Origin of the sequence: Streptomyces sp. NPDC127108 (assembly GCF_042677545.1) — a bacterium.
In the GTDB taxonomy this organism is placed as follows: Bacteria; Actinomycetota; Actinomycetes; order Streptomycetales; family Streptomycetaceae; genus Streptomyces.
This window is the reverse complement of record NZ_JBHXTE010000041.1, coordinates 1-55079: the sequence shown is the minus strand read 5'-3', so window position 1 is coordinate 55079 and position 55079 is coordinate 1. Positions and strand designations below refer to the sequence as shown.

Genomic DNA, 55079 nt, shown 5'->3' with positions numbered 1-55079 from the left:
TCCTGGCGTACAACCCCGTCGGGGCGAGCGCGGCCGGACAGCCGACGATGACGCAGCGGGTCGCGGAGGCGGTGACGCGGAGGCGGTGACGCGGCGCCGTGTGTGAGGGAGCCCCCGCTCCCCCACACACGCCCGGGACGCGTCGGTCCTGGTGCGGCCCTGGTGCGGTCAGCCCTGGTGCGGTCAGCCCTGGTGCGGTCAGCCCTGGTGGAGTTCGTCGCGGCCGGCGCCGCCCGAGAGCTTGTCGGTGCCGGTGCCGCCCCACAGGACGTCGTCGCCGCTGTTGCCCCACAGCGAGTCGTTGCCCGCCTCGCCGTACAGCTTGTCGTTGCCCTTGCCGCCGTAGAGGGTGTCGGCGCCCGACTTGCCGTGCAGGACGTCGTTGCCGTCGTCGCCGTGCAGGTTGTTCTCCTCGCGGTTGCCCGTGAGCGAGTCGTTGCCGGGGCCGCCGAAGCAGTCCTGGCCGCAGTTGATCAGGGTGTCGTTCCCGGCGCCGCCGTACGAGCCGAAGCCCTTGGGGCCGCCGCCGCCGTCGAGGTGGTCCTTGCCGTCGTCGCCGTGGAGCATGACGTTCGCGGAGCCCTTGAGGCGGTCGTCGCCCTTGCCGCCGTGGATCCGGCCCCATGCCTCGCCGTCGGCGGGCAGGGTCGCGGTGTCGTCGCGGTCGCCGAGGTCGACCTGGTAGGTGTCCGAGTCGTCGGAGCCCAGGGGGACTTCGAACGCGCAGCGGACGACGGTGCGGTCGCTGGGCGTGGGGTACGCGCACTCGTCCCACTCCGCCGCGGCGGCGCTGATGGTGATGGCGGCGCGGTCGCGGAAGGTGACTTCGAAGTACTGCTCGAACTCCCCGCGGCTGACGATCTTCTCGTCGACCTTCAGCTGGTTCTTCTGGCCGGGGGTGGCCTTGTAGAGGAGTTCGTCGCCGTCGTGGACGATCGCGGCCGAGGTCGTCGGGGCGGCCTGGGCGGCGGGCGCCGCGAGGGCGGCTCCGCCGAGGGCGAGGACGAGGGAAGCGGTGGCAGTGAGGGTCCTGTAGGTGCGCATGCGGAAGTGCCCTTCGAGGTGTCTGTGTGCCGTGGTGCTTCTGTATGTCCCGTTAGACCAGAGGCATATGAAGGGAGTTGTGCAGTTGATCATGAACATAGGCGGTCCACGCCGTTGCCGGGACGTGGACGCCCTGGCGGCGCCACGGGCCAGTACGGGGGCGGGTGGGACGACAATCCCCTCATGACGACACCCACGTCCGAGTCCCCCGCCACTCCCGAGCCCGCCGCCGCACCCGAGTCCACGTCCCCCGTCACGCCCGCGTCGGAGTTCCGGCGGCTGCTGCGCGCCCAGAAGGTGTGGGACGTCCGCCTGCCGGAGTTCGAGGAGCTGCCGGAGTTCGACCCGGAGCAGGCGCCGCCCGCCCCGGTGGGCCTGTTCCACCGGTGGTTCGCGCAGGCCGCGGAGGCGGGGCAGCCGGAGCCGCACACGATGGGCCTGGCGACGGTGGACGCGGCGGGCGACCCGGACGTGCGGACGGTGATGCTGCACGACGTCGACGACGAGGGCTGGCACTTCGCGTCGCACGCGACGAGCGTCAAGGGCCGACAGCTCGCGGCACACCCGTACGGGGCACTGCACTTCTACTGGGCGGCGCAAGGACGCCAGGTCAGGGTGCGTGGCCCGGTGCGGACGGCCCCGCACGCCGAGGCCCTGGCCGACCTGCACGCGAGGTCGGCGGGGGCGCTCGCGGCGGCGCTCGTGGGGCGGCAGAGCGAAGGCCTTCCGGCGTACGAGGAGTTGGCGCGGGCCTCGGACGCGGCGTGGGAGCGGGCCGCGCGGGAACCGGACGCCGACGCGCCGAGCTGGACGCTGTACGTACTGGCGCCGCAAGAGGTGGAATTCTTCCAGGGAGACGCGCGGAGGCGGCATGTGCGGCTGCGCTACCGTGCGGCTGAAAACGGGGGCTGGTCAAGGGAGTTGATGTGGCCGTGACGACCCACGAGGAACCCGTGGTGGCCCTGCGCCCCGCGACACCGGCCGATGTGGCGGCCATCGCCCGGATCTGGCACGAGGGCTGGGCCGACGGCCACCTGGGCAACGTACCGGCGGCGCTGATGGCGGTGCGCACGGCGCAGTCGTTCGGGCTGCGGGCGCCGCAGCGGGTCGCGGACACGGCGGTGGCAACGGTCGGCGACGAAGTGGCCGGTTTCGTGATGGTGGTGGACGACGAGGTGGAGCAGGTGTACGTCGACGCGCGCCACCGGGGCACCGGCGTGGCCCGCGCGCTCCTCGCCGAGGCGGAGCGCCGGGTGGCGGCGAAGGGCCACACCCGCGCCTGGCTGGCTGTGGTCAACGGCAACGCGCGGGCCCGCAGGTTCTACGAACGCAGCGGCTGGACCGACGAGGGCCTCTTCGAGTACCTGGCGGCGAGCGACAGCGGCCCGATCCATGTGCCGTGCCATCGGTACGTGAAGCGGGTCGGGGGCTTCTGAGTCCGGGCTGGCCGGGCGGGCACGACGGCCGCGTCCGGAGGGGCCCGAGGAGTCACACGGCCACGACGGTCACGGCTTCCTCCAGGCCCTTGAAATCCTCGGTGTTGCGCGTGAAGAGCGGGATTCCCTGGACCGAGGCAATCGCGGCGATCATCAGGTCGAGTCTGCGCGGGCGCGGATTCCGGCGGGCTGCGAGGACCAGTGCCACGAGCGTCCCGTACCGCGTGGCCGCCGCCCCGTCGAACGGCAGCGGGTCGAAGGCCGAAACCGCGTCCGCGAGCCTCTCTGTGCGTCGCGCCCGCTCACCGGGGTCCTTGGCCATGGCGACACCCTGCTGAAGCTCCGCCATCGTCACCGCGGTGAGCTTCGGCCTGGCGGGCAGGCGCGCGGGGTCAAGGTCCGCGAGATCGACATACACGCACGTGTCGAGGACTCCGATCGGGTGCCGCCGGTCAGTCACGAGTGGCCCCCCATGGGTCCTCGTCGCCAATGCGGTCCTCGCCGCCGAAGAGTTCGTCGGCCTCACGACGCATCTGCCCGTGGTCGATACGCGGCAGCTTGCGGGCACGGGCGACGAGTTCTTCCGCGCTCAGCTCTCGCCGGCGGGAGAGGGGGCGCAGCTCTGCGACCTCTATGCCGCTACGAGTGATGTGGTACGTCTCGCCCGCCTCGACCGCGTCCATGACGGCGGCGGAGTTGTTCCGGAACTCGCGCTGCGTGATGGTCTTCATGACGCCGAGCGTAGCACCGTGGGACACAGGGCGCTACACATCCCCCCGAGGCCGGAACACCGGCACCATCACGCCCTCGGCGCACTCCCGGAACGTGACCTGGAGGGGGAGGCCGGGGCGCGGGGTGAGGCGGGGGCCGTCGGTGGGGGTGACGAGTTCCGTCATCATGCGGGGGCCCTCGGCGAGGTCGACGACGGCTGCGGTGTAGGGGACGCGGGTGCCGAAGGGCGGCAGGTCGTTCCGGTGGACCACGGACCAGGTGTAGAGGGTGGCGCGCCCGCTCGCGCGCTCCCAGGTGACGTGCTCGCTCCAGCAGTGGGGGCAGAACTCGCGCGGGTAGTGGTGGGCGCGGCCGCAGGCGGGGGCGTGGCAGCGGCGGACGAGCAGGTGGCCCTCGGCGGCGGCGTCCCAGTAGGGCCGGGTGAAGGGATCGGGTTCGGGGAGGTCGAAACGCACGCCCGGAGCCTCCGCCCCGCTCACCGGAGCACCCCCCACCCGCGCCCGGCCGCGCCGCCCGCGCCCCCGACTCCCCCCGCACTCCGCTCGAACCAGCCCTCCTCGCCCGCACCCCGCTCGAACCAGCCCTTCTCGCCCGCGCGCCGCCCGCACGCCGACCGCCCCGGTCCGAGCCCGCCACCGGGCACGGCGAGCCGCGCCCCGTCGCCGAGCGAGATGCCGAGCAAGATCCTTTCCACGCCGTGACCTCCCCAGTCCTCCACGTCAACGCCCGTCGGCCCCGGCCGCTCGCGCCGCATACGCCTCACAGAGGCATGTTCCGGGCAAGGGGCGAGACTTTCTGACGGTACGTCAGTTCAGCGCACCGGGCGGCGGGGCGCAAGACGGGGGCACGGCGGGCTTCGGGAACACGTGATCGGATCGCAACCGGTTTCAGACTTGTGCGTCACCCATCAAGTGACGGCGTGGTTACTCTCCAGAACATGGCCGACTCCACCAACCCCCCAGCGGGCCGCGAACAGCGCCCCGCGCCCGGCCGCCCGGCCGGTGACCACCCGGTGTACGTCATCGGCGGCGGCCCCGGCGGACTCTCCGTGGCGGCCGCCCTGCGCGCACGCGGCGTACGCGCCGTCGTCCTGGAGAAGTCCGACCGCGTGGGCGCCTCCTGGCGCGCCCACTACGACCGTCTGCGCCTGCACACCACCCGCCGCCTGTCCGGCCTGCCCGGTCTCGCGATGCCGCGCTCCTTCGGCAGGTGGGTCGCGCGCGACAATGTGATCCGCTACCTGGAGAAGTACGCGGAGTACCACGAGCTGGAAGTCGTCACGGGCGTGGAGGTCTCCCGCCTGGAGCGCACCGCCGACGGCACGGCCTGGCTGCTGCACGCCACCGGCGGCCGCGAGCTGACCGGCAGCGCGGTCGTCGTCGCCACCGGCCACAACCACACCCCGCACCTGCCGGACTGGCCGGGCCACGACACGTACACCGGCGATCTGCTGCACGCGAGCGCCTACCGCGAGCCCGCCCCGTACGCGGGCAAGGACGTGCTCGTCGTCGGCGTCGGCAACACCGGCGCGGAGATAGCCGTCGACCTGATCGACGGCGGCGCGGCGCGGGTGCGGCTCGCGGTGCGCACGGCGCCGCACATCCTGCGCCGCTCCACCGCGGGATGGCCGGCGCAGCGCTCCGGCATCCTGTGCCGCAGGCTCCCGGTGCCCGTGGTCGACCGCCTGGGCCGCGCCGTCGCCAAGGTGAGCGTGCCCGACCTGTCCGCGCACGGCCTTCCGCGTCCGGCCACCGGCCTGTACACACGGGCCCGCGAGGGCGCCATCCCGGTGCAGGACGTCGGCCTGGTGGACGCCGTCCGCAAGGGGCGGGTCGAGCCCGTCGCGGCCGTCGAGTCCTTCGACGACGACAAGGTGGTCCTCGCGGACGGCACCCGCGTCGGCCCGGACACCGTCATCGCCGCCACTGGCTACGTCCGCGCCCTGGAGCCCCTGCTCGGCCACCTCGGCGTGCTCGACGGCCGAGGCCGCCCCCGCGTGCACGGCCCGCGCACCGCCCCCGAGGCCCCCGACCTGTACTTCACCGGCTTCACCAACCCCATCAGCGGGATGCTCCGGGAACTGGCCAGGGACGCGGGGAAGATCGCCGGGGCGGTGGCGAAGCGCCGTAAGTAACCGGCCAGTTCGCCTCCGCACCCTTGGCACGGGCGGGCTTCTGCGGTTCCGTGGTGGTACCGGTGTTACCGGGCGTACGCCCCGGTCGCACCCACCACGGCAGCACCACGTACGTCACGTACGCCACGCACCCGAAAACGAAGCCACCCCACGCACCCCGCGCGCCACGCACCCCACACACTCACCGCACCAGGGCAGCTCCCGTGCCACGGCAAGTCGGCCTCCCCCGCGCCGTCGTACAAAACCCGCAGCCCCATTCCTGACACAGCGTCAGTTCAGTAATCTGACTATGCGTCAGTTATGTTGCTGTCACACAGGAGCGGGCGGACCGATGCTTGGATCGACATACGGCACCTTCACCTCCGACCCCCGCCGCGCCCGCGCGGTGGCCTGCGGCAACCTCCCCGCCGCCACCGTCCACGGCCGCGCCGCGGCGACCGGCGACCTGGACGTCGGCGGTCGGCCGCTGGCCGCCGACGTACCCGACCTGGACCGCTTCTTCCGCCCCGAGTCGGTCGCCGTGATCGGCGCCTCGGACGCGGAGGGGCGGCCGAACACCGGCATCACGCGCCAGCTCGTGGCGTGGGCGGAGCGCGTGGGAGCCCGGCTGCACCCGGTGCACCCCACCCGCGCCTCGGTGTTCGACAGGCCCTGCTTCCCGTCCGTCGCCGACCTGCCCGAACCGATCGACCTCGCGGTGCTCCTGGTGGGCGACCCGCTGCCGGTGATCGAGGAACTCGCCGAGGCGAAGGCCAAGTTCGCGGTGGCGTTCGCGTCCGGCTTCGCGGAGACCGGCGAGGCGGGCGCCCTGGCGCAGGAGCGGCTCGCGGCGGCCGTCAGCCGTTCGGGCATGCGCCTGCTCGGCCCGAACACCAACCTCAACGCCTTCGAGCGGTTCCGCGACGACCTCGAAGGCCCGGCCATCGCCCTCATCACCCAGTCCGGCCACCAGGGCCGCCCCGTCTTCACGCTCCAGGAGCTCGGCGTACGCCTCTCGCACTGGGCGCCGACGGGCAACGAGGCGGACCTGGAGACGGCCGACTTCCTCTCGTACTTCGCGGAGCGGCCCGAGGTGGGCGCCATCGCCTGTTACGTGGAGGGGCTCAAGGACGGCCGCTCGTTCCTGCTCGCCGCCGACCGGGCGGCGCGGCGCGGGGTGCCGGTGGTCGCCGTGAAGGTCGGCCGGACGGAGACGGGGGCGCGCACGGCGGCCTCCCACACGGGGAAGCTGACCGGGGCCGACGCGGTGGTGGACGCGGCGATGCGGCAGTACGGGGTGATCCGCGTCGACGGCCTGGACGAACTCCAGGACACCGCCACGCTGTTGGCGCGGGCGCGCCCGCCCCGGGCCGACGGAGTCGTCGTGTACTCCATCTCCGGCGGCACCGGCGCCCACTTCGCCGACCTGGCCACCGAGGCGGGCCTGCGGCTGCCGACGCTCTCCGCCGCGAAACAGTCCGAACTCCACGACTGGATCCCGCACTACCTGAACGTCGCCAACCCCGTCGACAACGGCGGCCACCCCGTGGGCGACTGGCGCGGCCGGAAGATCATCGACGCGATCCTGGCGGACCCCGAGGTCGGCGTCCTCATCTGCCCCATCACGGGCCCCTTCCCGCCGATGAGCGACAAGCTGGCGCAGGACCTGGTGGACGCGGCGGAACAGACGGACAAGCTGGTGTGCGTGGTGTGGGGTTCACCGCTGGGTACGGAGGCGGCGTACCGCGAGACGCTGCTCGGCTCGTCCCGCGTGGCCACCTTCCGCACCTTCGCCAACTGCATCGGCGCCGTCCGCGCCTACCTCGACCACCACCGCTTCACCGCCTCCTACCGCTCCCCCTTCGACGAGGCGCCGCGCGCCGTCTCACCCTCCTACCGCAAGGCTCAGGCGCTCCTTCGTCCTGGCCAGCGGCTCAGCGAGCACGCGGCGAAGCAGCTCCTTCGGGCGTACGGGATCCGGGTGCCGCGCGAACAGCTGGTGACCAGCGCGGCGGCATCGGTCCGGGCGGCAGGCCTGGTCGGCTACCCGGTGGTGATGAAGGCCTCCGGCACCCGCATCGCCCACAAGACCGAACTCGGCCTGGTCAAGGTAGGCCTCACCTCCGCGAGCCAGGTCCGCGACGCCTACCGCGACCTCACCGACATCGCCCGCTACGAAGGCGTCGACCTCGACGGCGTCCTCGTCTGCCAGATGGTCGAACGCGGCGTCGAGATGGTCGTCGGCATCTCCCCCGACCCCCTCTTCGGCCCCACCGTGACGGTCGGCCTCGGCGGCGTCCTGGTGGAGGTCCTGCGCGACGTCGCGGTGGGCGTCCCCCCGTTCGGCGAGGAGGAGGCCCGCCGCATGCTGTCGTCCCTACGCGGCCGGGCCCTCCTGGACGGCGTCCGCGGCGCGCCACCGGCCGACCTGGACGCACTGGTCGAGGTCGTCCTGCGGGTCCAGCGCATGTCCCTGGAACTGGGCGACACCCTCGCCGAACTGGACATCAACCCCCTCCTCGTCCTGCCGCGGGGGCAGGGGGCGGTGGCGCTGGACGCGCTGGCGGTGTGCCACTGATGCCCACACCGACTCCCACCCCTGTCCTCCTCCACACCCTCACCCCCAACGGCGTCTCCTGGATCACCCTCAACCGCCCGGAGGTCCTGAACGCGATCACGGCGGAGCAGCGGGACCGCCTGATCACCCTCCTCGAAGAGGCCACGTCGACCCCCTCGATCCGAGCGGTGGTCCTCACGGCGACAGGCAGGGGCTTCTGCACGGGTGCCGACCTGCGCGGCCCCGGCACACCCCCGCCCCCCACCGGCGGCACCGGCGCCTCGGCGGAGGGCCCCGAACGCACGGCGGGCGACATCTCCCGCACCCTCCGCCAAGGCGCCCAACGCCTGATCACCGCGATCCTGGACTGCGAGAAGCCCGTCCTGGCGGCGGTGAACGGCACGGCGGCGGGCCTCGGCGCCCACATCGCCCTGGCCTGCGACCTGGTCCTGGCCGCGGAGTCAGCCCGCTTCATAGAGATCTTCGTACGCCGCGGCCTGGTCCCCGACGGCGCGGGCGCCTACCTCCTCCCCCGCCTGATCGGCCCCCAACGCGCCAAGGAACTCATGTTCTTCGGCGACGCACTCCCCGCGTCGGAGGCGGAACGCCTGGGCCTGGTCAACCGGGTGGTCCCCGACGCGGACCTGGAGAAGACGGCCCAGTCCTGGGCAGACCGCCTGGCCACGTCCCCGACCCGGGCCCTGGCCCTCACCAAGCAACTGGTCAACGCGTCCCTGGACTCGGACCGGGCGGCGGCGTTGGCGGCGGAGGCCGCGGCGGTGGAGATCAATATGGCGTCGGCGGATGCGAAGGAGGGGGTGGCGGCGTTTGTGGAGAGGCGGGGGGCTGTTTATCGGGGGAGGTGAGGGGGCGTTCCAGTATGCCGCGCTCACTGGAGGGCTTCGATTGCCTTCACGATCAACGCCCTTGCGTCGGCTCCGTAGACAGCGATGGCACGTAGCTGATCGAACGCCTCCTCGTAGAGGGCGATCTCGCTCGGCTGCGTCACGGTGACTCGGGCGGAGAGCAGTTCGACGGACACGAGGGTGTCGTCGTACACGTGAAACGTCTCCATCGGCCAGATGGATCGGCCTGTGGTCGACATCGGGATGATTCCCAGGGCCACGGAAGAGATCGCGCCTGCTGTCAGCAAGTAGCCCAACTGGGCGGCCATCGAGTCGGAGTCGCTCACCTGGTGCCGCAACGCGGCCTCCTCGATGAGCAGCACGAACCTGCGGCCCGGTTCATGGAGGATCTGCGAACGCGCGAGACGGGCGGCGACTGCTTCGGCGACGTCGTTGGGAATGTCCCGGAACTCCGTGATGGAGGACAGCAGGCCCGTCGCGTATCCCTCCGTCTGGAGCAGGCCGGGGACCAGGGTCGCGGAGTAGACGCGGAACAGCTTGGTCGATTTGAACAGCGGGAGGTAGCTGTTCTGGAGCTGCTTCAGTCCGGCGCGGGACTTTCGGCGCCATTCCACGTACAGGGATTCGGCATTGCGGGACTGGGCGATGATGTCGCCGGCCTGGTCGGGCACGCCGCATGCCCCGCACCAACGGCGGATGTCGTCCAGGGACGGCGGCGTACGCGCGTTCTCGATGCGGTAGGTCTTGGGATGAGACCAATCGCAGCGAGAGGCCAGCTCGGACCCGGTGATTCCTGCGTCCAGACGGAGTTCCCTCAGACGTTGGGCGACGCTCTCGCGTGCCGCCTGTGCCGCGGACGACGGGGACATGGGCATGAGCCGACCTGCTCGCCTTCGCGCTAGTCGATCCGGAATTCGTCGTGCGGGACCCCGCGCTCCCACACCGCTTCGAAGGCGTCGGCGCACAGCTTCGCCGCTGCGGGGTCGGTGCTGATCTCCCCGCCTGCTGAGGCGCCATCGCCGGTGAAGTGGTTCCACCGGATGACGCGACCGTCCATCAGCCAGAAGTCGTTTCCTGGCAGGGCGAGATCGGAGGCACGTCGCCGGGGCAGCCACCGCACCTGTTCGCCTGCGGCCACGTTCGTGAAGGTGCCCGAGTGCTCGTACCGGATGTACTCGCTCACCGGCTCGGACACGATACGGGCGCGACGCACCGCCACGCCGCGTCCGACGGTCTCCTGGATGAGGTCCAGCCAGGGGCGCCACCACGAGGGCCGGTCCGCCGGGTCATGGCGGAACCCCTGACGCCAGCGGGCGAACGGCTCCGACTCGTAGTCCACGGCGTAGCTGTCACGCATCTCCAGATGAACCGCCGACTCCGTTGCGCTGCCCAGCAGTTCAGGGAACGTCGGCACGCTGCTCGACGACATCGCACGCCTCCCTCAGCATCGCGACCATGCGGGCCGGGACCCGCACCACTTGCTCGTGCTCCGGGATGCCGGCGGAGTGGCCCGGCACCTCGAACGCCGCGCACTGATCCTTCAGTTCGGGTTCCGGCTTCCACCCTTGAATGACGATCTCGCCCTTGGCCTGGTCGACCCACACGGTTGGGCTCTCTCCGTCACCAGTATTGGGGTCGATCCCGATGAACCGTAACGCCATGGTTGCCTCCACTGGGGAGTGGTGTGCACGGATGAACACCACTGTCAGTCCCCGGAGCCAGACGGTCAAGAGCCTCACCAGGCCATAGATATTGGCGTGTACATCGGTGCACATTCCTGGCGGCGGCTCACGTCTCGCTCCTAGCGTCGAAAGAGGCAGCGAAGACCCCGGCGGCCGCGCGAACAGTCCCGGGGTGTGGCCGACCATTGAGGAGTCGACATGGGCGAGGCTACGGCGCCCGGGCGAGGCCCGAGGAGCAGCAGCGAACGGGAGCGGACGCCCGACCGCGGCGCCATCTCCGACTGGCTCGCGAGGGCCCATCCATCCCCACGCGAGGCCGTGACCGACTGGGCGAATCGAGGCGTGTCGCTGCTGCCTCTCGGTGTGCGGTTCGACGCGGTACGCGTCCCGGCATCACGCATCCACCGCTCCGTGTGCAGCGAAGACCCGGCGACGGTGGCCGCCGCCCTCGACGACTGGCTCTGCGGGCCCGTGGTCCGCGACCTGCGGGCGTCCAGCGGCGACTACTACGTACTCGTGGCGCCGGGAGCCGAGTGGAACGGCAAGGAGGAACGCCTCGGCAAGGGCAGCTTCCTCGTCGTCCCACGCATCGGGAACCTCTCCTTGATCACCCATTGGGTCGTGCCCCCGCGACACCCCGGAAACCTGTGCTCCACCGCCCGCCTGCGCGCGCTGCTCACGCTCGCCGAGACGCTGAAGGCGACCGAGTCATGACCGTCACCCACGGTCCCACCTCACACGCGGACGAGCTGTACCGGATCCACCTCCGCCACCTCGACGACTGCCCGGCATGCCGTACGGGCGTCGAGTGCGACCAGGGCATCCGCCTACGCAGAGCCGTACGCGCGGCCCGGCTCACCGCCGACAACCGGCGGCCACGGTGGCCATGACCGGCTGACACGATGGCCGAATGACGACGAAACACGGGGAATCCCCACCCCCCGGCCCTCACGCCCCCTGGACCAGCCTCGGCCCCGTCCACGACGACCTCCTCGCCGCAAAGGCGCTCCTCTACGACCCCCTCGGCCTCACCTGCTCCCAGCCGGTGCCGGAGGCAGAGAGCGCCGAGTACGGAGCCCACGCGTTCACCCTGGACGGCCTGGCCGTACGCTTCCGTGTCGCCAAGACGACGCCCACCAAGGTCGGCCAGTTCGTCACCGTGTGGCAGCGGTCCGAGGCTGGGCCCATCCGGCCCTTCGACGACGCCGACCCCGTCGATCTGTTCGTCGTCAGCAGCCGGGAGGGCGAGCACTTCGGGCAGTTCGTGTTTCCCCGGGGCGTGCTTCGCGAGCGCGGCATCGTGTCCGAGGGCGGTGTGGGCGGGAAGCGGGGCTTCCGCGTGTACCCGCCGTGGGTCGTCACGGCCAGCCGTCAGGCTGAGCGCACTCAGGGCTGGCAGCGGGAGTGCTTCCTGCCGGTGCCCGAGGGCGGGGGCCTCGACGTCGAGCTTGCTCGGAAGCTGTACCACCCGTAGGCGAGCTGGGGCGGTTCCGCACGGCTGCAGGGCTTCGGGGGTTCCGATCTGACGGGCCGTCAGCTTCAATGGGTTCATGATGGGACACGCAGGGATGGCCGCCACCGTCGTCCGGTACCTCAGGTCGGTCGGGGCCCCGACCACCGCCGCCCAGCCGGTCGACGCACTGCCGCGACCCCACCTGCGGGCCGTCCGCGAGGACGAGCGCGCGCCGGTCGACGCGGCTGAATTCCGTCGGGTGCTCGGGCACTTCGCGACCGGGGTGACCGTGGTGACCGCTCCGGCGACCGAGGCCCCCTCGCCCCCGCAGGGCCCCGCCGGCTTTGCCTGCCAATCCTTCGCCTCCCTCTCCCTCGACCCGCCCCTCGTCTCCTTCATGGTGGCCCGCACCTCCACCACCTGGCCCCGCATCGCCCGCGCGGGCGTCTTCTGCGTGAACATCCTGGGTGCCGGGCAGGGCGACCTCTGCCGCGCCTTCGCCGTCAGCGGGGCCGACAAGTTCGCGGGGGTCGAATACGACGACGCCCCCGTCACCGGGTCGCCCCGGCTCGCGGGCGCCCCGGCCTGGATCGACTGCGTCGTGCACGCCGTCCACACCGGCGGCGACCACCTCATCGTCGTCGGCCGTGTGGAAGCCCTCGGCACCGGCGAGGGCGGTGACGCGGAAGGGGACGTCGAGGGCACCGGCGCGCCCCTCCTCTTCCACCGCGGCGCCTTCGGCGAGTTCACCCCGCACGCGGGGAAGTAGGCACACGGGGCACAGGCAAGCAGGCACGGGCAAGCAGGCACGGGCAAGCAGGCGCAGGCAAGCAGCCGCCCTCACGCCGCCAGCTCCGCCGCCCCGCCCCCGACCCCCCGCCTCCGAATCACCAACACCATCAACGCCGCCGCCGCACACAGCGCCCCGGACGCGTACCAGACCACGTCGTAACTCCCGAAGACATCCCGCGCCACCCCACCCAGGAACGCCACCACCGCCGCGCCCACCTGGTGCGACGCCAGGACCCAGCCGAAGACGATCGCGCTGTCGTCGCCGTAGTGCTCGCGGCACAGCGCCAGCGTCGGCGGCACCGTGGCGACCCAGTCGAGGCCGTAGAAGATGATGAAGAAGACCATCGGCGGGTGCACGGTCGGCGCGAGCAGCATCGGCAGGAAGAGCAGGGAGATGCCGCGCAGGCCGTAGTACACCGCGAGGAGGCGGCGGGACTCGAAGCGGTCCGTCAGCCAGCCGGAGGCGATCGTGCCGATCACGTCGAAGATCCCGATGACCGCGAGCAGCGAGGCCGCCGCGGTGATCTGCATGCCGTGGTCGTGCGCCGACGGCACGAAGTGCGTGCGGATCAGGCCGTTCGTCGACGCGCCGCAGATCGCGAACGAGCCTGCCAGGAGCCAGAAGGGACCCGTCCGCGCCGCGTCCGCGAGCACCCGCAGCGTCCGCCGCGCCGCGCCCCGCGTGGGCTCCGGCTTCGGCGTGAACTCCCCTCCGTACGGGGCGAGTCCGACGTCCGCCGGATGGTCCCGCAGCAGCAGCCACACGAACGGCACCACGACCAGCGCGGCCAGCGCGACCGTCACCGACGCCGGGCGCCACCCGTGCTCGTCCACGATCCACGCGCACAGCGGCAGGAACACCAGCTGGCCGGAGGCCCCCGCCGCCGTCAGGATGCCCGTCACCAGGCCGCGCCGCGCCACGAACCAGCGGTTGGTGACCGTCGCCGAGAAGGCCAGCGCCATCGATCCGGTGCCGAGGCCGACGAGCAGGCCCCAGTAGAGCATCAGCTGCCAGCTCGCCGTCATCCATACGCTGAGCAGCGCGCCCGCCGTGACCAGGCTCAGCGCCGCCACCACGACCTTGCGGATGCCGAAGCGGTCCATGAGCGCGGCGGCGAACGGCGCGGTCAGGCCGTACAGCGCCATGTCGATCGAGACCGCGAAGCCGATCTCGCCGCGCGACCAGTCGAACTCGTCGTGCAGCGGGTCGATGAGCAGGCCCGGCAGGGAGTTGAAGGCGGCGCCGCCGATGATCGTCACGAAGGCGACGGCTGCGACGAACCAGGCCCGGTGGATCCGGAATTTCCGCCTCCGGCCACCACCACCTTCACGCTCCCGCTCCCGCGACTGCGGCAACTGCGGCGACTGTGGCGGCTTCGACAGCTCGGGCCCGTCCGTCCGCTCCACGCCAGTGGTCCGCACCTGCGGATCGGTTGTCTCGTTCACGTCACACAGCATCCGCAGCAGCGACCCCTGCCATCGAGTGGCCCGAAGGACAGCATTCACTAGGATCGGGCCATGAGCGAAGCTCGGGAGAAGGCAGCGGAGCAGGCGGAAGCGCCCACACGGACACCACGACGCCACCGCGTCGTCGTCCTCGCCCTCGACGGCGTCATCCCCTTCGAACTGGGCATTCCGCAGCGCATCTTCGGGCGGGCGCGGGACGCCGCGGGCGAGCTGCTGTACGAGGTCGTGACCTGCTCCGCCCGGCCGCCGGGCCCCGTCCGCACGGACGCGGACTACGCGATCCTCGTCGAGCGCGGGCCCGAGGCGCTGGCCGAGGCGGACACGCTCGTCGTCTCCGCCTCGTACGAGCTGGGGCCCGTGTACGAGGAAGGGCGTCTCACCGAGGAGCTGGCCGCCGCCCTCGCCCACCTGCGGCCCGGGGCCCGCCTCGTCTCCATCTGCACCGGCAGCTACGTCCTGGCCGCCGCGGGCTGGCTGGACGGGCGCCCCGCGACCACGCACTGGTCGTCGGCGGACCACTTCCAGCGGCTCTTCCCGCGGATCAGGGTCGACGCGGACGTCCTTTTCATCGACGACGGTGACGTGCTGACCTCGGCCGGGGTCGCGGCGGGCCTCGACCTGTGTCTGCATCTGGTACGCCGCGACCACGGCACCGCGGTCGCGAACGAGGTCGCCCGGCGCACCGTCGTACCGCCGCATCGTGACGGCGGGCAGGCGCAGTACATCCAACGTCCCATCCCCGAACCCCAGTTGGCGACGACCACCATGGCGCGGGCGTGGGCCCTCGGGCGGCTGCACGAGCCCATCCAGCTGCGGGACATGGCCGAGCAGGAGGCGATGTCCGTGCGCACGTTCACGCGGCGGTTCCGCGAGGAGGTCGGCGTCAGCCCCGGGCAGTGGCTGACGCGGCAGCGGGTGGAGCGGGCGCGGCACCTCCTCGAGTCCAGCGACCTGTCGGTGGACCAGGTCGCGCGGGACGCGGGGTTCGGTACGGCGCAGTCGATGCGGCAGCACTTGCAGGCGGCGCTCGGCGTGACGCCCACGGCGTACCGGCGGACGTTCCGGGCGGAGGACGCGCACCAGAACCGCTGACGGCGCGCCCGCCAATAATGGGCGCACGAACCACGAACCACGGGGAAGGTACCGACCATGTACGCGATATCCCTGGGTGCCGACGGCGCCGAGCTGCGCCCGTTGGAGCCCTGGCAGGCCGAGGAGTTCCTGGCCCACATCGACCGGGGGCGGGAGTTCATCGGGCGGCACAACGGCCTGCCGGACGTCGTCCACGACCTGGCCTCCAGCCGGGCCTACCTCCAGGCGTACGCCGACAAGGCCGCCGCCGACACCGGCCGGATCTGTGGCATCCACCTGGACGGCGAGCTGGTCGGCGCGGTCATCCTGCGCACCATGGACGTGGCCCAGCGCACCGCGGAGGCGGGCTGCTGGCTGGAGCCCGCGGGGGTCGGCAAGGGCCTGGTGACCCGGGCCGCCCGCGCCCTCATCGACTGGGCCGTCGAGCACCGCGGCATCCACCGCGTGGACTGGTGGGTCTCCTCGGCCAACGCCCCCAGCATCGCCGTCGCCCGCCGCCTCGGCATGACCCGCGACGGCGTCCTCCGGGAGAGCTATCTGTACCGGGGGCAGCGGTACGACGAGGAGATCTGGTCGGTCCTCGCCCCGGAGTGGCGCGCGTCGAAGTCGGCGGCCGAGTCGGCGGGTTGAGCCGCGGGGGCGGGCGGGGACCCCGGGGACCCCGCTCAGCGCCTCCGCCCCGGCCGCCCAGCGCCTCCGCCCCGCCCCCTCAGCACCTCCGCCCCGACCCGGGGCTCTCCACATCCACCGCACCCTCCACCGGCCCCGCCTCACCGCGCCCCGAGTCCGCACCGTCCGCCGACCCGGCCTCACCACCCCCCGAAGCCTCCGCCGGCCCCCCACCCCCCGAAGCCGCGGGCCCCCCACTCCCCACCGGCCCCGGCCGCACCTCCGCCAGGGTCCCCACCAACGTCAGGACGACCGTCAGCGCGACCCCCGCCAGGATGGCCGTCGACGGAGTCGTGACGCTGAGGAGGCCCCCGGCCATGGACCCACTGACGGCGTAACCCGCCCCCACCGCCGCGTACATCAGTGAATAGCCCGCCGCGAGCGCGCTCGGGGGCAGGACCTCGCGCAACGTCAGGTTGCGGGTGAGCATCGAGCCCGCCTGGAGGAAACCGGCGCAGGCGAGGCCGATCGCCAGCCACATGGCCGTGGGCAGGACGGCGACGACGGCGAGGCAGCCGCTGACGCCGAGCATGCACACCAGGCTCTGCGTCCGCAGGCGGCCGGGCCACTTCCGCAGTCCGTACACGAACGAACCGGCCGCCGAGCTGACCGCGAGACCGGCGAGCAGCGGGCCCGACATGCCGACGGATATCTCGCGCTGCTCCAGGAGCGCGGGCAGCACCAGCTCCGCGAGGGCGAGCAGCGACAGGCCGGCCGCCCCGGTCACGTACACCGGCCAGGCGCGGGCCATGATGCGCAGCATCGGCTCGCCGTCCCGGTCGGACGCGTCCGCCTTCCAGCCGACGGGCAGCAGCCACAACCCGGCCACGGACAGGGCCATGAGGACGGCGGCGAGGAGCAGGGGCAGGCCGGGTGTCACGCCGAGGGCGAGGCCCGTGACGGCCGCGGGCGCGAGGGCCCATATGCCGAAGACCAGGACGGACTCGGCGGACAGTGCCTGCGCCACGGCCCGCTCCGGCACCAGGGTGTTGAGCAGCGCGCGCAATCCGCCGGGCGCCGCACCGGGCGCGCCGCCCGCGACGAACGCGCAGGCCGCGAGCACCACGGCGGGCGCGTCCGGCAGCGCGCCGAGGGCCGCGAAGCCCACGGCGCCCACGCCGAGTCCGACGGCCAGCTGCGGCCGCGCCCGCTCGGCTCGCATCCGCATCCCGAGGAACGCGGCGCCCGCGATCTCTCCGATCACGTACACCGCGGCCAGGATCGCGCCGAGCGCGTACCCGCCCTCCCGCTCGCGGACCAGGAACACCACGGCCAGGGGCGCCATGGCCACGGGCATCCGGGCGCCCACGGCCACGACCGCCCAGGCGAGGGTCCCCCGCGACGCGATCTCCCGATAGCTCATGCGTACGACGGTAGGACACCCCACTGACATCGCCCCACGGCTTTTGTCTCAGGGGTGAGGGGTCGGAACGCGGAACGGCAACTCGGTTGCGGCGAGGACGTGTTCGGGCGCGTCCCCGCCGGTCGCGGCGCTCTCAGAACACCAGCACCCCCCGCGCCACCCGCCCCGCCTCCGCGTCCTCCCGCGCCGCCGCGAACTCCGCCACCGGATACGTCCGCGTCACCAGCTCGTCCAGGAGCAGCCGCCCGGCCAGGTACAGGTCGGCGTACAGCGCGAAGTCCCGCTGCGGGCACGCCGAGCCGTAGCGGCAGCCCAGGATCGACTTGTCCAGGAACAGGGACGAGACGAGGAACGAAGCCTCGGCCGTGGCGGGCGGCACGCCGAGCAGGATCGCCTGGCCGTGGCGGTCGAGGAGGTCGACGGCCTGGCGGATCAGCTCGACGCGGCCGACGCACTCGAAGGCGTGGTCGGCGCCGTTCGGCAGGATGTCGGCGACGCCCTCCGTGGAGGGCAGGAAGTGCGTGGCGCCGAACTGCCGCGCCACCGCCTCCTTCTCGGGGTTGGCGTCGACGGCGACGACGGTCGTGGCCCCGGCGATGCGCGCGCCCTGGAGGACGTTGAGGCCGATGCCGCCCGTGCCGATGACGACGACGGAGTCCCCGTGGGCGACGCGCGCGCGGTTGAGCGCGGCGCCGACGCCGGTGACGACGCCGCAGCCGATGAGGGCGGCCGACGTCAGCGGGATCTCCTTGGGGATCCGGACGGCCTGCACGGCCTTGACGAGGGTGCGTTCGGCGAACGCCGAGTTCGCGGCGAACTGGTACAGCGGCTTGCCCGCGCGCGAGAAGGGCTGTTGGGGCATCCCGATGGCCTTGCGGCACATGGTGGGGCGGCCCCGGTGGCACTGCGCGCAGGCCCCGCAGTTGGCGATCGTGGACAGGGCCACGTGATCGCCGGGCGCGACGTGCGCGACCCCCGGACCGACCGCCTCGACGACGCCCGCGCCCTCGTGCCCGAGCACCACGGGCGGCGGGAACGGGATGGTGCCGTCGATCACCGACAGGTCGCTGTGGCACAGCCCGGCCGCCGCGACGGCGACGAGCACCTCCCCGGGTCCCGGCTCGCGTATCTCCAGGTCGTCGACGACCTCGACCCGCGCCCCGTCGAACACCACGCCCCTCATGGCGTACCCCTCACCGGCCCCTTGGCCTCTCTCGGCAGTCCGAGCACCCGCTCGGCGATGATGTTCCGCTGGATCTCGTCCGAGCCGCCGTAGATCGTGTCGGCGCGGGAGAACAGGAACAGGCGCTGGAGCGCGTCCAGTTCGTACGGGGACTCCGCGCTCCAGTCGGCGGGTCCGACGGCGGCGGCCGTCCCGCGTACGGCCATCGCGAGATCGCCGAGCCGCTGGTGCCAGCCGCCCCACAGCAGCTTCGCCACGCTGGGCGCCCCCGCGACCCCGCCGCCGTCCCCCAGCGTCCGCAGCGCGTTCCACCGCATCACCCGCAGCTCCGCCCATTGCCGCACGAGCCGGTCCCGCAGCACCGGATCCGCCGCCGTCCCGCCCCGCAGCGCCTCCCGTACGACCCGCCCCAACTCCTCGGTGAAGCCGATCTGCTGGGCCAGCGTCGACACCCCGCGTTCGAAGCCGAGCAGGCCCATGGCGACCCGCCAGCCGTTGCCCTCGCCGCCGACGACGTGGGCGCCGCGCGCGCGGGCCCCGTCGAAGAAGACCTCGTTGAACTCGCTGGTGCCGGTGAGCTGCCGGATCGGGCGCACGTCGACGCGGCCGGGCTGGTCCATGGGCAGGAGCAGGAAGGACAGGCCGTGGTGGCGGCGCGATCCCGGCTCGGTGCGGGCCAGGACGAAGCACCAGTCCGCCTCGTGCGCGAGGGACGTCCAGATCTTCTGCCCGGTGATCCGGTACGTCCCGTCGGCGTCCCGCACGGCCGTGGTGCGCAGGCCCGCCAGGTCGGATCCGGCGCCGGGTTCGCTGTACCCCTGGCACCACAGGGTCTCGCCGCGGGCGATGCCCGGCAGGAACTCGTCCTGCTGCTCCCTGCTGCCGTGCGCGAGGAGGGTGGGCGCGAGCAGGTTCTCGCCGATGTGGCCGCACCGGCCCGGCGCGCGCACGCGCGCGTACTCCTCGGCCCACACGACCTGCTGGGTCAGCGTGGCCCGCCGGACGCCGTACGCGGACCCGTCGGCGCCCCGGCCCGTGTCCCGGTCGGCACTCCGGCCCGTGTCCCAGCCGATGCCGATCCACCCGCCCCGGCCCAGCTCCCGCTCCCACGCCCGCCGCACCTCGCCGCGCTCGTGCTCGCTGCCGGGCCCACCGCGCCCCGCGGCCCCCGCGAACTCCCCGGTCAGCCGCTCCTGGAGCCACTCCCGCGCCTCCCGCCGGAACGCCTCGTCCGCGGCCCCGAACTCGAAGTCCACGGCGCGGCCTAGGCGTCGGGCCGCGAGGACGGGGCGGGGGCGGCACCGGGGACCGGAACGCCCGGCCTGCCCCCGGGCGGCGCCCCCGCGTTGGGCCGCTCCTTGGCCGCCGCGGCCCGCGCCATCTCCTCCAGCTTGGCGAGCAGCGGCATCGGGTCCGTGCCGACCGTCCCGGGCAGGAACTCCGCGATCCGCTCCGGCGTCCAGCCGCCCTCCGCGTACCCGGCGCGCAGCTCGCGCGGCTGCGCCCAGACGGCGATCTTCGGGCCCGCGATCGTGTACACCTGGCCGGTGATCCGTTCCTGGCGGGCGCGGTCGCTGAGCAGGTAGACGACGAGCGCGGCCACGTCCTCGGGGTCGCCGATCTCCGTCAGCTCCATGGGGACGTTCGCGGACATCCGGGTGCGGGCGACGGGGGCGACGGCGTTGGCGGTGATGCCGTACTTGTGCAGGCCGAGGGCGGCGCTGCGGACCAGGGAGATGATGCCGCCCTTGGCGGCGCTGTAGTTGGCCTGGGCGACGGAGCCCTGGTGGTTGCCGCTGGTGAAGCCGATGAGGGTGCCGGAACCCTGTTTGCGCATGACGGCGGACGCGGCCCTGAAGGCGGTGAAGGTGCCTTTCAGATGGGTGGCGACGACCGGGTCCCACTCCTCCTCGGCCATGTTGAACAGCATGCGTTCGCGCAGGATCCCGGCCACGCACACGACGCCGTCCACGCGTCCGTAGCGGGCGAGCGCCACGTCCACGATCCGCTGGCCGCCCGCCATCGTGGAGATGTCGTCCGCGACGGCCACCGCCTCGCCGCCCGCCGCCTCGATCTCCTTGACGACGGCCGCTGCGACCTCGCTGGTGGGCTCGGCGCCCCCGACGGACACTCCGTAGTCGTTGACGACGACCTGCGCGCCCTCGGCCGCCGCGGCGAGCGCGACCGCCCTGCCGATGCCCCGTCCGGCGCCGGTGACGGCGACCACCTTGCCTGCCAAGAAGTTCCCCACACCGGCCCCTTCCCGCGGTTTCTGACGGACCGTTAGATTTTATGACCCGTCAGATACCGGAAGACAAGCCCCGGGGAGCACTCATGTCAGCGCCGTCCGAACCCGCGGCCGCCCCGGCCGCGCCACCCGACCCGCCCCTGCCGACGCCACCCGACCCGCCCCTGCCACCCGAGTTCCTCGCCATCGCCAAGCGCGTCAACAACTGGGGCCGCTGGGGCGCCGACGACGAGATCGGCACCCTGAACCTGATCACCGACGAGGTGGTGCGCGCGGCCGCCGCCACGGTCCGCTCGGGCCGCCGCGTGCCGCTGGCGCTGCCGCTGCGCCGGGACGGGGTGCAGACGGGCTCGATCCCCGGCCGCGTCAATCCGCTGCACACGATGGTGCAGATCAACCAGCCGCTGTTCGCGCCCGGTTCGGTCGCGACCAGCGACGACATCGTCACGATGGGCCTGCAGGCGGCCACGCACTGGGACGCCCTGCCGCACGTCTCGCACTCGGGCCTGATCTACAACGGCCGCCCCGCTGACACGATCACCGCGCACGGGGGCGCCCGCTTCAGCGGCATCGGCACGGCCGCGTCCGTCGTCTCGCGCGGCGTCCTGCTCGACGTGGCCCGCGCCAAGGGACTCGACCGGCTGCCCGCCGAGCACGCGGTGACGCCCGAAGACCTCGACGAGGCGGCGGAGTTCGCGGGCGTCACCGTCGGCGCCGGGGACGTCGTCCTCGTACGGACGGGGCAGATGCAGGCTTATCTGGCGGGTGACCGGCGCGGTTACGGTTATCCGTCGCCGGGCCTCTCGGTGCGGACGCCGGAGTGGTTCCACGCGCGGGACGTGGCGGCCGTCGCCAATGACACGCTGACCTTCGAGATCTTCCCGCCGGAGATCGAGAACCTGTGGCTTGCGGTGCACGCCCTGGATCTGGTCGAGATGGGCATGCCGCAGGGCCAGAACTGGAATCTCGAAGAGTTGTCCACAGCCTGTGGAGAAGAGCGCCGCCACAGCTTCCTGCTGTCGGCGACCCCGGAGCCCTTCACGGGCGCGACGGGCGCACCGGTGGCACCGGTCGCGATCTTCTGAGTCCGCGGGCCCCGGGTCCGAGCATGGACCTTCGGGTCGGAGTTCGGGTGGCGGCGCGTCGGCGCCCGCCCCGAGCGCTGTACCGCGCGCCGCCATCCGGCTCCGGCGTACGAGCCCCCGCCCCCCTTCTGCCCTGAAGGAGCGCCACGCCGAATCGCGATCCGCACCTCGCCAAGGACCGGGCCACAGGCGCCAGCGCCCCTCGGCGTCCCCTCGCGGCGAATCACTGCTGACCAGCGTGATCAATCGGTCACGGTACGTCAACACCGAGTCGGGGATTTATGGGGTTTGTCGCATTTAACCCTGCCCGCGCACGGCCGCGCATCGTGGCACGGAACGGCGCATGCGACGGCACACCGGGCGGCGCGGGTGCGCGGGGCGGCGGGCGGGCGCAGGGCGAGGCAGGTGGGGAGCGGGGGCGGTCGGGGGTCACACGGTTTGTACGTGGACGGCTCGGGCGCACTACACCGCTTCGTAGGCGACGTCCTCGTGGGTGGTCCCGTCGAAGGTGGCGGCGGGGGTGCCCGCCTCGCACCGGTCGACCTCGCACCAGATGCTCTTGCCGGCGCCCTCGTGCCGCCAGCCCCAGCGGTCGGCGAGTCCGTCGACCAGTTCGAGGCCGCGGCCGTTGGTGTCGTCACCCTCGGCGTGCCGGGGGCGGGGCGGGCGGGCGCTGCGGTCGGCGACCTCGACGCGGACGGTGCCCGGCTCGTCGGCGGGCACTCCGGGCAGCAGCATGCGCAGGACGGCCGGACAGCCCGTGTGCACAACGGCGTTGGTGACCAGCTCCGAGATCAGCAGGATCAGCGTCTCCGCGACCGGCTCGTCGGCAGCTATGCCCGACCCGGCAAGCCGTGACCTGGCCCATCTGCGGGCCCGGCCCACTTCCGCGGGATCGGGACCGACTTCCAGCTGAACTTGAAGCACCTGCACCGCTCACACCATCCGAACCGGCGGACACATCGCCTCGTGACTCCACAAGGTCACAGAACGTGAAACCCTTGAGAGACAGCATGGTTGACGTTCAGTCACCCCAACAAGCGCTTCGGGCATATTCCAGCGCGAAGGAGTACGCGTGCGGCATACTGTGCGACGCGCGCCGCAGGGTGTCGAACAGGCGGGCGCTCGGCCTCGTCCTGCGCGGCGAGAGGAGCGCGTTACCAGGCACGGAGTTGCCTCGGGGGCAACACCGCCACGGCTCGGCCTCAGGACCTCTCGCATTCGACACAAGGTACCGGAGCCGGGCGCGGACTCCGCGTCGTGACGAGTCACGCCTAGGACACAACCCGATATCGACGCTCGGTGCGACGCTCAGTAGCCTCACCGCCTTTCCCCGGGCGCACAAGTCGATCATGGGGCCGGGCCCGTGCCGCGCCCCCGCCACCCCTGGGCCAGGCCGTGCGGGACCGCACCGGACCGCTCACAGGGCCGCCGCCAGCGCTTCCTCGGCCCGCGCGGCGCCACCACCGAGCTCCGCCCGCACCCACGCCCGCTTCAGGTGGAGATGGACGTCGGACTCCCAGGTGAACCCCATGCCACCGTGCGCTTGCAGACAGTCACGGGCGTTGCGCACGGCGGCGTCATCGGCGAGCAGCCGGGCCCCGACGGCCTCCAGGGGGTCGCCGGTGACGGCGGCGGCGTACACGGCGACGCGGGCCAGCTCCGCGCGGACCAGCATGTCGGCGCACAGGTGCTGCACGGCCTGGAAGCGGCCGACGGGGCCGCCGAACTGTTCCCGTTGCCGGGCGTGTTGGACGGCGAGCTCGGCGGTGCGGGCGGCGGAGCCGAGCTGTTCGGCGGCGGTGAGGAGGAGGGCGCGGGGGTTGCGGGGGTCGCGGGGGTCGCGGGGGTCAGGGGCCTCGTCGCCGGGACCCCGTTCCCGTACCCGGTGCAGGGGCGTCAGCGGATCGACGGACCGCACGGCCACCGCCCCCGCCGCGTCCCCGCGCACCACGTCGGCCTCGTCCAGCCACGGCACGAACGGCCCTTCGACGGCGGTGACGACCACTTTCCCCTCGGCGGCGCCCGCGACCTCCCCGGCCGCGAGGAACGTCGCCACGGCGGGCCCGGGCAGCAGCACCCGGCCCGCCTCCTCGAAGGCCAACACGGCCTCAGGAAGGCCCAGTCCGACGCCACCCGCTTCCTCGGGCAGGCAGAGCGCGAAGAACCCCGCGTCGCCGAGCGCCCGCCACGGCTTCCGGTCCAGGCGGGGCTCCTCGACGGCGGCCCGCAGCACGTCCCGCCCGAACCGCCCTTCGAGGACGTCCCGCAGCCCGCGCCGCAACGCCCGCTGGTCGTCGCTGAGTTGGAAGTCCACGCGCCGCTCACCGCCCCTTCGGCAGGCCGAGGATCCGCTCGGCGACGATGTTCCGCTGGATCTGCGAGGTCCCGGCGGCGATGGTGTACGACAGCGAGGAGAGGCGTTCGCGGGTCCAGGGCTCGTCGAGGTCGAGGGCGCCAGGGCCGAGCACCTGGGCCGCCGTGTCGTACAGCTCCTGGCGGGCGTGCGAGTAGCGCAGCTTGAAGACGGAGCCGCCGACACCGGGGACCCCGCCGGCGTGCTGGGCCTCGCTGACGTTCCACTGGGTGAGCCGCCACAGGGCGGCGAACTCCGCGCCGAGACGCCCGAGCCCGCGCCGGAGGACCGGATCGTCCCAGCGCCCGTTGGCGCGCGCCGCGCGGGCGAGTTCGCCGAGCAGCCGCCGGCAGGCCACGACCTCCCCCACGAAGGCCGTGCCCCGCTCGAACGACAGGGTCACCATGGTCACGCGCCACCCGTCGTTCTCGGCGCCCACCCGGTTGCCGACGGGCACCCGCACCTCGTCGAGGAACACCTCGGCGAACTCGGCGGAACCCGCGAGGGTCCGCAGCGGGCGCACGGTGATCCCGGCCGCGTCCATGGGCATCGCGAGCCAGGTGATGCCCCGGTGCTTGGGCACATCCGCGCTCACGGGGGTGGTCCGCACCAGGAGTTCGCACCAGTCGGCGACCTCCGCGTGCGAGGTCCAGATCTTCGAACCGCTCACTACGTAGTCGTCGCCGTCGCGCCACGCGCGCGTGCGCAGCGACGCGAGGTCGGATCCGGCGTCCGGTTCGCTGAAGCCCTGGCACCACACCTCGTCCCCGCGCAGCATCGGCGGCAGCCACCGCGTCCGCTGCTCGGGGGTGCCTTCGGAGGCGATGGTGGGTCCGGCGTGCAGCAGACCGACGAAGTTGGCGCCCACATAGGGGGCGCCCGCCTTCTCCGTCTCCTCCAGGAAGATCAGCCGCCGGGTCGGAGACGCGTCCCAGTGCACCTCGCCGTACCCCGCGTCGTACAGCGTCCGCTGCCACGCGGTGTCGTACGCCCGCCGCCCCGGCCAGTCGTCGGCCGACGGCTTCCCGGGCAGCTTCGGCAGTACCTCGGCGAGCCATCCCCGCAGCCCCGCCCGGAAGTCTTCCTCTTCCTCCGTGTACGTCAGGTCCATCGAGGTCCCCTCGCCCGACCATTTCTGACGGATCGTCAGGGAGCAGGCTAGCCCCGCACCCCTGGACCGACAAGGAGCGGGGCTCTACGCTCACCGCACGATCTGACTGTCCGTCAGACATTGCCGTTCCGAACCGTCCCGGGCACCACCGCGACCACGAGGGGGCCGCCGTGCACGACGACACCGCCCATGCCCTGAGCGCCAGCGGAACGCTCTGGGAGCTGATCGAGCGCCGCGCCGCCCTCACCCCGGACGCCCCCGCCCTGATCCAGGCCGCCGCCGACCCCGCCGCCGACCGCGTCCTCACCTTCGGCGGGCTGCGGGACGACTGCGAGCGGGTGGCGGCGGGGCTCCACGGGATGGGGGTGCGGCCGGGGACGGTCGTCGCGTGGCAGTTGCCGACGCGGATCGAGACCGCCGTCCTGTCCTTCGCGCTCGCCCGCATCGGCGCCGTCCAGTCACCCGTGATCCCGTTCTACCGGGACCGCGAGGTCGGCTTCGCGCTGCGGGAGTCGAAGGCCGCGTACTTCGCGGTGCCGGGGGTGTGGCGGGGCTTCGACCACACGGACCTCGCCCGGCGGCTCGGCGCGCGCGGCGTGTTCACCGCGTACGACGCACTGCCCGAGGGCGACCCCGGCGTCCTGCCCCCGCCGCCCGCCGACGGCCGCGCGGTGCGCTGGATCTACTGGACCTCGGGCACCACGTCCGACCCGAAGGGCGTCCTGCACACCGACCGCTCCCTGATCGCGGGCGGCTCCTGCCTCGCGCACGCGCTGCGCCTGACACCCGCCGACGTGGGCTCGATGGCCTTCCCCTTCGCCCACATCGCGGGCCCCGACTACACGGTGATGCTGCTCCTGTACGGCTTCCCCGCCGTCATGTTCGAGCACTTCGCGCTGCCGGACGCGCTGGACGGCTACCGGCGGCACGGGGTGACGGTCGCGGGCGGCTCGACGGCGTTCTACTCGATGTTCCTGGCCCAGCGGCGCGAGCGGCCCGCCGAGCCGCTGATCCCCACGCTGCGCCTGCTCGCGGGCGGCGGCGCCCCCAAGCCGCCCGACGTCTACCACGCCGTCGTGACCGAACTCGGCTGCCAACTGACGCACGGCTACGGCATGACCGAAGTCCCCATGATCACCATGGGCGACCCCGACGACAGCGCCGAGAACCTGGCCACCACGGAGGGGCGCCCGCCCGCCGGGATGGAGATCCGCATCACCGACGCCGACGGCAAGGAGCTGCCCGTCGGCACCGACGGCGAGGTGCGGCTGCGCGGCGAGGCCGTCTGCCAGGGCTACTTGGACGCGGCGGCCACGCGGGCCGCCTTCGACGCGGACGGCTTCCTGATCACCGGGGACCTCGGCCACGTGCGGGAGTCGGGGCATCTCGTGCTCACGGGCCGCGCCAAGGACATCATCATCCGCAAGGGCGAGAACATCTCCGCCAAGGAGATCGAGTACCTGCTGCACACCCACCCCGCGGTGGCCGACGTGGCCGTGATCGGCCTGCCGGACCCCGAGCGCGGCGAGCGGGTGTGCGCGGTCGTGGAACGGGCCCCGGACGCCCCCGCGTTGACGCTCCCGGAGGCCACCGCGTACCTGCGCGGCCAGGGCCTGTCCGTGCACAAGCTCCCGGAGCGCCTGGAGCTGGTGACGGCGCTGCCCCGCAACGAGGCGCTGAGGAAGGTCCTCAAGTACAAGTTGCGGGAGCGCTATTCGGCGTGAGGGGCACGCGCGCCCGTGCTGCGGCCCGCCCGGTTACTCGGGAACCGTGAAGTACGAGGCGAAGGCGGTGACGACCTGGTCCTCGGTGACCGTGCCCAGGTCCGTGGCGGCCTGCGCGGCGACGCCCTGCTGCACGCCGAGGACCCGAAGGACCCGCTCGACCTCCGCGCCGGTGACCGACCCGTCGCCGTCGCCGTCCGCGAGGACGATCAGCGCGTGCAGGAACGGCCGGGCGATCTCCGCGAACCGCGCGGGGTTGTCGCGCAGCCGCTTCACGGCGCCGCCCACGAACTCGTCCCGGGTGATCCGCTGGTCCCCGTCCCGGTCGGCGATGCCCGCCATGCCCTGCCAGAACGCCTCGGCCCCGATGTAGAGGGCCTGGCCCTTCTCGGACCGCGCCGTCACCCCGAACTCCGCGAGCAGCGCCTGGGCCGCCGTGCTGAAGTCCTCACGGGAGATGTAGCCGTTGCCGTCCTGGTCGAAGGTGGCGAAACGGGCCGCGATCCTGCGTTCGTACTCGGCACTGTCCATGGTCTTCGGGCCGCCTCACTTCTCATGCGGTTGGGGGGTTCGGCCACCGCGACCGAAGTCACGCAGCCGTCCTACAGGTATCTGTTCAGGAGCGTACGACGCCGTAGCCCGCCGGGAGGCGGAAAAGCGACGCCTGTGCCAAGACCGCTGGAATTCCGGGACACAGGTGTGTCATGGGCGCGATCCCGACGCGGCGCGCGCCCGCCGCGGCATCCGCTCGGGACGGTTGTATCAGCATTGCGATCTTGACCGGGACCTGGGGCTCCGCTTGTCCTCCGGTCCCGGCCGCGCGGGCTACGCGGTGAGCGGCGCGGAGCTGTCGTCGACCGCCGACTCGGCGTCCGGATACACCTCGAAGAGGCGGCGTACGCCGAGGGCGGCGAGGACGCGGTTCACGTGCGAGCCGTCGACGGCGCCCTGCGCGGGCAGGATCAGGCGCAGACGGCCGCGGCAGGAGCGCATCAGACGGCGGGTGGTGATCAGTACGCCGACGCCGCTGGAGTCGCAGAAGAACACGTCGGACAGGTCGAGGACCAGGCTGCGGCGGCCGTCGGCCACGGCGTCGTGCACGCGCTGGCGCAGCACGGGTGACGCCAGGAGGTCCATCTCCCCCGACACCCGCAGCACGACCCAGTCGCCCTGCTCGCCCACGGCCACCTTCAGCGCCACGCGTCAGCCTCTCGTCCGTGGATCCGACGCCAGTCCGCGGATCCGCCCCTCGTCCTTCGTCTTTGGTTCCGGCTCTCGTCCCCTGATCCGTTCCGGCTCTCGCTGCCTGATCCGGAAGCCGCTCCTTCGGTTCCTCTTTCCCGGCTGCCCCACGGCTCTTCCATGAAACACCAGAGCCCCACGCGTCCCGGAAGCGGGCCGCGGAACGAGGCCGAGTTCAATATCATTCGCGGCCCCGTCCGGGCCCGCTTTGCCGCAAAGAACGGGAAAGCGCGAGGAAAGGGCGGTGCGCTGTCAGCGCCGCCGACTACATTCGATGTAACGGTGAGGATGAGGACGGCGAGCGCACGAGGGGGCCGCATGCCGAAGGACGCGCCGCGTCGCTGGGACCGCCGCATGCAACAGCGCCTGGCGCACGGAGAGGCAGCCGCGCTCGGCGAGCTGTACGACCACTTCGCGTCCCTGGTGCACGGCCTCGCGCACCGCGTCCTCGGCGACGTGGCGGCGGCCGACCGCATCACGCGCGAGGTCTTCGCGCACGTCTGGGAGAACCCCGAGGCGTACGACCCCAAACAGGGCCCGCTGCGCTCCTGGATCGCCATGCTCACCCACCAGCAGGCCGTGCGCCGGCTGCGCCAGACCGAGGCCGCGGCGCTCGCCCGGGGCGGCGAGGGCACCACCGAGGACCTGGAGCGCACGGTCCGCCGCGCCTCCGCCGCCGCCCGCGCCGACTACATCGTCACCGCCATGCCCGCCCCGCTGCGCGCCGCCCTCGAATTGGCCTATTTCCAACGCCGGGACTACCGCCAGACCGCCGCCGACCTCGGCGTCACCGAGGACGAGGCCCGCCGCAGACTCCGCCTCGGCCTGCAACTCCTCTCCACCGCACACGACACCGCCCCCACCGACGATCCCACCGACACCGGAGCCCACGGCTACGGGAGAGCACTGTGACCAGGCCCGACCAGCCGGACCCGTACGAGGACGACGGGGCGGGCCGCCCCGACGGCACGGAGGGGCGCTCCGGGGCAGAGGGACGTCGCGGGGCGGAGGGACACTCCGGGGCACAGGGGCGCCCCGAGACCGGGAGCGGCACGCCGCGCATACCCGCGCCGCGGATCTCGGTGGAGGACGGCGGGGGTCCGCTGCCGGAGGGGTGGGGGTCCCCTGGGCGGGACGCGGGGCCGGGGACCGGCGCGGGGGTGCCGGATCCGGGGACTGGCGCGGGGGTGCCGGATCCGGGGCCGGAAGCGGGTTCAGGGCCGGAGACGGCTCCGGGGCCGGAAGCAGGTCCGGAGGCCGAAGCCGAGCCGGATGTGAGGGCTGGAGTTGAGGCTGGCGCGGTGGTGGGTGTGGGGTCGGGAGCGGGGGCGGGGGCCGTGTCGGACGAGGGTGCGGGGATGGGGGCGGGGGACGCCGGTGGGTTCGACCATCACGTGTTGAAGTCGCTGCTCGGGGCCTGGGCGCTCGCCGCCTGCTCCGCCCAGGAGTCGACGGCCGTCGAGGAACACCTGGGCACCTGCGGGCCGTGCGCGGAAGAGGCGCTGCGGCTGCGCGAGGCGGTCGGCCTGCTGCACCCCGAGGAGAGCCTCGACCTCGACCCGGGCCTGCGCACACGCGTCCTGGAGAGCTGCCTCGGGCGGCGCCCACCACGCATCCCGCTGCCCGAGTGGGCCGCTCCGTACGACGCCGAGACGGCACGGCTCGACGCGCTCCTGCAGGACATCGGGGACTCCGAGTGGCACGCGCCGGTGCGGCTGCGGTGGTTCGAGAACGATGGGCCCGTGAGCCGCAAGACGACGGTCGCCGGGGTGATCGCGCATCTCCTCGCCGTCGACGGCCTGGTCGGCACGGCGCTCGGCCTCCCGGATCCGCTCGGCGAGGAGGCCCCGCCGGTACCGGACCCGACCCGGCGCACGGAGGCGTACTGGCGCGCCTCGCACCGCCCGCCCACCCGCGCGGTACGCGGCCCCTGGCGGGACCAGACGCACGAGCTGATCCGGACCGTGTCCTTCGCGGGCGGCGGGTCCGGGCGGCTCGCCGTGGAGTACGGGGTGGCGGGCGACGCGCCCGGCGAGGACGGCACGCGGGTCGAACTGCCCTTGCGGGACTCGATGGTGGAGCGGGCATTCGAGTGCTGGATCCACGCGGAGGACATCGCCGAGGCGGTGGACTACCCCTACGAGCCGCCCTCGCCCCGGATTCTGCACCACATGATCGACCTCGCGGCCCGGATGCTGCCGACCACCCTCGCCGAGCGGCGGCGCTCCGGCCGGGCCGCGCCCTCACGCGAGCTGGTCGCGGCCGGAGCGCCGGGGCGCAGCCTGCGCCTGGAGGTCGAGGGGGTCGGCGGCGGCGAATGGTTCATCCCGCTCGACTCCCCCGGAGCGAGCGGGTCCGCCGAGTCCGAGGTCGCGCACATCGCCCTGGACGGCGTGGAGTTCTGCCGCCTGGCGGCGGGGCACGTGGCGCCCGAGGAGGCGGCGGCAGGTCAGCTCGGGGACCGCGAGGCGATCAGGGACGTGCTGTTCGCGGCGGCGTCCTTGAGCCGCCTGTAGCCCGGCGCGCGCCGCCTCCGGCCGGGGCTACCGGGGGCTAGGGCCTGTCCGGCGGATCTTCGCGGAACAGCCCGCGGCGTCTGGTGCATGCTCTCGGCGTGCGCCCGGATCGCCCTCGTACTGGACGTACTTGGGTGATTCGGGCGTGCGGCGAGAGTGCGTGCCAGGCGTCGCGGGCCCGCGAAGATCCGCCGGACAGGACCTAGGCGAAGACGACGGTGCGGTGGCCGTTCAGGAGGATGCGGTGCTCGGCGTGCCACTTCACGGCCCGCGCCAGCGCCTGGCACTCCACGTCCCGGCCGACGGCCACAAGCTGGTCGGGGGTGACCCCGTGGCCCACCCGCTCGACCTCCTGCTCGATGATCGGGCCCTCGTCGAGATCGGCGGTGACGTAGTGCGCCGTGGCCCCGATCAGCTTCACACCACGGGCGTGCGCCTGGTGATACGGCTTCGCGCCCTTGAAGCTCGGCAGGAACGAGTGGTGGATGTTGATGATCCGCCCGCTGAGCTGCTTGCACAGGTCGTCGGAGAGGACCTGCATGTACCGGGCGAGCACGACCAGCTCGACGCCCTCGTCCCGCACGAGCTGCAGCAGCCGCGCCTCGGCCTCGGCCTTGGTGTCCCGCGTCACCGGAATGTGGTGGAAGGGAACGTCGTACGAGGCGGCGAGCTCGGCGAAGTCGGTGTGGTTGGAGACGACCGCCGCGATCTCGACGGGCAGCGCGCCAATGCGGGAGCGGAAGAGCAGGTCGTTCAGGCAGTGCCCGAACTTCGACACGAGGAGGACGACCCGCATCTTCTGGTCGGCCCGGTGGAGCTGCCAGTCCATCTGGAAGGAGTCGCCGATCGCCGCGAAGCTCGCGCGGAGCTTGTCGAGGGTGACGGGCGGCTCGGCCGAGAAGTGCACCCGCATGAAGAAGAGTCCGGTGTCGTGGTCGCCGAACTGCTGGCTGTCCTCGATGTTGCAGCCGGTCATGAAGAGGTAGCTCGACACGGCGTGCACGATGCCCTGTTTGTCGGGGCAGGAGAGGGTGAGGACGTACTGTTCGGCGCGGTCGGCGCGCTGGTCACTGGCGACGGCGGACTGCTCGTTCATCCGCCCAGGGTCCCATATCCACAGCACCCCACGGACCGCCGCCGACCTCCCCACGGACCATCGCCGCTCCCGCCGCGGCCGCCCCGGCCGCGTACGAGAACCGCTTCACCCCGCCGCGTACGAGAACGCCTCAGCCCGACCGCGTGAGGATCCGCAGGACCTCCAGCGTCCGCGGCGCCCCGTCCGGATCCTCCCCGTCCGCGGCCGCGAGCCGTACATGCGCGTCCCGCGCCGCCCGCACCGCGTCCGGCCAGCCGGGGTGGTCCAGATACACGGACACCGCCGCGTCAGGCCCGACCTCGTGCATGATGCGCAGCACCCGCAGCACGGCGGCGTCGACGAGCGCCGCCTCCTGGGAGTCCCGGAAGATCGTCCCGACGTACTTCTCCGCGGACCAGTTGTCCAGCCACGTGTCCTCGACCAGGCGGTACACGGCGTCGGTCACATCCCCGTACTCCTCGCGCCCGGCGAGCCAGCACTCACGCTGGAAGACCGGGTCGGAGAGCATGTGCAGCGCCGAGCGCACGTTGCTGCGCCAGCGCCACCACGGCATGTCGTTCGTTGGCATGCCGCCTATGGTCGTCGACCGACGGCCGCGACGGGAAGACTTCTCCGTTCCTTGCACGGTCATCGATCGTACGTTCCCACATCCCCCACGCGGCTACGGCCCCACCAGTTCACCCTCTGGTCACCAACCGTTGAATACGCGTCACTCCACGGTTGGCCCGTTACCGGAATCGTGCGTGTCCATGACCGCCTTGCGACGCGTCTTCCCTCCCCGCCCCGTCCAGACCGCGCCCCGAGCGCGAAAAGCGCAGTTCGGCGTGGTGGTCGTGGCGGCGTGTGCGTCCCTGGCCGTCGGCTGCGGGGTCATCCCCGGTACCACGGGGGGTTCCGGGGATGACCCCGTCACGGTCATGACCTGGGCGCCGGAGCACACCCGGGCGACCAACAAGCCCGGCATGCCCGCGATGGCCAAGGCGTACGCGCGCTGGGTCAACGACAACGGCGGGCTCGACGGCCGCAGGCTCGAAGTCGTCACCTGCAACGAACGCAACGACGCGGTCGGCGCGGGCAACTGCGCCCGGCAGGCCGTGAAGGAGAACGTCGCCGCCGTCGTCGGCTCCTACAGCCAGAACGGCCGCGCGTTCATGGGACCGCTGGAGTCGGCCGGCATTCCGTACATCGGTGGCTACGGCCTCACCGACGAGGAGTTCTCCAGCCCGCTGTCGTACCCCGTCAACGGCGGGCAGCCCGCGCTGCTCGCGGGCAACGGGCGGCAGCTCGCCGACGTCTGCGACCGCGTCTCGCTGGTGCGGCCGGACACCATAGCGGGCGACAACCTCTCCAAGCTCCTCGACTCCGGCCTCGCCCAGGGCAACCGCGCGGCGTCCGCCGACATCCGGGCGCCCGAGGACGGCACGGACTACACGGCACAGGCCGAGCAGGCGCTGCACCGCGCGTCGGGCGGCACGGGCTCGGGATCCGGCTCCGGCTCGGGGTCCGCCTCCGGCTCGGACTCCGCCAGGAGCGGCGGCGCCATCGGCACGCGGGACGCCGCCGCGCCCCGCGCCAACGGCAAGGAAGGCTGTGTCGCGGCCGCGCTCGGCGCCCGCACGGACACCTTCTTCGACTCGTTCCGGCGCACCGAGGACGCGTACCCGCCGGTGCGCACCGCCTCCGTGCTCGGCAGTGTCGACCAGTCGCTCGTCGACCGGACCGGCGGCGCGAACAGCCCGTACGAGGGGGCCTACGTCACCGGCTGGTACCCGGCCGCGAGCGACGCGCGCTGGTCGAAGATGCGTGAGGTCATCCGCGAGCACGCCTTCGGCGACAACCGGGTCGACGCGACGGACGCGGGCACCCAGACCACGTGGATCGCGTTCACCGTGCTGCGGCAGGCCGTCGAGTCCCTGAACGGCGACGCGGTCACCGCCCGTTCGCTGCGCCGCACCCTCGACCGGGGCCTGCGCGTGGACACGGGCGGGCTCACGCCGATGCTGCGCTGGCGCTTCGAGGACATGCTGGCGGCGGGCGACTATCCGCGTCTGGTGAACGCGGACGTCACCTTCCAAGTGGTGCGGGACGGCCGTCTGACCCCGACCCGCAAGCAGTTCGTGAACGTGGCGAAGACCCTGGAGTCGGCCCGCTGAGGGCTTCCGCGGAGTCGGTCCGGTAGGGGCTTCCGCCCCACCGCTTCGGGCCGACTCCGTCCCCCGTACCGCGGCCCCTACAGCTGTGTCGGGTTCCGCTTGGTGAGCCCGTGCTGCGTCGCGATGGCGTTCCACAGCGTCGCCGCCTGCTGCTTGGCGCGGGTCGCCTCGCCGCTCGCGCGGTTGCCCGCGGCCGAGTGGTTGGTCTGGCGGGCGTGGCCCTTGCGGCAGCCCTTCTTGCGGGCGACCTGGTCGGCCCACGCGGCGTAGTGGTTGTCGGCGGACGCGGAGGCCTTCCACGCCTTGTTCAGCTCGGTGGTCAGGCGCTGATTCGAGGGCAGCTTGTCGACGGTGAGGCCGGAGAGCCTGCCGACGAGGCCGTTGCGCTGCTTGGCGGCGTCCCGCAGGTCGGTGGCGGCCCGCCCCAGGTTGTCGCACCTGCCGACGTCGCGGACGGCTCCGATCACCGACTCGCGGCTGTTGTTGCTGTCCGCGAGGAGCTTGTCCAGGGCGACGGCCTGCTTCTTGGCGGGGTCGGCGCTCGGTGACGGCTTCTTGGACTCCTCGTCACCGGCCGGGGCGGTCGCGGCGAGCGGCTGGTTGTCGTCCTTCTCCTTGTCGTCGTCGCCCCCGCCGGAGAGCATCGCGCCCGCGCCGACGCCGAGCACGGCGATGGCGACGCCGACGGCCACGAGGACCGTCGTCTTGGAGCCGGTACGGCCCCGGCCCTTGCGCCCGGGCGCGGGCTCCGGCTCGGCCACGGGGCCGGGCGCGGGCGGGCCGGAGTCCGCCTGGATGCGTGGCATCTGCTGGGTGGACGCGGGGCCCTCGGGCTCGGGCTCGCGCCGGAAGAGGCTGTCGAACTCGGCGGGCGGCTGCCGGTCGCCGGGCGTGCCGGGACGCACGCCGTACGCGGCGTTCGCGGCGCCGGGCGGGCCCGCGCCGTCCGTGATCGGCGCGATGAACTGGGTGGGCGCGTTGTCGTCCGGGGCGGGGGCGGCGGGCGCGCCCGGCATGACGTCGGCGGCGCGGCCCAGGAACTGGGTGCCGTCGTCGGCGGGCATCTCGGGCGGCAGCGCGCCCGGGGCGGCGGGGCCGCCGACGGGGGCGATGAACTGGGTGGCCTCGGCGTCGGGCCCGGTGGGCACCGACGCGGACGCCGCGTGCCGTCCGCCCCCGTTCACAGCACCGGGCCCCCCGTAGCCACCGTCGTGCGGTCCGCCGCCGTGTCCTGCCTGTCCTGCCGACGGGAGCGGCATGCCACCCGGCGCGGCGGGCGGGAGGGGGGCGGGGGCGTGCCCGCCGTAGGCCGCGCCGGACAGCTCGTGGCCTTGCCCGGCGGGCGCCTGGCCGGCGAGGGGAAGCGGGTGGCTCTGGTGGCCGCCGTGGCCCGGGAAGTGGGGCTGGCTGTGGCCCGGGAACGGGGTCTGATCCGGAAGTGCGGCCTGCCCGGGGAGGGCGCCTGCCTGCCCCGGGAGCGGAGCCTGACCCTGGAACTGGCCCTGGCCCTGGTCCTGGCCCGGAAGCGGGGCGGCCTGCCCCTGGAGCGGGGCTTGGGCTTGGCCTTGCCCCTGTGCCGGAAGCGGGGCCTGCCCTGGGAGCGGTGCCTGACCCGGGAACTGGGCCTGCGCCTGGCTCTGGTCCGGAAGCGGAGCCGGGGCCTGGTCCTGCCCCGGGAACGGGGGCTGATCCGGAAGTGAGGCCTGGCCGGGGAGTGCGGCTGCCTGACCCTGAAGCGGGCCCTGGCCCGGAAGTGCGGCCTGCCCGGGAAGGGCGCCTGCCTGCCCCGGGAACTGGCTCTGGAACTGGCCCTGGTCCTGGAACTGGCCCTGGCCCGGAAGCGGAGCCTGCCCCTGGACCTGGCCGTACCCCTGCCCTTGGCCCTGGACCTGGCCGTGCCCCTGTCCCGGCCCATGGGCCTGGGGCGGCATGGGGCCGCTCTCGGCGGGTGTCGGGCCCTGGCCCGGTATTCGGCCCGAGTCCTGGCCGGGCATCGGCCCCGGGCCCTGTGCGGGCATCGGCCCCGCTCCCGGCGCGTACCCCTGCCCCGCCCCCTCGGGCGGCAGCGCGGATCCGTACGACCCGCCGTACGCGGCGGGGTCCTGGTACGACGCGGTGTCCGGCGGCCCCGCGGGCGGCAGCGGCGTGCCCTCCGGAGGCAGCGGCATCCCGGATCCGGGCGGCGGCGGTGCGGCGGGCTCCTGGTAGGGCGCGGCCTGGGGTGCGCCCCAGGCCTGGCCCGCGCCCGGTGCGGGGGCCGCGGTGTCGGGGCCCCAGGGGTCGCCCCAGGGGCTGCCGACGGGTGGGGCGGCGTGGTCGCCGGTGGTGCCCGGCATCAGCGGCTCGCTGCCGTCCGCGGGCAGCACGATGCCCTCGTGCGCGTGCCGCGCCGCGGGTTGCTGCGGTTCGGAGGAAGCAGCGCCTTGCCCGCTCTGCTGCGTCACCGGGACTCCTACGAATGGGGGACCTTCGGAACGTCGGCTCACGCTACCGGGTCCCCGTGGCGCTCGGCCACGCAGCTCAGAGCACGCCGGACGCCTCCCCTGACGCGGATGTCACACGAGTAACAGAAGTCGTACGGCAGACGCTGTTGAAGGGGGCGTGCGTCCCGGCGCAGGGCACCCTGCGCCCCTTTCTCGCCACACGCCCCCCAACAGGCCATCAGCGGCCGTGCTCGCCGTGGCGGCCGTCACGCCGCCTGGAGGTCGAGCCGCGCCCCGAACTCGCGTACCACCGGCTCCTCCCGGAACGGTTCGAGCCGCTGCTGGAAGTCGTCCAGGTACTCCGCGCCGCGGTTGGACCGCAGGGTGCCGAGGAGTTCGACCGCCTTCAGACCGGTGTGGCAGGCCTGTTCGACCTCGCGGCGCTGCACCTGGGCCGTGGCGAGCAGCACCAGACCGATGGCGCGGCGGCGCGCCCGGGTCGGCGGATGCCCGGCCAGGGACTCCTCCGCGCACCGGGCGGCGGCGTCGGCCTGACCCAAGTCGCGGTGGCAGTGCGCGAGTTCGTCGGCGAGATACGCCTGGTCGAAGTGGCGGATCCACACCGGGTCGTCGCCCGAGTCCTCCTCACCCACGGCCCGTTCCATCGCCTCGACGGCGCGCCCCGCCACGATCTGCGTGGACCGGGCGTCACCGAGCAGGGCGTGGCCCCGCGCCTCCGCGGCGTAGAACATGGACTCCGCGCGCGGCGAGACCCGCCCGCGCGCCCCTTCCTGCGCCGCCCGCGCCAACTGCGCGATCTCGCGCGGGTTGCCGAGCTGCGCGGCGAGGTGACTCATCGACGCCGCGAGTACGTACCCTCCGTACCCCCGGTCCCCCGCCGCCTGGGCCAGACGCAGGGCCTGGATGTAGTAGCGCTGGGCGAGGCCGGGCTGGCCCGTGTCGACGGCCATGTATCCGGCCAGTTCCGTCAACCGCGCGACCGCGGCGAACAGTTCGCGGCCCACGGCCTCGCGGTAGGAGCCCGCGAGCAGCCCGGAGACGACGGAGTTGAGGTAGTGCACGACGACCGGGCGCACGTGCCCGCTGCCGTACTGGTGGTCGAGTTGCGTCAGGGCCTCCGTCATCGCCTTCACGGCGGCCACGTCCGAGAGCCCGACGCGCGGCCCCGCGGTCCGGCCGACCTGCGCGTCCGGCGAGGAGATCAGCCAGTCCCTGCTCGGCTCCACGAGCGCGGACGCGGCGACGGACGAGCCGGACAGGAAGTCCCGCCTGCCCACGTCGCTGCGCCACAGCTCGCAGACCTGCTCGATCGCGCCGAGCACGGTGGGCGAGAACTGCAGGCCCACGCCGGAGGCGAGGTTCTTGCCGTTCGCCATGCCGATCTCGTCGATCGTGACCGTGCGCCCCAGCTTGCGGCCGAGCGCCTCGGCGATGATGCCCGGCGCGCGCCCGCGCGGCTGCTGGCCGCGCAGCCAGCGAGCCACCGACGTCTTGTCGTATCGAAGGTCGAGACCGTGCTCCGCGCCGCACATGTTCACGCGACGGGCCAGGCCGGCGTTGGAACAGCCGGCTTCCTGAATGAGCGCCTGCAGCCGTTCGTTCGGCTGCCGTGCGACGAGAGGCCTGGCGGCCATGGCGTACCCCCTGTGTGCACCGTGGACCATCTGGAACTTCGGATGTGGATGTCGAATGAGGAACGGTCCGGGCCGGTTTGCCCGCATCGCCCAGATGATCAATGCCCTGGGAACAACCGGAAGATGCACCACATACACCACAGATGCACAGCAACCTGTCGATATTTGATGTTTCGCACCTCAACACGGCAGAGTGCGGCACACGTCAGCGAGCCGGGTGAACGTGGCTGCCCGATGAACAAGGATGAACTCGGTCGAACTCCGACTGCCCCAGACCTGGCTACCCGCACCCGGCCCCGCTTGCCCGTGCGCGCCCCCACTCGTGCACCCATGCGCCCCGCAGCAGGACCGATGCTCCTCCCCCGCGCACGTGACACCCCGTAACCCGACATGGCGCGCGCAGTTGAGAGGTTCGTGGAAGAGACCATCGGAGTCACGTCAGCCGCGCAGATCCCGAAGCAGCGCGGAGAGGCCCTGCAGGACACGGCCGTTCGGTACGCGGAGGAACGCCACTGGGATGTCTTCCCCGGCGCCTGGCTCGACTCCGTCGAGGGCACCTGGCGCTGCTCGTGCGGCGAGGTCGCCTGCCCCGCGCCCGGCGCCCACCCCGTGCGCGACGACTGGCCCACGCAGGCCACGGGCAGTGCGACGGTCGCCCGGCGGATGTGGGCCAAGCAACCGAACGCCTCGATCCTGCTGCCCACGGGCCGCACATTCGACGCGATCGACGTGCCCGAGACGGCCGGTTTCCTCGCCCTCGCCCGCATGGAGCGGATGGAGCTGACGCTCGGCCCGGTGACCTGCACGCCCGACCGGCGCATGCAGTTCCTCGTCCTGCCCGGCGCCGCGGCGAAGGTCCCGGACCTGGTCCGCAAGCTCGGCTGGCCGCCCGCCGCCCTCGACCTCGTCACCCTCGGTGAAGGCGGCTACGTGGCCGCGCCCCCCACCCGCTTCGGCGCCTCCGGCGCCGTCCAGTGGGCCAACCGCCCCACCCCCGCCAACCGCTGGCTCCCCGACGCCGAAGAAGTCATCTCCCCCTTGTCCTACGCCTGCGGCAGGGAGGCCCGCAGGAAGTAACGGCCTGCGGCCGCTCCGTCAGCCCTGCGGCCGCTCTGCTCTGCCCTGCGGGCGACTGGGCCGCCAGGGGCGGCACGGGCGGGCGCAGCCCGGCCGACGGCCACCATCAGTCCAAGCTCCGCCAAGCCGACGTATCGTGCGCACAGGACGACGGCAAGGACAAAGGGGCAACGGTGGCCGACCCGACGGAAACCCCCGCGGCAGCGGTGCGCGTGCACAACCTGTGGAAGGCCTTCGGCCAACAACTCGCCGTGGCCGGCATCGACCTCACCCTCCCCGCGGGAAAGTTCATCGGCCTCGTCGGCCCGAACGGCGCGGGCAAGACCACCACCCTCTCCATGGTCACCGGCCTCCTCCGCCCCGACCAGGGCACGGTCGAGGTCGTCGGCCACGACGTCTGGCGGGACCCCGCCGAGGTCAAGGCCCGCATCGGCGTGCTCCCCGAGGGCCTGCGCCTGTTCGAGCGCCTGTCCGGCCGCGAACTCCTCGCGTACACGGGAAGGCTGCGGGGCCTGCCCGGCGAGGAGGTCGACAAGCGGGCCACCCAGCTCCTGGACGTACTGGACCTCGCGGGCGCCCAGCACAAATTGGTCGTCGACTACTCCACCGGCATGCGCAAGAAGATCGGCCTGGCGGCGGCGCTGCTCCACAATCCCGAAGTGCTGTTCCTCGACGAGCCGTTCGAGGGCGTCGACCCGGTCTCCGCGCAGACCATCCGCGGCGTCCTTGAGCGCTACACCGCCTCCGGGGCGACGGTGGTCTTCTCCAGCCACGTGATGGAGCTGGTGGAGTCCCTGTGCGACTGGGTCGCCGTCATCGCGGCGGGCCGCATCCGCGCCCAGGGGCCCCTCGCCGAGGTCCGGGGCGAGGCGGCGACGCTCCAGGAGGCGTTCCTCGAACTCGTCGGCGCGAACGGCCGCGACGCGGGCTCGGACCTCGACTGGCTGGGCGGCGGCGCCCGATGACGGCCCCGGCACCCGCCCCGGCCGCCGCCGCGGCCCCGAGCACCGGCCTGACCCCCGTCTTCGTACGCCTGAAGCTGTCCCTCCTGCGCAACGGCCTGCGCCAGTCATCCGGCCGCCGCGCCGCGTACGTGGCGTCCGCCGTCGTCGCGCTCCTGTTCGCCGCGCTCCAGCTCCTCGGCCTGATCCTGCTGCGCGGCAACGAGCACGCCGCCACCGTGTCGATCATCCTCGTCGCGGTCCTCGCGCTCGGCTGGGCCGTGATGCCGCTGTTCTTCCCCAGCGGCGACGAGACCCTGGACCCCACCCGCCTGGTGATGCTGCCGCTGCGCCCGCGGCCCCTCGTCCGCGCCCTGCTCGTCGCCTCGCTCGTCGGCATCGGGCCGCTGTTCACGCTCTGTCTGGCGCTCGGCACGGTCATCGCGGTGGCCGACGGCGGGGCGGCCCTCGCCGTGGGCGTCGTCGCCGTACCGCTGACACTGCTCGTCTGCGTGGCGCTCGCGCGGGCCGTCGCCGCCGCCAACATCCGCCTGCTGACCAGCCGCAGGGGCCGCGACCTCGCCGTCCTCAGCGGGCTCGTGATCGCCGTCGGCGCGCAGCTCGTCAACTTCGGCGCGCAGCGGCTCGGTTCGTCGGAGTCGGGCCTCGGCGAGCTGGATCCGGCGGCGGACGTGCTCGGCTGGATCCCCCCGTCGTCGGCGCTCTCCGCGGTGCACGCGGCCGGCGAGGCGCGGTACGCCACGGCGGCCGCCCAACTCACCCTGTCCTGCGCCGCCCTCGCCCTGCTCCTGCACCTCTGGCAGCGCAGCCTCACCCGCCTCATGACCGCGCCCGACGGCTCCACGCTCGCCGCGGCCGAGCCGTCCCGCAAGGGCCGCGGCACCACCGGCGGCCTCTTCGCCCGGCTCCCCGCGGGCCGCACCGGCCCCGTCATGGAGCGCACCCTGCGCTATGTCTGGCGCGACCCCAAGACCAAGGCGGCCTGGGTGACGTCCCTGGCCATCGGCCTGATCGTGCCCCTCTTCAACGCCCTCCAGGGCACCGGCTCCGTCTACATCGCGTGCTTCGCCGCGGGGATGCTCGGCATCCAGATGTACAACCAGTTCGGGCAGGACACGTCCGCGTTCTGGATGGTCGCGATGACGATCTCCTCAGCCCGGGACGCGTACGAGGAACTGCGGGCCCGCGCGCTCGCCCTGCTGGTGATCACACTGCCGTACGCGGCCCTCGTCACCGTCCTGACGGCGGCGCTCCTCGGCGAGTGGCAGGCCCTGCCGGAGGCGCTCGGCCTGTCCTTCGCGCTCCTCGGCGCCATGCTGACCACCGGCGCCTGGTCGTCGGCCCGCTTCCCCTACTCCATCCCGCAGCAGGGCTACAAGAACGTCGCCCCCGGCCAGGCCGGCCTCGCCTGGATCTCCATCCTCGGCGGGATGATCGCCGCCGCCTTGCTCTGCACGCCCGTCCTGGCCTTCACCATCTGGCTGCACGTCGCGGACCACGGGTCCTGGAGCTGGATCCTGCTGCCTCTCGGGACGCTCTACGGAGCCGCCGTCACGGCGGCGGGCCTGCGCCTCGCGGCGCCGCGGGTGGCGCGGCGGCTGCCGGAGATCCTGGCGGCGGTGAGCAAGGGGTGAGGTGAGTCCCGGGGAGTGGTGGGCCCCGGGGAGGGAATGGTGGATCCCGAGGGCGCGGGTCCCGGTCCCGGCCCGGACACGGAGCGACCCGCGAGCCGTGGTTCCCCTGCCGTGAGGCCGGGGAAGCCGGCCGGACGTACCGGCGGCTCGCGGGTCGGGTGACTGCTTGGAATTTCGGCCGGCCGCGTGCCTGTATCGCACGCTGGTCCGGCACCGCACTGAGTGTGGTGGCGGGCCGCTAGCCCGCAGTCACCTCTTCCGTCCGGTATTCATACATCTGCCGAACCACCTCCTCTCCGAAGTGACACTCACCCTAGGAACCCCGCCCGAGCCGTTCAACTGTTTTTCTGAGAGCTTGGTCCGACAACGATTTGCCTCAACTTCCGGGAACTTACTGTGGGCTGTGTCACGTTCAAGTTGAATGATCTGGCGACGAGGACGATGAGGACACAGCCTGCAGGGGGGTCCGGGTGAGTGCTTCCCGACAGAGCGGAACCACCGACGAACTTGGCCCCGAGGAGCCCGAGCCCGGCGGGGCCGAGCTGCTCGCGGCGCTGCTCGACGGAATGGACGCCGCGTTGTGCGCGTTCGACGCCGACGGGGTCGTGACGCACTGGAACCGCGAGGCGGAGCGGATCCTCGGCTGGTCGGCCGCCGAGGCGGTCGGACGGCGCGGGTTCGCGGGCTGGGCGGTGCGCAGCGCCGACGCCGAGGACGTCGAAGGGCGGCTCCTTTCCGCCATGCACGCGCCGGGGCGGCAGGTCGACGAGTTCGCGCTGCTCACCAAGGACGGCGGGCGGGTGCTCGTGCGGACCCAGACCTCGGCCGTGCGCGGCGGCGACGGCAAGCCCAGCGGGGTGTACTGCGCCTTCAGCGAGGTGCACACCCAGATCGACCTGGAGCGGTCCATCGCCCTGAGCGAGGCGCTGTTCGAGAACGCCTCGTGGGGCGTGGTGCTCGTCGACGCCGACCTGCGGCCCGCCGTCGTGAACGCCCACGCCGCGCGGGCCCTCGGCATGGGGCGCACGGCGCTCCTCGGGCGGCCGCTCGGCGAGGTCCTCTCCCAGGGCGTCGAGGAGCTGGAGAGCGCCCTCACCCACGTGCTCGCCGAGGGCGCGCCGCCCGCCCCGGCGGAGATGTGGCTGGCCGTCCGCGGGGACGGCGGCGGCGAGCCCGAGCGGCGCTGCTGGCGCAGCGGGTTCCTGCGCCTCGGCTCACCCCTCGCCGAGGAGCCCGTGCCGCTCGGCGTCGGCTGGCTGTTCCTGGACGTCACCGAGGCCAAGCAGACCGAGCAGGAGGCGTCCCAGCTGCGCTTCCGGTCGCAGCAGCTGCATCGGGCCGCGCGGGCCGCCGCCGAGTGCGAGGACCCCATGGAGGCGGCCACCGTCCAGCTCGACTTCGCCCTCGCCGGATTCGCCGACCACGCCCTCATCGACGTCCTCGACAGCGAGGAGCCCCAGCTCCGGCTCGTCCGCGCCGCCGTCACCCCTGCCGGGGCGCCCGGGCCCTGCCAGCCCTCGGGCAAGGCGCGGTTGCCTCTGCGGTACACCGAGGGGCATCCGGCGCCGCAGTGCGTCGAGCGTGTCGGGTCGGTGCGGGCCACCGCGGGCACCGATGATCCCGCGCGGGCCCGGGAGTGGGCCCTTGCCCGGCAGTGGCCCGAGTCGTCCGTCCACGCGCTGTGCGCCGTGCTCCGGAGCCGGGGGCGCACCCTTGGGGTGATCACTTTTCTGCGGGGGGCGGCGCGGGCCCAGTTCGAGCGGGGGGACGCGTCGTACGCGGAGAGTGTGGCCGCGCGGGTTGCGGCTGCGCTGGATCTGGCGGGGGTGGGGGGGTAGGGCCTCGCGGGTGCGCCCCAGTCCCGCCCCTTCCCGAAACCGGGGCTCCGCCCCTGGACCCCGGGGCTGGGGGTCCCGGGTGGGTGGGACAGCCCCCGCCGAATCGCCGCTTCGCGGCTCGTCCTCAAACGCCGGACGGGCTGAGACGTTGCCGGGGCGGGCTGGGAATGTGCGGGTGAATCCCAGCCCTTGGTGTGCCGGTGAATTTCAGCCCGTCCGGCGTTTGAGGACGAGGCGCGGAGCGCCGATAGCGGGGGTCCGGGGGCGGCAGCCCCTGGGTTCGGGAAGGGGCGGGGTTGGGGAGCTCCCAGCCAGGCCCCCTACGCCGCGTGCAACGCCAACGTCGGCGACAGGCGCGCCGCCCGCACCGCGGGGTACAGCCCCGCCACCGTCCCGATCGCCAGGGTCGCGCCGAAGCCCGCGGTGACGGACCACAGGGGAACCACCCACGGCAGCCCCCCGGACGCGGCGTACGCGGCCGTCGCCGCCGAGCCGAGCGCGACACCCGCGAGACCGCCGAGGCCGGACAGCATGAGGGACTCGGTGACGAACTGGACGCGGATCTGGCCGCGGGTGGCGCCCAGGGAGCGGCGCAGGCCGATCTCGTAGCGGCGCTCCAGGACCGAGATGATCATGGTGTTGGCGACGCCCACGCCGCCCACGAGGAGGGCGATGCCACCGAGGCCGAGGAGCAGCGTGGAGAACGCGCCCTCCGTGTCGGCCTTCGCCTGGAGTGCGGCCGACGGGTCGGTGACCTTGACGTCGCGGGGGCTCTCGGGCGAGATCGAGGCGGCGAGCAGCGCGCGCACGTCGTGCACGGAGTCGTCGGCCGAGCGCTCGTACAGGGAGGTCGGGTGCCCGTCGAAGCCGAGCAGCGACTTCGCCGCGGCCCAGCCGGTGAGTGCGGAGCGTTCGACGTCGGGTGCGAGGGGCAGCGGCGCGAGGATGCCGATGACCGTGAAGTACCGGTCGTCCACCCACACCTGCTGTCCCGGCGAGGTGATGCCGAGGCGCCGGGCGGCGACGTGGCCGAGGACGATCGAGGGGTAGCGGGAGTTGGCCGCGTTCAGCCAGGTGCCGCTCGCCGTCCGGCCGCGCAGGACCTTCAGGAGGTCCTCCGTGGCCGCCTTGACGGCGATGCCGCCCGTCTCGCCCTCGGGGATCTTCTCGCTGCGCCGCACGGTGCGTTCGAGGTCGCCGGTGGCTCCGACGTCCTCGACGCCCTCGATCCGGGACACCCGCCCCACCGCGTCCTTCGGCAGCTTCGGGTCCTCACCGGAGAACAGCGGGTCGCCGGGCGCGGCGACCAGCATGTTCGTACCCAACTTGTCGAGTTTTTCGAGGAGTTGGGCCTTGCTGGAGGCCGAGACGCCCACCACGGCGACCATCGTGGCGATGCCGATGGCGATGCCGAGCGCGGACAGGACCACGCGCATCGGGCGGCTGCGCAGGCCGGACGCGCCGACGTGGGCGATGTCGCGCGGGCTCAGCCGGGCGGCGCGCAGCCGCTTCGGCTGCGTACGGTCAGCGGTCATCGCGCCACGGCTCCCTGTGCTCGTACGTCGTGGACCGCGCGGGCGCCGTCGTGCACCACCCGGCCGTCGCGGATCCGCACCTGCCGGGGCAGCCGGTCCGCGATCTGCCCGTCGTGCGTGATGACGGCGATGGTCGCGCCCTCGGAGTTGAGGCCGTGGAGGAGTTCGATGACCGCCTCGCCGGAGGCGGAGTCGAGTGCTCCGGTGGGTTCGTCGGCGAGCAGCAGGTCCGGTTCGCCGACGACCGCGCGGGCGATGGCGACGCGCTGCTTCTGGCCGCCGGACAGCTCGTGCGGCCGGTGCCGCATCCGGTCGGCGAGGCCGACGCGGTCCAGGGCCTCGGCGGCGCGGGCCCGGCGCACGGCGCGCGGCAGGCCGGAGTAGAGCAGGCCCTCGGCCACGTTGTCGCGGGCGCTGACGCCGGGGACGAGGTGGAAGGCCTGGAACACGAAGCCGATGCGGGAGGCGCGGAGTGCGGACAGGCTGCGGTCCGAGAGGGACGCCACGTCGTGTCCGGCGATCTCGACCGTCCCGGCCGTGGGCCGGTCCAGCGTGCCGACGATGTGCAGCAGCGTCGACTTGCCCGAGCCCGACGGGCCGACGATGGCGAGGAGTTCGCCCTCCTCGACGTCGAGGTCGACACCGCGCAGGGCGGCGACACCGCCGGGGTACTCCTTGGTGACCCCGGTGAGGCGGACGACCGGCCGGGGACCGGGGCGGCCGCCCCCGGGCGCCCCCTCCTCGTGCGTGTGCTCCAGATGCCGCGCGCTCATATCTTCGGCACCCCGACCTTCATGCCCGCCCGCAGCCCCCCGCCGCTGACCTCGACCCGTCCCGAGCCGAACATGCCGAGCTTCACGCGCACTTGGCGGGCCTTCCCGTCGGCGACGACCTGGACGCCGTAGCCGCCGCCGGGCAGCGCGAGGAGGGCGTTGACGGGGACGGAGAGGACGCCCTCGCGGGTCTCGCCGGTGAGGTTCACGGTGACCGGGGACTGGTCGAAGCCGCTGACGTCGGAGGGGTCGTTGAAGGACACCGTCACCGGGATCTTCGGGGTCTTGTCGGCCGGGTCGTCGCCGGGCTTCGCGGTCCTGCCGACCGCGGCGACCCTGCCGGACGCCGTCGAGCCGTCCGGGAGCGACACCTCGACCTTGGTGCCGACCTTCGCCAGCTTCCCGTCGGACACCTCCAGCTGGAACCGCACGACGCGCTCGGACGCGGTCGTCGTGAGCACCGGCCGGCCGGGCGACACCTGGTCGCCGACCGCCGCGGCCACGGACTTCACGCGCACCGCGGCCGGCGAGAAGGCGATGTCGCCGGGCTCGACCCGCCCCGTCTGCCGCCGCTCGTGCGCCTTCTGCCAGCGCTTCACGGCGTCCGCGGTGCCCGTCGTGTACTCGTCGTCGACGGCGAGCCCGGCCGCGTACCCGAGCGCCTGGAGGTTCAGCTCCAGCTGCCGTACGTCCTCGCCCTCGGAGCCCGGCTTCAGGGTGCGGTACATGGGCACGGTGCCGTACATGAGGCGGACGGGCACGCCGTTGACCTCGTACAGGCGTCCGTCGCGCCGGATGGTGTCGCCCGTGCCCGGGGTGCGGGTGAGGATGCCCGCGCCGCCCGCGTTGACCTTGCGTTCCTTGGCGTAGCCGAGGGTGCCGTCGACCTGGGTGCCGCTGCTGAGGTCGCCCCGCTCGACGGCCGCGGTGGCGGGCGGCAGGTCCGCGCTCCGCGTCGACCCGCCGCCGTCGCCGCCGGATCCGCCGATCCCGGTGACGGCGAAACCGGCGCCGGTGACCGCGAGCAGCGCGACGACCGTCGAGACGACTGCCGTGCGCCGCCTCATCCGACGATGCCCTTGCACGCCTTGGCGGCCTTCTCCATCTTCTTCATCTCGGCGCCCTTCGGGGCGGGCATCGCGCGCGCCATCCCGTCCTTGAACTCCGGGTCCGGCATGTTGAAGCCGTTCTTGCGCATGCACTGCGCGTACTTGACCATCTTGTCCTTGTCGGCCTGCGAGATGCCGCCGCCGCCCGCCCCGGGGCCTTTGCCGGTGCACTCCTTGAGGGCCTTCTGCATCTTCTCCTTGCTGAGGTCCCCGCCGATCGTGATGCCGTTGCCGTCCTGGCCCGACTTCGGCTCGGGGACCTTGAGGCCGTGCTTGCGCAGGCACTCGCGCTCCTTGAAGGCCTTGTCGGCGGCGTTCTCCTTGCCGCCGCTGTCCTTCTTGCCGCCGTCGCCGTCGTCGCCGCCGGAGCAGGCGGTCGCGAAGAGCGCGAGGGCGGCGGCCGCGGCGGCCAGCAAGGCTGAGCGCGGGTGCGGACGCGTACGTGTCGTGGTGCGCGTGCGTATGGTCATGGCTTCCCCTGGTTCCGTCGCCGGTCCTGACGCGGCCCAGACTCACGGGAAGCGGGGTTTCGTCTCTCTCACGGCAAACCTTTACACCGGCGAAAGGTGGCCCTCGGGTACACAGGGCGGCATGCGCGTACTGCTGGTGGAGGACGAGGAATTCCTGGCCGAGATGATCGCCGTCGGGCTGCGCCGCGACGCGCTCGCGGTCGACGTGGCCGCGGACGGCCTGACCGCGCTGCGCAAGCTCCAGCTCGGCGAGTACGACGTCCTCGTCCTCGACCGGGACCTGCCCGGCGTGCACGGCGACGAGGTGTGCCGCCGGGTCGTACGGCAGCGGCTGCTCACCCGGGTCCTGATGCTCACGGCGGCGGGCACGGTGCGCGACCGGGTCGCGGGCCTCGGGCTCGGCGCCGACGACTACCTGACCAAGCCGTTCGCGTACGACGAGCTGCTCGCCCGGGTCCTCGCCCTCGGGCGGCGCGCCCGGCCCGCGCTGCCGCCGGTCATCGAGCGCGCGGGCGTCGTCCTGGACACCGCACGCCGCCAGGCGAGCCGGGACGGCCGCCACCTGTCGCTGTCCCGGAAGGAATTCGCCGTCCTGGAGGCGCTGCTCCGCGCGGACGGCGCGGTCGTCAGCGGCGAGGACCTGATCGAGCAGGTCTGGGAGGAGGACACCAGCTACCGCACCAACGCCGTCCGCGTCACCCTCTCCAAGCTCCGCGCGAAGCTCGGGGAGCCGGGAGTGGTGGAGACGGTGCCGGGGGCCGGGTACCGGATATCGGGGGTGTCGCCGTGAGGCGGGCGACCGGCCTGTGCGCCTGCGCGGCCCCCACGTACGCCGCTCGCGCGGTCCGGGTGCCCCGGGCCCGGAGGGCGCCGTGGTTCCGGCGGCTGCGGGACGCCCTGCGCGCCCACGACGAGCGCGCCCGCCTGACCGCGCTGTACGGCGTCCTCCTGGTCCTCGCGGGCGCGCTGCTCACCGGCGTGGTCTACGTCCTCGTACGGCAGGGCCTGTACTCGTCGATCAGCACGGCCGTCACCACGGCCGTGCCCGGGACCCGGATGGACAGCGACTCCTTCGGCCCGCCGTGGGCCATGCCGACGCAAGGGGTGACGGCCGCTCCCGCGCGGCCCGTGAAGCTCTCCGACACCGTGCCCGCACAGGCGGTGACCCGGGTCAGCGACGCCGCCGGGGAGGCCGCGCTCGGCCGGCTGCTCTCGGTGTCCGTGATCGTCCTCGCCGTGTACGTCGTGCTGTCCGTCGCCCTCGCCTGGTGGATGGCGGGGCGGGTGCTGCGCCCTGTCGCCGTGATCACCGAGAGCGCCCGCCGTCTCTCCGGCTCCAACCTGCACGAACGCATCGCCCTCGACGCGCCGCCGGGCGAGCTGAAGCAGCTCGCCGACACCTTCGACGCGATGCTCGACCGGATCGAGCGGCTGGTCGGCGCGCAGCAGCGGTTCGCGGCGAATGCGGCGCACGAGCTGCGTACGCCCCTGGCCGTGCAGCGGGCCGCCGCCGAGATCGGGCTCGCCGGGGAACCGCCGCCCCAGGACGTCGCCCGCATCCGTACGAAGCTGATCTCCGTCGCCGACGACAGCGAACGCCTCATCGAGGGGCTGCTGCTGCTCGCCACCGCCGACGCGCCGAGCGGCCCCGAAGGCCCCGGCCGGGCCCTGGAGCGGCACGAACCCGTCGCCCTGGACGTCACCGCCCACGAGGTGGCCGACGCGCTGGCCGACGAGGCCGCCCGGCGTGACGTCACGGTCGCCGTACGGACCGCCCCGCTCACCGTCCACGGCGACGGCGTGCTCCTGGAGCGCCTGGTGCACAACCTGGTCGCGAACGCCGTGCGCCACAACGTCCCCACCGGCGGCCGCGTCGAGGTGACCACGACGTCCGACGGCGTCACCGTCACCAACACCGGCCCCGACATCCCGCCCGCCACCGTCACCCACCTCTTCGAGCCGTTCCACCGCCTGCGCCCCCGCACCCACGCACACGGCGAGGGCGCGGGCCTCGGCCTGTCGATCGTGACGGCGATAGCGAGGGCACACGGGGGGACGACGGAGGCGGAGGCGAACGGGACGGGTGGCGGCCTACGGGTCCGGGTGCGATTCCCCCAGAGCGCCGACGCAGGCGTGCCCCGTAGGGGCGCGGGGAACTGCGCGACAAGCCCCCACCGCCCCGCAGACGAAAATCTGCCCACCGAGCGGAGCCCTCAGTGCCGGTAAAAAATCCGATCCCCGTACTCGGAGAAGACCCGCCCGTTCCAGTCATGACCGCCGTCGACGTTCGCCGAGCGCAGCAGCGGCGGCTGGATCCCCCGCGCGGCCAGAGCGGCCGCGGCCGAGGCCATCATGGCCTGCATCAGCGCGCTCGCGACCATCGTGGAGGCGGGCCCGAACGGCGCGTCCACGGAGTCGAGGGCCAGCTCCGCGTCCCCCACGGCGATCTTGGAATCGAGGACGAGGTCGCAGTGGTCCTTCAGGAAGGTGCCCGTGACGTGCCGCGACTTCGTCTCCGTGGCGTACGCCACCGAGGTCACGCCGATGACCTTGAGGCCGAGGGCACGGGCGTTGACGGCCATCTCCACGGGCAGCGAGTTCCGCCCGGACAGGGAGATGATCACCAGCACGTCGCCGGGCCGGACCGGGCTGGAGTCCAGGACGGCGCCCGCGAGGCCGTTGACCCGCTCCAGGGCCGAGCCGAGCGTCGCGGGCATCACGTCGACGCCGACGACGCCGGGGACGGAGAGCAGGTTCATCAGGGCGAGGCCGCCCGCGCGGTAGACGACGTCCTGGGCGGCGAGGGAGGAGTGGCCCGCGCCGAAGGCGAAGAGGCGGCCTTCCGCGGCGACGGCGTCGGCGATCAGCTCGCCCGCGGCCGTGATGTCTTCGGACTCCTCGTCCCGGACCCGGCGCAGCAGGTCGATGGCGGCGTCGAGGTAGCGCGCGGCGAGCAGGTCACCGCTGCCGCCGTCCGATGCCTGGCCGCCCTGGGGGCCCTTGCCCATCCGCGAACCTCCTTCGTCCGGTCGTGTCGCGGATCACGGTGCGGTCTGGACCAGCGCCCTGTCAATACGGCCTTGGGCCGCCTCTTTTCCCGGCGCAACCCGGTTGTCAGTGGTATGCGTCAGAATTGAGGGCAGGGCCAGCGCACGAGCGAAATCTGAGGGGCACCCATGTCGGGGCTTATTGACACCACTGAGATGTATTTGCGCACCATCCTCGAGCTGGAGGAGGAGGGTGTCGTCCCCATGCGCGCCAGGATCGCCGAGCGGCTCGACCAGAGCGGTCCGACGGTGAGCCAGACGGTGGCACGCATGGAGCGCGACGGCCTGGTGGCCGTCGCCAGCGACCGGCACCTGGAGCTGACCGAGGAGGGCCGCCGTCTCGCCACGCGCGTGATGCGCAAGCACCGCCTCGCCGAATGCCTCCTGGTCGATGTGATCGGCCTGGAGTGGGAGCAGGTGCACGCCGAGGCCTGCCGCTGGGAGCACGTGATGAGCGAGGCGGTGGAGCGCCGCGTCCTGGAGCTCCTGCGCCACCCCACCGAGTCGCCGTACGGCAACCCCATCCCGGGCCTGGAGGAGCTGGGCGAGAAGGACGGCGCCGACCCGTTCCTGGACGAGGGCATGGTCTCCCTGATCGACCTCGACCCGGGCACGGACGGCAAGACGGTCGTGGTGCGCCGGATCGGCGAGCCGATCCAGACGGACGCCCAGCTGATGTACACGCTCCGGCGCGCGGGCGTGCAGCCCGGCTCCGTCGTGAGCGTGACGGAGTCCGCCGGGGGCGTGCTCGTCGGCAGCAGCGGCGAGGCCGCCGAGCTGGCGGCCGACGTCGCGTCGCACGTGTTCGTCGCCAAGCGCTGACCGCGCCCGGCTCCGGATCCCGGCGGGTCTCGTCACTGGCATCAACTCCCGTTACCACAGGGGCAGTTGAGGCGAGTCCGAGACCCGCCGGAGTCCAAGATTCAGTGTGCCGAATCGCAGCGGCCGGACGATTTGCGTGCGAGGCTGTCGCGTGAGGCATATGACCTGAGGGCTCTTGACCGTGTCGGCACCGGGGCGGCGCCGGAGAGGGGACAGAGGATGTGCCCGGCAGGTGGACCGGAGCGCGCGAGGCGCGGTGCGTCGCGCCCCGCGCACGCAGAGGGCCCCGGCGCCCTTGGGCGCCGGGGCCTGTCCTCCCCTGTGCTGACCCGGAGCCCCGAGCTCCCAGGGTCATCCCCCTCGGACCGGCTTCCCCGAGCGGCCCGCCCCCCGTTGAAGATCTCCCCTCGGCGGCGGCGGTCAATCCTTGAGCATGGTCACCCGAACGAGGGGTGTTGGCGGCAAGACGGCCGCTACCGAATGAGAGTTCGATAGCGTGCCGGGACGCGTGAGTGAACGACCCGAGCGGAGTCAAGGGGGGTGCCTGAGACGATGGTGCGGCGCATCGACGTGACCGGCGCGGGCGGCGTGAGCCTCGCCGCCTGGGAGTACGCGGACCCTCCCAAATCCAGGGAGGCCGACTCGCCCCCGGGCGGAGTGCTGTTACTGCACGGCCTGATGGGCCGCGCCTCGCACTGGGCGGGCACGGCACGCTGGCTCTCCGAGCGCCACCGCGCGGTCGCACTCGACCAGCGGGGGCACGGCCAGAGCGACAAGCCGGCCGACGGACCGTACGACCGCGAGGCGTACGTGGACGACGCCGAGGCCGCCCTGGAGCAGCTCGGCCTCGCGCCCGCCGTGCTCATCGGGCACTCCATGGGCGCGCTCACCGCCTGGCAGCTCGCCGCGCGCCGCCCGGACCTGGTCCGGGGCCTGATCATCTGCGACATGCGCGCTTCGGCCCTCGGCGCCGCCTCCCAGCGGGAGTGGGAGGACTGGTTCAAGTCGTGGCCGGTGCCGTTCGCGACGCTCGCGGACGTGCGCAAGTGGTTCGGCGAGGACGATCCCTGGGTGGAGCGGCCGAACCCCTCGCGCGGGGCGTTCTTCTCCGAGGTCATGACCGAGGGCGAGGACGGCTGGCGGCCCGTCTTCGACCCCGCGCAGATGCTGAAGTCCCGGGAGACCTGGGTGTACGACGCGCACTGGGAGGAGCTGGTGCAGGTCCAGTGCCCCGCGCTCGTCGTGCGCGGGCTCGACGGCGAGCTGGGCCGGGCCGAGTCCCAGGAGATGGTCCGCGTCCTGCCCCGCGGGGCGTACGCGGAAGTGCCGGACGCCGGCCACCTCGTCCATTACGACCAGCCGGAAGGCTGGCGGCAGGCCATCGAGCCGTTCCTGGACGGCGTCCTGGCGGGCTCCTAGCACCGGCCCGCCACCACCGCCCGGACCCGCCCGCCCCGCGAGGCCGCCGCCCCGGTCAGGGGCTGAGGCGCTGGAGGGCCCAGGGGGCGTCCGGGGTGTCCCGGCTGTAGACGAGGCGGTCGTGCAGCCGGTTCGTGCGGCCCTGCCAGAACTCGACGGTCAGCGGGGTGACCCGGTAGCCGCCCCAGTTGGGCGGGGCCGGGACCTGCTCGCCCTCCGGATAGCGCGCCGCCAACTCCGCGTACGCGGCATCCAGTTCGTCCCGGGAGGCGATCACCGACGACTGGGCGCTGGCCCAGGCACCGAGCTGCGACCCGTGCGGCCGCCCCCGGAAGTAGCGCACGGTCTCGTCCCGCCCGATCCGCTCCGCCGTACCGGCGACGATCACCTGCCGCGCCATCGGATGCCAGGGGAAGAGCAGCGAGACGTGCGGGTTGGCGTCGATGTCCCGGGCCTTGCGGGACTCGTAATTGGTGTAGAAGACGAAGCCCCGCGCGTCGTAGCCCTTCAGGAGCACCGTGCGGGAGCCGGGCCGTCCCTGCGCGTCGGCGGTCGACACGACCATGGCGTTCGGCTCCCGGATCACCCCCTCCTCGGCCGCGGCCTCGGCGGCCGCCGCCGCGAACCAGTGCCCGAACTGTTCGACGGGATCGGCGGGGAAGTCGGCCTCGGCGATGCCCTCGGCGCGGTACTGCGCCCGCATGGCGGCGACGTCGGAAAGGGCACCGCCGAGGCCGGAAGCAGCAGGCCCGGGCGCGTCGGGGGCGGTGGCACGGAAGTCGGTCACGCGGTCATCTTGCCGTATACGAACACCTCGCCCCACAGCGGCAGTCGGCGGGCGCGCGGACCCACCTGAAGGTGATGTGTGGCACTGGGTGCCGCAGTCCATCGCCAAGGGTGGCACCAAGGGTTATCGTTCCGAAGCCGTGTCGGTTGGGTGACCTCCGGCCGCGCGGGGCATCACCGGGTTACCCCGACCCCAGAGCCCAGGCCTCGGGTCGCACACATGCCAGTCGTACACACACCGCCGTACACACCGTGTCGCCCACATCATGAGGAGCCGCCTGATGTCCGACTTCGTACCCGGACTTGAAGGAGTCGTCGCGTTCGAGACGGAGATCGCCGAACCCGACAAGGAAGGCGGCGCCCTGCGCTATCGGGGCGTCGACATCGAGGACCTGGTCGGCGACGTCTCCTTCGGCAACGTGTGGGGCCTGCTCGTCGACGGCGCCTTCGACCCCGGACTGCCCCCGGCCGAGCCCTTCCCGATCCCCGTGCACTCCGGTGACATCCGCGTCGACGTCCAGTCCGCGCTCGCCATGCTCGCCCCCGTCTGGGGCCTGCGCCCGCTCCTCGACATCGACGAGGCCCAGGCCCGCGACGACCTCGCCCGCGCCGCCGTCATGGCCCTCTCCTACGTCGCCCAGTCCGCGCGCGGCCAGGGCCTGCCCATGGTCCCGCAGCGCGAGATCGACAAGGCCGAGACCGTCGTCGAGCGCTTCATGCGGCGTTGGCGCGGTGAGCCCGACCCCCGCCACGTCCAGGCCGTCGACGCCTACTGGACGTCCGCCGCCGAGCACGGCATGAACGCCTCCACCTTCACCGCCCGCGTCATCGCCTCCACCGGCGCCGACGTGGCCGCCGCCCTGTCCGGCGCCGTCGGCGCCATGTCCGGGCCGCTGCACGGCGGTGCGCCCTCCCGCGTCCTCGGCATGATCGAGGAGATCGAGCGCACCGGCGACGCCGTCGCCTACGTCAAGCACGCCCTGGACAAGGGCGAGCGTCTGATGGGCTTCGGCCACCGCGTCTACCGTGCCGAGGACCCGCGTGCCCGCGTCCTGCGCCGGACCGCCCGCGATCTCGGTGCGCCCCGCTTCGAAGTCGCCGAGGCGCTGGAGAAGGCCGCCCTCGACGAGCTGCACGCCCGTCGTCCGGACCGGGTGCTCGCCACCAACGTGGAGTTCTGGGCAGCCATCGTGCTCGACTTCGCCGAGGTCCCCGCGCACATGTTCACCTCGATGTTCACCTGCGCCCGCACCGCCGGGTGGTCGGCCCACATCCTGGAACAGAAGCGCACCGGCCGCCTGGTGCGACCGTCCGCCCGCTACGTCGGCCCGGCCGCGCGTGGGCCGCAGGAGATCGGCGGGTACGGGGATCTCAAGGGCTGAGGGGTGGGGGCCCTGCCGGGGGCTCCCCAACCCCGCCCCTTCCCGATCCTGGGGCTCCGCCCCAGACCCCGCTCCTCAAACGCCGGAGGGGCTGTAACTTACCGGCACATTTTCCAGCCCGTCCGGCGTTTGAGGACGAGCCGCGGAGCGCCGATAGCGGGGGTCCG

The 55079-nt window shown here is 73.1% G+C and carries 54 protein-coding genes (1 of these 54 running past the window's edge); 26 read left to right on the top strand and 28 right to left on the bottom strand.

Translation table 11 applies throughout. From position 1 onward, the window contains the following. A protein-coding gene (locus ACFVHO_RS30090) for a serine hydrolase domain-containing protein (RefSeq protein ID WP_385721330.1) crosses the window boundary here: on the top strand, window positions 1-89 show its final stretch. The gene continues 994 nt to the left of window position 1, outside the view; the window shows 89 of its 1083 coding nt (coding positions 995-1083); the start codon falls outside the window, past its left edge; the stop codon is at window positions 87-89. A 109-nt stretch (window positions 90-198) separates the two neighbouring features. Here the strand turns inward: ACFVHO_RS30090 and ACFVHO_RS30085 are convergent, their stop codons facing one another. Beyond that, complete coding sequence (locus tag ACFVHO_RS30085; RefSeq protein ID WP_385721327.1) at window positions 199-1044, bottom strand: calcium-binding protein; 846 nt, start codon at window positions 1042-1044, stop codon at window positions 199-201. A gap of 183 nt (window positions 1045-1227) precedes the next feature. Here ACFVHO_RS30085 and ACFVHO_RS30080 point away from each other — a divergent pair, with 183 nt between their 5' ends. Next, the gene (locus ACFVHO_RS30080) at window positions 1228-1980 is read left to right on the top strand and encodes a pyridoxal 5'-phosphate synthase (RefSeq protein WP_385721324.1); all 753 of its coding nucleotides are present in this window, start codon (window positions 1228-1230) and stop codon (window positions 1978-1980) included. Further along, on the top strand, window positions 1977-2480 hold the full coding sequence (locus ACFVHO_RS30075; RefSeq protein ID WP_385721321.1) for a GNAT family N-acetyltransferase: 504 nt from the start codon (window positions 1977-1979) through the stop codon (window positions 2478-2480). The genes ACFVHO_RS30080 and ACFVHO_RS30075 overlap by 4 nt, the downstream gene beginning before the upstream one ends. Before the next feature lie 52 nt (window positions 2481-2532). Here the strand turns inward: ACFVHO_RS30075 and ACFVHO_RS30070 are convergent, their stop codons facing one another. Genes ACFVHO_RS30070 through ACFVHO_RS30055 form a run of 4 tightly spaced genes read right to left on the bottom strand, consistent with a single transcriptional unit; the run spans window position 2533 to window position 3906 of the window. Beyond that, a complete protein-coding gene (locus tag ACFVHO_RS30070; protein WP_385721318.1) occupies window positions 2533-2940 on the bottom strand; it encodes a PIN domain-containing protein in 408 nt (135 codons plus the stop codon). Next, complete coding sequence (locus ACFVHO_RS30065) at window positions 2933-3211, bottom strand: type II toxin-antitoxin system Phd/YefM family antitoxin (protein ID WP_385721315.1); 279 nt, start codon at window positions 3209-3211, stop codon at window positions 2933-2935. Before ACFVHO_RS30065 ends, ACFVHO_RS30070 begins: the two co-directional genes overlap by 8 nt. A 33-nt stretch (window positions 3212-3244) precedes the next feature. Beyond that, the gene (locus tag ACFVHO_RS30060; RefSeq protein ID WP_385721312.1) at window positions 3245-3706 is read right to left on the bottom strand and encodes a Zn-ribbon domain-containing OB-fold protein; all 462 of its coding nucleotides are present in this window, start codon (window positions 3704-3706) and stop codon (window positions 3245-3247) included. Next, window positions 3688-3906 (bottom strand): hypothetical protein, encoded by a 219-nt coding sequence (locus tag ACFVHO_RS30055; RefSeq protein ID WP_385721309.1) that lies wholly within the window; start codon window positions 3904-3906, stop codon window positions 3688-3690. The genes ACFVHO_RS30060 and ACFVHO_RS30055 overlap by 19 nt, the downstream gene beginning before the upstream one ends. Window positions 3907-4149: 243 nt before the next feature. Here ACFVHO_RS30055 and ACFVHO_RS30050 point away from each other — a divergent pair, with 243 nt between their 5' ends. The 3 genes from ACFVHO_RS30050 to ACFVHO_RS30040 all read left to right on the top strand — a co-directional run bounded on the left by ACFVHO_RS30050 (window position 4150) and on the right by ACFVHO_RS30040 (window position 8748). Next, window positions 4150-5346, top strand: a complete 1197-nt coding sequence (locus ACFVHO_RS30050) for a flavin-containing monooxygenase (RefSeq protein ID WP_385721306.1) — start codon at window positions 4150-4152, stop codon at window positions 5344-5346. A gap of 331 nt (window positions 5347-5677) precedes the next feature. Next, entirely contained in the window at window positions 5678-7903 is a 2226-nt protein-coding gene (locus tag ACFVHO_RS30045) for an acetate--CoA ligase family protein (protein ID WP_385721303.1), read from the top strand. Then, window positions 7903-8748, top strand: coding sequence for an enoyl-CoA hydratase/isomerase family protein (locus ACFVHO_RS30040; RefSeq protein WP_385721300.1), 846 nt, complete (start codon window positions 7903-7905; stop codon window positions 8746-8748). The genes ACFVHO_RS30045 and ACFVHO_RS30040 overlap by 1 nt, the downstream gene beginning before the upstream one ends. 23 nt (window positions 8749-8771) lie before the next feature. Here the strand turns inward: ACFVHO_RS30040 and ACFVHO_RS30035 are convergent, their stop codons facing one another. The 3 genes from ACFVHO_RS30035 to ACFVHO_RS30025 are packed head-to-tail and all read right to left on the bottom strand — an operon-like array spanning window position 8772 to window position 10409. Beyond that, window positions 8772-9623, bottom strand: coding sequence for a helix-turn-helix domain-containing protein (locus ACFVHO_RS30035; protein WP_385721297.1), 852 nt, complete (start codon window positions 9621-9623; stop codon window positions 8772-8774). A gap of 23 nt (window positions 9624-9646) precedes the next feature. Continuing rightward, window positions 9647-10177 (bottom strand): DUF6879 family protein, encoded by a 531-nt coding sequence (locus tag ACFVHO_RS30030; protein WP_385721294.1) that lies wholly within the window; start codon window positions 10175-10177, stop codon window positions 9647-9649. After that, entirely contained in the window at window positions 10146-10409 is a 264-nt protein-coding gene (locus tag ACFVHO_RS30025; protein ID WP_385721291.1) for a hypothetical protein, read from the bottom strand. The genes ACFVHO_RS30030 and ACFVHO_RS30025 overlap by 32 nt, the downstream gene beginning before the upstream one ends. A gap of 219 nt (window positions 10410-10628) precedes the next feature. Between ACFVHO_RS30025 and ACFVHO_RS30020 the strand changes: the two genes are divergently transcribed. From ACFVHO_RS30020 to ACFVHO_RS30005, 4 genes are all read left to right on the top strand, one after another. Beyond that, window positions 10629-11144 (top strand): hypothetical protein, encoded by a 516-nt coding sequence (locus ACFVHO_RS30020; protein WP_385721288.1) that lies wholly within the window; start codon window positions 10629-10631, stop codon window positions 11142-11144. After that, the gene (locus ACFVHO_RS30015; RefSeq protein ID WP_385721285.1) at window positions 11141-11320 is read left to right on the top strand and encodes a hypothetical protein; all 180 of its coding nucleotides are present in this window, start codon (window positions 11141-11143) and stop codon (window positions 11318-11320) included. Before ACFVHO_RS30020 ends, ACFVHO_RS30015 begins: the two co-directional genes overlap by 4 nt. Before the next feature lie 20 nt (window positions 11321-11340). Further along, window positions 11341-11904 (top strand): MepB family protein, encoded by a 564-nt coding sequence (locus ACFVHO_RS30010; RefSeq protein ID WP_385721283.1) that lies wholly within the window; start codon window positions 11341-11343, stop codon window positions 11902-11904. 76 nt (window positions 11905-11980) lie between these two features. Further along, complete coding sequence (locus ACFVHO_RS30005; RefSeq protein WP_385721280.1) at window positions 11981-12652, top strand: flavin reductase family protein; 672 nt, start codon at window positions 11981-11983, stop codon at window positions 12650-12652. Between the two features lie 71 nt (window positions 12653-12723). On the opposite strand, the gene ACFVHO_RS30000 is transcribed toward ACFVHO_RS30005, so the two are convergent. Continuing rightward, entirely contained in the window at window positions 12724-14133 is a 1410-nt protein-coding gene (locus ACFVHO_RS30000; RefSeq protein WP_385721420.1) for an MFS transporter, read from the bottom strand. Between the two features lie 60 nt (window positions 14134-14193). Here ACFVHO_RS30000 and ACFVHO_RS29995 point away from each other — a divergent pair, with 60 nt between their 5' ends. Together ACFVHO_RS29995 and ACFVHO_RS29990 are read left to right on the top strand one after the other, a co-directional pair. Further along, on the top strand, window positions 14194-15234 hold the full coding sequence (locus ACFVHO_RS29995) for a GlxA family transcriptional regulator (RefSeq protein WP_385721277.1): 1041 nt from the start codon (window positions 14194-14196) through the stop codon (window positions 15232-15234). A gap of 57 nt (window positions 15235-15291) precedes the next feature. Further along, entirely contained in the window at window positions 15292-15864 is a 573-nt protein-coding gene (locus ACFVHO_RS29990) for a GNAT family N-acetyltransferase (RefSeq protein ID WP_385721274.1), read from the top strand. Window positions 15865-15943: 79 nt separating this feature from the next. On the opposite strand, the gene ACFVHO_RS29985 is transcribed toward ACFVHO_RS29990, so the two are convergent. The 4 genes from ACFVHO_RS29985 to ACFVHO_RS29970 form a co-directional block, all read right to left on the bottom strand. Further along, window positions 15944-17266, bottom strand: coding sequence for an MFS transporter (locus tag ACFVHO_RS29985; protein ID WP_385721271.1), 1323 nt, complete (start codon window positions 17264-17266; stop codon window positions 15944-15946). 133 nt (window positions 17267-17399) lie between these two features. Next, a complete protein-coding gene (locus ACFVHO_RS29980) occupies window positions 17400-18449 on the bottom strand; it encodes a Zn-dependent alcohol dehydrogenase (protein ID WP_385721268.1) in 1050 nt (349 codons plus the stop codon). Next, window positions 18446-19705, bottom strand: coding sequence for an acyl-CoA dehydrogenase family protein (locus ACFVHO_RS29975; RefSeq protein WP_385721265.1), 1260 nt, complete (start codon window positions 19703-19705; stop codon window positions 18446-18448). Before ACFVHO_RS29975 ends, ACFVHO_RS29980 begins: the two co-directional genes overlap by 4 nt. Window positions 19706-19713: 8 nt before the next feature. Next, window positions 19714-20700, bottom strand: a complete 987-nt coding sequence (locus ACFVHO_RS29970; protein WP_385721263.1) for an SDR family NAD(P)-dependent oxidoreductase — start codon at window positions 20698-20700, stop codon at window positions 19714-19716. A gap of 83 nt (window positions 20701-20783) precedes the next feature. Here ACFVHO_RS29970 and ACFVHO_RS29965 point away from each other — a divergent pair, with 83 nt between their 5' ends. Further along, a complete protein-coding gene (locus ACFVHO_RS29965) occupies window positions 20784-21782 on the top strand; it encodes a cyclase family protein (RefSeq protein WP_385721260.1) in 999 nt (332 codons plus the stop codon). 462 nt (window positions 21783-22244) lie between these two features. Here the strand turns inward: ACFVHO_RS29965 and ACFVHO_RS29960 are convergent, their stop codons facing one another. The 3 genes from ACFVHO_RS29960 to ACFVHO_RS29950 all read right to left on the bottom strand — a co-directional run bounded on the left by ACFVHO_RS29960 (window position 22245) and on the right by ACFVHO_RS29950 (window position 25249). Then, window positions 22245-22715: an ATP-binding protein gene (locus ACFVHO_RS29960; protein ID WP_385721257.1), complete on the bottom strand. Its 471-nt coding sequence runs from the start codon at window positions 22713-22715 to the stop codon at window positions 22245-22247. Window positions 22716-23202: 487 nt separating this feature from the next. Then, window positions 23203-24099, bottom strand: a complete 897-nt coding sequence (locus ACFVHO_RS29955; RefSeq protein WP_385721254.1) for an acyl-CoA dehydrogenase family protein — start codon at window positions 24097-24099, stop codon at window positions 23203-23205. Window positions 24100-24106: 7 nt separating this feature from the next. Beyond that, window positions 24107-25249: an acyl-CoA dehydrogenase family protein gene (locus tag ACFVHO_RS29950; protein WP_385721251.1), complete on the bottom strand. Its 1143-nt coding sequence runs from the start codon at window positions 25247-25249 to the stop codon at window positions 24107-24109. A 170-nt stretch (window positions 25250-25419) separates the two neighbouring features. Between ACFVHO_RS29950 and ACFVHO_RS29945 the strand changes: the two genes are divergently transcribed. Beyond that, on the top strand, window positions 25420-26973 hold the full coding sequence (locus ACFVHO_RS29945; protein WP_385721249.1) for a class I adenylate-forming enzyme family protein: 1554 nt from the start codon (window positions 25420-25422) through the stop codon (window positions 26971-26973). Window positions 26974-27006: 33 nt separating this feature from the next. Here the strand turns inward: ACFVHO_RS29945 and ACFVHO_RS29940 are convergent, their stop codons facing one another. Continuing rightward, the gene (locus tag ACFVHO_RS29940; protein WP_385721246.1) at window positions 27007-27504 is read right to left on the bottom strand and encodes an EF-hand domain-containing protein; all 498 of its coding nucleotides are present in this window, start codon (window positions 27502-27504) and stop codon (window positions 27007-27009) included. A gap of 294 nt (window positions 27505-27798) precedes the next feature. Continuing rightward, window positions 27799-28173 carry an STAS domain-containing protein gene (locus ACFVHO_RS29935; protein WP_385721243.1) on the bottom strand — a complete coding sequence of 125 codons (375 nt, stop codon included), beginning with the start codon at window positions 28171-28173 and terminating at the stop codon, window positions 27799-27801. A gap of 360 nt (window positions 28174-28533) precedes the next feature. On the opposite strand from ACFVHO_RS29935, the gene ACFVHO_RS29930 reads away from it, so the two are divergent. Then, window positions 28534-29127 (top strand): sigma-70 family RNA polymerase sigma factor, encoded by a 594-nt coding sequence (locus tag ACFVHO_RS29930; RefSeq protein ID WP_385721240.1) that lies wholly within the window; start codon window positions 28534-28536, stop codon window positions 29125-29127. 149 nt (window positions 29128-29276) lie between these two features. Beyond that, window positions 29277-30731: an MDMPI N domain containing protein gene (locus tag ACFVHO_RS29925; RefSeq protein ID WP_385721417.1), complete on the top strand. Its 1455-nt coding sequence runs from the start codon at window positions 29277-29279 to the stop codon at window positions 30729-30731. Window positions 30732-30933: 202 nt separating this feature from the next. Here ACFVHO_RS29925 and purU read toward each other — a convergent pair whose 3' ends face one another. Further along, window positions 30934-31827: a formyltetrahydrofolate deformylase gene (gene purU, locus ACFVHO_RS29920; RefSeq protein ID WP_385721237.1), complete on the bottom strand. Its 894-nt coding sequence runs from the start codon at window positions 31825-31827 to the stop codon at window positions 30934-30936. A 130-nt stretch (window positions 31828-31957) separates the two neighbouring features. After that, a complete protein-coding gene (locus ACFVHO_RS29915; RefSeq protein WP_385721234.1) occupies window positions 31958-32458 on the bottom strand; it encodes a hypothetical protein in 501 nt (166 codons plus the stop codon). Window positions 32459-32576: 118 nt separating this feature from the next. Here ACFVHO_RS29915 and ACFVHO_RS29910 point away from each other — a divergent pair, with 118 nt between their 5' ends. After that, entirely contained in the window at window positions 32577-33980 is a 1404-nt protein-coding gene (locus ACFVHO_RS29910; protein ID WP_385721232.1) for an ABC transporter substrate-binding protein, read from the top strand. Between the two features lie 77 nt (window positions 33981-34057). Here the strand turns inward: ACFVHO_RS29910 and ACFVHO_RS29905 are convergent, their stop codons facing one another. Beyond that, entirely contained in the window at window positions 34058-36424 is a 2367-nt protein-coding gene (locus tag ACFVHO_RS29905) for a hypothetical protein (protein ID WP_385721229.1), read from the bottom strand. Between the two features lie 245 nt (window positions 36425-36669). Next, the gene (locus tag ACFVHO_RS29900; RefSeq protein ID WP_385721228.1) at window positions 36670-38058 is read right to left on the bottom strand and encodes a transcriptional regulator; all 1389 of its coding nucleotides are present in this window, start codon (window positions 38056-38058) and stop codon (window positions 36670-36672) included. A gap of 390 nt (window positions 38059-38448) precedes the next feature. Between ACFVHO_RS29900 and ACFVHO_RS29895 the strand changes: the two genes are divergently transcribed. From ACFVHO_RS29895 to ACFVHO_RS29880, 4 genes are all read left to right on the top strand, one after another. Further along, window positions 38449-39135, top strand: a complete 687-nt coding sequence (locus tag ACFVHO_RS29895) for a bifunctional DNA primase/polymerase (protein ID WP_385721225.1) — start codon at window positions 38449-38451, stop codon at window positions 39133-39135. Between the two features lie 173 nt (window positions 39136-39308). Continuing rightward, window positions 39309-40100 carry an ABC transporter ATP-binding protein gene (locus ACFVHO_RS29890; protein WP_385721224.1) on the top strand — a complete coding sequence of 264 codons (792 nt, stop codon included), beginning with the start codon at window positions 39309-39311 and terminating at the stop codon, window positions 40098-40100. Continuing rightward, a complete protein-coding gene (locus tag ACFVHO_RS29885; RefSeq protein WP_385721221.1) occupies window positions 40097-41731 on the top strand; it encodes a transporter in 1635 nt (544 codons plus the stop codon). The genes ACFVHO_RS29890 and ACFVHO_RS29885 overlap by 4 nt, the downstream gene beginning before the upstream one ends. Window positions 41732-42201: 470 nt before the next feature. Continuing rightward, on the top strand, window positions 42202-43569 hold the full coding sequence (locus tag ACFVHO_RS29880) for a PAS domain-containing protein (RefSeq protein WP_385721218.1): 1368 nt from the start codon (window positions 42202-42204) through the stop codon (window positions 43567-43569). Window positions 43570-43889: 320 nt separating this feature from the next. Here the strand turns inward: ACFVHO_RS29880 and ACFVHO_RS29875 are convergent, their stop codons facing one another. The 4 genes from ACFVHO_RS29875 to ACFVHO_RS29860 are packed head-to-tail and all read right to left on the bottom strand — an operon-like array spanning window position 43890 to window position 47456. Further along, window positions 43890-45104: an ABC transporter permease gene (locus tag ACFVHO_RS29875; RefSeq protein ID WP_385721215.1), complete on the bottom strand. Its 1215-nt coding sequence runs from the start codon at window positions 45102-45104 to the stop codon at window positions 43890-43892. Continuing rightward, window positions 45101-45877 carry an ABC transporter ATP-binding protein gene (locus tag ACFVHO_RS29870; RefSeq protein ID WP_385721212.1) on the bottom strand — a complete coding sequence of 259 codons (777 nt, stop codon included), beginning with the start codon at window positions 45875-45877 and terminating at the stop codon, window positions 45101-45103. Before ACFVHO_RS29870 ends, ACFVHO_RS29875 begins: the two co-directional genes overlap by 4 nt. Further along, window positions 45874-46944: a peptidoglycan-binding protein gene (locus tag ACFVHO_RS29865; protein WP_385721209.1), complete on the bottom strand. Its 1071-nt coding sequence runs from the start codon at window positions 46942-46944 to the stop codon at window positions 45874-45876. The genes ACFVHO_RS29870 and ACFVHO_RS29865 overlap by 4 nt, the downstream gene beginning before the upstream one ends. Further along, a complete protein-coding gene (locus ACFVHO_RS29860; protein ID WP_385721206.1) occupies window positions 46941-47456 on the bottom strand; it encodes a hypothetical protein in 516 nt (171 codons plus the stop codon). Before ACFVHO_RS29860 ends, ACFVHO_RS29865 begins: the two co-directional genes overlap by 4 nt. 121 nt (window positions 47457-47577) lie before the next feature. Here ACFVHO_RS29860 and ACFVHO_RS29855 point away from each other — a divergent pair, with 121 nt between their 5' ends. Next, on the top strand, window positions 47578-48246 hold the full coding sequence (locus ACFVHO_RS29855; RefSeq protein WP_385721203.1) for a response regulator transcription factor: 669 nt from the start codon (window positions 47578-47580) through the stop codon (window positions 48244-48246). A gap of 107 nt (window positions 48247-48353) precedes the next feature. Beyond that, window positions 48354-49682 carry an ATP-binding protein gene (locus ACFVHO_RS29850; protein ID WP_385721415.1) on the top strand — a complete coding sequence of 443 codons (1329 nt, stop codon included), beginning with the start codon at window positions 48354-48356 and terminating at the stop codon, window positions 49680-49682. Here the strand turns inward: ACFVHO_RS29850 and ACFVHO_RS29845 are convergent. After that, window positions 49670-50464, bottom strand: coding sequence for an SIS domain-containing protein (locus ACFVHO_RS29845; protein WP_385721201.1), 795 nt, complete (start codon window positions 50462-50464; stop codon window positions 49670-49672). The two genes, ACFVHO_RS29850 and ACFVHO_RS29845, sit on opposite strands and share 13 nt — an antisense overlap. 168 nt (window positions 50465-50632) lie before the next feature. Here ACFVHO_RS29845 and ACFVHO_RS29840 point away from each other — a divergent pair, with 168 nt between their 5' ends. Beyond that, window positions 50633-51325 carry a metal-dependent transcriptional regulator gene (locus ACFVHO_RS29840; RefSeq protein ID WP_030361523.1) on the top strand — a complete coding sequence of 231 codons (693 nt, stop codon included), beginning with the start codon at window positions 50633-50635 and terminating at the stop codon, window positions 51323-51325. A 552-nt stretch (window positions 51326-51877) separates the two neighbouring features. Then, window positions 51878-52744, top strand: a complete 867-nt coding sequence (locus ACFVHO_RS29835) for an alpha/beta fold hydrolase (RefSeq protein WP_385721412.1) — start codon at window positions 51878-51880, stop codon at window positions 52742-52744. 55 nt (window positions 52745-52799) lie between these two features. Here the strand turns inward: ACFVHO_RS29835 and pdxH are convergent, their stop codons facing one another. After that, on the bottom strand, window positions 52800-53549 hold the full coding sequence (pdxH, locus tag ACFVHO_RS29830) for a pyridoxamine 5'-phosphate oxidase (RefSeq protein ID WP_385721409.1): 750 nt from the start codon (window positions 53547-53549) through the stop codon (window positions 52800-52802). 262 nt (window positions 53550-53811) lie between these two features. Between pdxH and ACFVHO_RS29825 the strand changes: the two genes are divergently transcribed. Continuing rightward, on the top strand, window positions 53812-54912 hold the full coding sequence (locus ACFVHO_RS29825; protein ID WP_385721197.1) for a citrate synthase 2: 1101 nt from the start codon (window positions 53812-53814) through the stop codon (window positions 54910-54912). Window positions 54913-55079 lie beyond the last annotated feature (167 nt).

What these genes read in the sequence shown, in the direction of transcription:
- ACFVHO_RS30085 (WP_385721327.1), bottom strand. Translation starts at nt 1,044, where the DNA reads ATGCGCACCTACAGGACCCTCACTGCCACCGCTTCCCTCGTCCTCGCC.
- ACFVHO_RS30080 (WP_385721324.1), top strand. Translation starts at nt 1,228, where the DNA reads ATGACGACACCCACGTCCGAGTCCCCCGCCACTCCCGAGCCCGCCGCC.
- ACFVHO_RS30065 (WP_385721315.1), bottom strand. Translation starts at nt 3,211, where the DNA reads ATGAAGACCATCACGCAGCGCGAGTTCCGGAACAACTCCGCCGCCGTC.
- ACFVHO_RS30050 (WP_385721306.1), top strand. Translation starts at nt 4,150, where the DNA reads ATGGCCGACTCCACCAACCCCCCAGCGGGCCGCGAACAGCGCCCCGCG.
- ACFVHO_RS30045 (WP_385721303.1), top strand. Translation starts at nt 5,678, where the DNA reads ATGCTTGGATCGACATACGGCACCTTCACCTCCGACCCCCGCCGCGCC.
- ACFVHO_RS30040 (WP_385721300.1), top strand. Translation starts at nt 7,903, where the DNA reads ATGCCCACACCGACTCCCACCCCTGTCCTCCTCCACACCCTCACCCCC.
- ACFVHO_RS30035 (WP_385721297.1), bottom strand. Translation starts at nt 9,623, where the DNA reads ATGCCCATGTCCCCGTCGTCCGCGGCACAGGCGGCACGCGAGAGCGTC.
- ACFVHO_RS30030 (WP_385721294.1), bottom strand. Translation starts at nt 10,177, where the DNA reads ATGTCGTCGAGCAGCGTGCCGACGTTCCCTGAACTGCTGGGCAGCGCA.
- ACFVHO_RS30025 (WP_385721291.1), bottom strand. Translation starts at nt 10,409, where the DNA reads ATGGCGTTACGGTTCATCGGGATCGACCCCAATACTGGTGACGGAGAG.
- ACFVHO_RS30020 (WP_385721288.1), top strand. Translation starts at nt 10,629, where the DNA reads ATGGGCGAGGCTACGGCGCCCGGGCGAGGCCCGAGGAGCAGCAGCGAA.
- ACFVHO_RS30015 (WP_385721285.1), top strand. Translation starts at nt 11,141, where the DNA reads ATGACCGTCACCCACGGTCCCACCTCACACGCGGACGAGCTGTACCGG.
- ACFVHO_RS30010 (WP_385721283.1), top strand. Translation starts at nt 11,341, where the DNA reads ATGACGACGAAACACGGGGAATCCCCACCCCCCGGCCCTCACGCCCCC.
- ACFVHO_RS30005 (WP_385721280.1), top strand. Translation starts at nt 11,981, where the DNA reads ATGATGGGACACGCAGGGATGGCCGCCACCGTCGTCCGGTACCTCAGG.
- ACFVHO_RS30000 (WP_385721420.1), bottom strand. Translation starts at nt 14,133, where the DNA reads ATGCTGTGTGACGTGAACGAGACAACCGATCCGCAGGTGCGGACCACT.
- ACFVHO_RS29995 (WP_385721277.1), top strand. Translation starts at nt 14,194, where the DNA reads ATGAGCGAAGCTCGGGAGAAGGCAGCGGAGCAGGCGGAAGCGCCCACA.
- ACFVHO_RS29990 (WP_385721274.1), top strand. Translation starts at nt 15,292, where the DNA reads ATGTACGCGATATCCCTGGGTGCCGACGGCGCCGAGCTGCGCCCGTTG.
- ACFVHO_RS29985 (WP_385721271.1), bottom strand. Translation starts at nt 17,266, where the DNA reads ATGAGCTATCGGGAGATCGCGTCGCGGGGGACCCTCGCCTGGGCGGTC.
- ACFVHO_RS29980 (WP_385721268.1), bottom strand. Translation starts at nt 18,449, where the DNA reads ATGAGGGGCGTGGTGTTCGACGGGGCGCGGGTCGAGGTCGTCGACGAC.
- ACFVHO_RS29965 (WP_385721260.1), top strand. Translation starts at nt 20,784, where the DNA reads ATGTCAGCGCCGTCCGAACCCGCGGCCGCCCCGGCCGCGCCACCCGAC.
- ACFVHO_RS29950 (WP_385721251.1), bottom strand. Translation starts at nt 25,249, where the DNA reads ATGGACCTGACGTACACGGAGGAAGAGGAAGACTTCCGGGCGGGGCTG.
- ACFVHO_RS29940 (WP_385721246.1), bottom strand. Translation starts at nt 27,504, where the DNA reads ATGGACAGTGCCGAGTACGAACGCAGGATCGCGGCCCGTTTCGCCACC.
- ACFVHO_RS29930 (WP_385721240.1), top strand. Translation starts at nt 28,534, where the DNA reads ATGCCGAAGGACGCGCCGCGTCGCTGGGACCGCCGCATGCAACAGCGC.
- purU (WP_385721237.1), bottom strand. Translation starts at nt 31,827, where the DNA reads ATGAACGAGCAGTCCGCCGTCGCCAGTGACCAGCGCGCCGACCGCGCC.
- ACFVHO_RS29915 (WP_385721234.1), bottom strand. Translation starts at nt 32,458, where the DNA reads ATGACCGTGCAAGGAACGGAGAAGTCTTCCCGTCGCGGCCGTCGGTCG.
- ACFVHO_RS29910 (WP_385721232.1), top strand. Translation starts at nt 32,577, where the DNA reads ATGACCGCCTTGCGACGCGTCTTCCCTCCCCGCCCCGTCCAGACCGCG.
- ACFVHO_RS29900 (WP_385721228.1), bottom strand. Translation starts at nt 38,058, where the DNA reads ATGGCCGCCAGGCCTCTCGTCGCACGGCAGCCGAACGAACGGCTGCAG.
- ACFVHO_RS29895 (WP_385721225.1), top strand. Translation starts at nt 38,449, where the DNA reads ATGGCGCGCGCAGTTGAGAGGTTCGTGGAAGAGACCATCGGAGTCACG.
- ACFVHO_RS29885 (WP_385721221.1), top strand. Translation starts at nt 40,097, where the DNA reads ATGACGGCCCCGGCACCCGCCCCGGCCGCCGCCGCGGCCCCGAGCACC.
- ACFVHO_RS29875 (WP_385721215.1), bottom strand. Translation starts at nt 45,104, where the DNA reads ATGACCGCTGACCGTACGCAGCCGAAGCGGCTGCGCGCCGCCCGGCTG.
- ACFVHO_RS29870 (WP_385721212.1), bottom strand. Translation starts at nt 45,877, where the DNA reads ATGAGCGCGCGGCATCTGGAGCACACGCACGAGGAGGGGGCGCCCGGG.
- ACFVHO_RS29865 (WP_385721209.1), bottom strand. Translation starts at nt 46,944, where the DNA reads ATGAGGCGGCGCACGGCAGTCGTCTCGACGGTCGTCGCGCTGCTCGCG.
- ACFVHO_RS29860 (WP_385721206.1), bottom strand. Translation starts at nt 47,456, where the DNA reads ATGACCATACGCACGCGCACCACGACACGTACGCGTCCGCACCCGCGC.
- ACFVHO_RS29855 (WP_385721203.1), top strand. Translation starts at nt 47,578, where the DNA reads ATGCGCGTACTGCTGGTGGAGGACGAGGAATTCCTGGCCGAGATGATC.
- ACFVHO_RS29845 (WP_385721201.1), bottom strand. Translation starts at nt 50,464, where the DNA reads ATGGGCAAGGGCCCCCAGGGCGGCCAGGCATCGGACGGCGGCAGCGGT.
- ACFVHO_RS29840 (WP_030361523.1), top strand. Translation starts at nt 50,633, where the DNA reads ATGTCGGGGCTTATTGACACCACTGAGATGTATTTGCGCACCATCCTC.
- ACFVHO_RS29835 (WP_385721412.1), top strand. Translation starts at nt 51,878, where the DNA reads ATGGTGCGGCGCATCGACGTGACCGGCGCGGGCGGCGTGAGCCTCGCC.
- ACFVHO_RS29825 (WP_385721197.1), top strand. Translation starts at nt 53,812, where the DNA reads ATGTCCGACTTCGTACCCGGACTTGAAGGAGTCGTCGCGTTCGAGACG.